General features: G+C 41.5%; 50 protein-coding genes, 1 tRNA gene and 3 pseudogenes (2 of these 54 running past the window's edge). 18 read left to right on the top strand and 36 right to left on the bottom strand.

Going from position 1 to position 57671, the window contains the following annotated elements; genetic code table 11:
* From cvpA to PR761_RS01330, 9 genes are all read right to left on the bottom strand, one after another.
* A protein-coding gene (cvpA, locus tag PR761_RS01370) for a colicin V production protein (RefSeq protein ID WP_006815556.1) crosses the window boundary here: on the bottom strand, positions 1 to 347 show its 5' portion. The gene continues 157 nt to the left of window position 1, outside the view; only the first 347 of its 504 coding nucleotides appear in the window; it begins with the start codon at positions 345 to 347; its stop codon lies off the left edge, out of view.
* Between the two features lie 177 nt (positions 348 to 524).
* Positions 525 to 1211 carry a cell division protein DedD gene (gene dedD, locus PR761_RS01365; RefSeq protein WP_006815558.1) on the bottom strand — a complete coding sequence of 229 codons (687 nt, stop codon included), beginning with the start codon at positions 1209 to 1211 and terminating at the stop codon, positions 525 to 527.
* 5 nt (positions 1212 to 1216) lie between these two features.
* The gene (folC, locus tag PR761_RS01360) at positions 1217 to 2506 is read right to left on the bottom strand and encodes a bifunctional tetrahydrofolate synthase/dihydrofolate synthase (protein ID WP_006815559.1); all 1290 of its coding nucleotides are present in this window, start codon (positions 2504 to 2506) and stop codon (positions 1217 to 1219) included.
* Positions 2496 to 3467 (bottom strand): acetyl-CoA carboxylase, carboxyltransferase subunit beta, encoded by a 972-nt coding sequence (gene accD / locus PR761_RS01355; RefSeq protein ID WP_006815560.1) that lies wholly within the window; start codon positions 3465 to 3467, stop codon positions 2496 to 2498. Before accD ends, folC begins: the two co-directional genes overlap by 11 nt.
* A 159-nt stretch (positions 3468 to 3626) precedes the next feature.
* Positions 3627 to 4313, bottom strand: coding sequence for a DedA family protein (locus PR761_RS01350; RefSeq protein WP_039855372.1), 687 nt, complete (start codon positions 4311 to 4313; stop codon positions 3627 to 3629).
* 35 nt (positions 4314 to 4348) lie between these two features.
* Positions 4349 to 5164, bottom strand: coding sequence for a tRNA pseudouridine(38-40) synthase TruA (gene truA, locus PR761_RS01345; RefSeq protein WP_006815562.1), 816 nt, complete (start codon positions 5162 to 5164; stop codon positions 4349 to 4351).
* Complete coding sequence (locus tag PR761_RS01340) at positions 5164 to 6174, bottom strand: aspartate-semialdehyde dehydrogenase (protein WP_154611175.1); 1011 nt, start codon at positions 6172 to 6174, stop codon at positions 5164 to 5166. The genes truA and PR761_RS01340 overlap by 1 nt, the downstream gene beginning before the upstream one ends.
* 73 nt (positions 6175 to 6247) lie before the next feature.
* Complete coding sequence (pdxB, locus tag PR761_RS01335; RefSeq protein WP_006815564.1) at positions 6248 to 7372, bottom strand: 4-phosphoerythronate dehydrogenase PdxB; 1125 nt, start codon at positions 7370 to 7372, stop codon at positions 6248 to 6250.
* 91 nt (positions 7373 to 7463) lie between these two features.
* Positions 7464 to 8285 carry an AraC family transcriptional regulator gene (locus tag PR761_RS01330; protein ID WP_006815565.1) on the bottom strand — a complete coding sequence of 274 codons (822 nt, stop codon included), beginning with the start codon at positions 8283 to 8285 and terminating at the stop codon, positions 7464 to 7466.
* A gap of 99 nt (positions 8286 to 8384) precedes the next feature.
* On the opposite strand from PR761_RS01330, the gene PR761_RS01325 reads away from it, so the two are divergent.
* A complete protein-coding gene (locus PR761_RS01325) occupies positions 8385 to 9305 on the top strand; it encodes a DMT family transporter (RefSeq protein WP_006815566.1) in 921 nt (306 codons plus the stop codon).
* Positions 9306 to 9619: 314 nt separating this feature from the next.
* Positions 9620 to 14287: a tetratricopeptide repeat protein gene (locus PR761_RS01320; RefSeq protein WP_154611176.1), complete on the top strand. Its 4668-nt coding sequence runs from the start codon at positions 9620 to 9622 to the stop codon at positions 14285 to 14287.
* 58 nt (positions 14288 to 14345) lie between these two features.
* Here the strand turns inward: PR761_RS01320 and PR761_RS01315 are convergent, their stop codons facing one another.
* Both PR761_RS01315 and tctD read right to left on the bottom strand, forming a co-directional pair.
* Positions 14346 to 15785: a sensor histidine kinase gene (locus PR761_RS01315; protein ID WP_006815568.1), complete on the bottom strand. Its 1440-nt coding sequence runs from the start codon at positions 15783 to 15785 to the stop codon at positions 14346 to 14348.
* A complete protein-coding gene (gene tctD / locus PR761_RS01310) occupies positions 15782 to 16450 on the bottom strand; it encodes a transcriptional regulator TctD (RefSeq protein WP_006815569.1) in 669 nt (222 codons plus the stop codon). Before tctD ends, PR761_RS01315 begins: the two co-directional genes overlap by 4 nt.
* Before the next feature lie 341 nt (positions 16451 to 16791).
* Between tctD and PR761_RS01305 the strand changes: the two genes are divergently transcribed.
* Genes PR761_RS01305 through PR761_RS01295 form a run of 3 tightly spaced genes read left to right on the top strand, consistent with a single transcriptional unit; the run spans position 16792 to position 19729 of the window.
* Positions 16792 to 17766 carry a Bug family tripartite tricarboxylate transporter substrate binding protein gene (locus PR761_RS01305; RefSeq protein ID WP_006815570.1) on the top strand — a complete coding sequence of 325 codons (975 nt, stop codon included), beginning with the start codon at positions 16792 to 16794 and terminating at the stop codon, positions 17764 to 17766.
* A 12-nt stretch (positions 17767 to 17778) separates the two neighbouring features.
* Positions 17779 to 18210, top strand: coding sequence for a tripartite tricarboxylate transporter TctB family protein (locus PR761_RS01300; protein WP_006815571.1), 432 nt, complete (start codon positions 17779 to 17781; stop codon positions 18208 to 18210).
* Positions 18211 to 18220: 10 nt separating this feature from the next.
* Complete coding sequence (locus tag PR761_RS01295) at positions 18221 to 19729, top strand: tripartite tricarboxylate transporter permease (protein WP_006815572.1); 1509 nt, start codon at positions 18221 to 18223, stop codon at positions 19727 to 19729.
* Between the two features lie 67 nt (positions 19730 to 19796).
* Here PR761_RS01295 and PR761_RS01290 read toward each other — a convergent pair whose 3' ends face one another.
* Together PR761_RS01290 and PR761_RS01285 are read right to left on the bottom strand one after the other, a co-directional pair.
* Entirely contained in the window at positions 19797 to 20120 is a 324-nt protein-coding gene (locus PR761_RS01290) for a hypothetical protein (protein WP_006815573.1), read from the bottom strand.
* Between the two features lie 156 nt (positions 20121 to 20276).
* Entirely contained in the window at positions 20277 to 20747 is a 471-nt protein-coding gene (locus PR761_RS01285) for a DMT family transporter (RefSeq protein ID WP_006815574.1), read from the bottom strand.
* A gap of 102 nt (positions 20748 to 20849) precedes the next feature.
* Between PR761_RS01285 and PR761_RS01280 the strand changes: the two genes are divergently transcribed.
* A complete protein-coding gene (locus tag PR761_RS01280) occupies positions 20850 to 21767 on the top strand; it encodes a LysR family transcriptional regulator (RefSeq protein ID WP_112837004.1) in 918 nt (305 codons plus the stop codon).
* Positions 21768 to 21885: 118 nt separating this feature from the next.
* Here the strand turns inward: PR761_RS01280 and fabB are convergent, their stop codons facing one another.
* Entirely contained in the window at positions 21886 to 23097 is a 1212-nt protein-coding gene (fabB, locus tag PR761_RS01275; RefSeq protein ID WP_006815576.1) for a beta-ketoacyl-ACP synthase I, read from the bottom strand.
* 207 nt (positions 23098 to 23304) lie between these two features.
* Here fabB and mnmC point away from each other — a divergent pair, with 207 nt between their 5' ends.
* Positions 23305 to 25335: a bifunctional tRNA (5-methylaminomethyl-2-thiouridine)(34)-methyltransferase MnmD/FAD-dependent 5-carboxymethylaminomethyl-2-thiouridine(34) oxidoreductase MnmC gene (gene mnmC / locus PR761_RS01270; protein WP_006815577.1), complete on the top strand. Its 2031-nt coding sequence runs from the start codon at positions 23305 to 23307 to the stop codon at positions 25333 to 25335.
* A gap of 68 nt (positions 25336 to 25403) precedes the next feature.
* Here mnmC and PR761_RS01265 read toward each other — a convergent pair whose 3' ends face one another.
* The 7 genes and pseudogenes from PR761_RS01265 to PR761_RS01235 form a co-directional block, all read right to left on the bottom strand.
* Positions 25404 to 25919, bottom strand: coding sequence for a GNAT family N-acetyltransferase (locus PR761_RS01265; RefSeq protein WP_272519328.1), 516 nt, complete (start codon positions 25917 to 25919; stop codon positions 25404 to 25406).
* Positions 25920 to 25925: 6 nt separating this feature from the next.
* Positions 25926 to 26198, bottom strand: coding sequence for a YfcL family protein (locus PR761_RS01260; protein ID WP_006815579.1), 273 nt, complete (start codon positions 26196 to 26198; stop codon positions 25926 to 25928).
* Positions 26199 to 26228: 30 nt separating this feature from the next.
* Complete coding sequence (locus PR761_RS01255) at positions 26229 to 26777, bottom strand: elongation factor P hydroxylase (RefSeq protein ID WP_006815580.1); 549 nt, start codon at positions 26775 to 26777, stop codon at positions 26229 to 26231.
* 17 nt (positions 26778 to 26794) lie between these two features.
* Complete coding sequence (locus PR761_RS01250; protein ID WP_115164471.1) at positions 26795 to 27598, bottom strand: TSUP family transporter; 804 nt, start codon at positions 27596 to 27598, stop codon at positions 26795 to 26797.
* 173 nt (positions 27599 to 27771) lie between these two features.
* The gene (aroC, locus tag PR761_RS01245; protein WP_006815582.1) at positions 27772 to 28860 is read right to left on the bottom strand and encodes a chorismate synthase; all 1089 of its coding nucleotides are present in this window, start codon (positions 28858 to 28860) and stop codon (positions 27772 to 27774) included.
* A 102-nt stretch (positions 28861 to 28962) separates the two neighbouring features.
* Entirely contained in the window at positions 28963 to 29895 is a 933-nt protein-coding gene (prmB, locus tag PR761_RS01240) for a 50S ribosomal protein L3 N(5)-glutamine methyltransferase (RefSeq protein ID WP_154611177.1), read from the bottom strand.
* 157 nt (positions 29896 to 30052) lie between these two features.
* A pseudogene (locus PR761_RS01235) lies at positions 30053 to 30334 on the bottom strand (DDE-type integrase/transposase/recombinase); the annotation flags it as partial.
* 137 nt (positions 30335 to 30471) lie between these two features.
* Between PR761_RS01235 and PR761_RS01230 the strand changes: the two are divergent.
* Together PR761_RS01230 and PR761_RS01225 are read left to right on the top strand one after the other, a co-directional pair.
* On the top strand, positions 30472 to 30603 hold the full coding sequence (locus PR761_RS01230) for a hypothetical protein (RefSeq protein WP_256386372.1): 132 nt from the start codon (positions 30472 to 30474) through the stop codon (positions 30601 to 30603).
* Positions 30600 to 31127: an IS6 family transposase gene (locus tag PR761_RS01225; protein ID WP_412033765.1), complete on the top strand. Its 528-nt coding sequence runs from the start codon at positions 30600 to 30602 to the stop codon at positions 31125 to 31127. Before PR761_RS01230 ends, PR761_RS01225 begins: the two co-directional genes overlap by 4 nt.
* Before the next feature lie 323 nt (positions 31128 to 31450).
* Here the strand turns inward: PR761_RS01225 and PR761_RS01220 are convergent, their stop codons facing one another.
* From PR761_RS01220 to hutI, 7 genes and pseudogenes are all read right to left on the bottom strand, one after another.
* Positions 31451 to 32734 carry a DUF4225 domain-containing protein gene (locus tag PR761_RS01220; RefSeq protein ID WP_115164476.1) on the bottom strand — a complete coding sequence of 428 codons (1284 nt, stop codon included), beginning with the start codon at positions 32732 to 32734 and terminating at the stop codon, positions 31451 to 31453.
* A 136-nt stretch (positions 32735 to 32870) separates the two neighbouring features.
* Positions 32871 to 33334: pseudogene (locus tag PR761_RS01215) on the bottom strand (transposase).
* A 249-nt stretch (positions 33335 to 33583) separates the two neighbouring features.
* The gene (locus PR761_RS01210) at positions 33584 to 34972 is read right to left on the bottom strand and encodes an amino acid permease (protein WP_039855375.1); all 1389 of its coding nucleotides are present in this window, start codon (positions 34970 to 34972) and stop codon (positions 33584 to 33586) included.
* A gap of 78 nt (positions 34973 to 35050) precedes the next feature.
* Positions 35051 to 36583, bottom strand: coding sequence for a histidine ammonia-lyase (gene hutH / locus PR761_RS01205; RefSeq protein WP_154611179.1), 1533 nt, complete (start codon positions 36581 to 36583; stop codon positions 35051 to 35053).
* Positions 36584 to 36595: 12 nt separating this feature from the next.
* Positions 36596 to 38275, bottom strand: a complete 1680-nt coding sequence (hutU, locus tag PR761_RS01200) for a urocanate hydratase (protein ID WP_006815586.1) — start codon at positions 38273 to 38275, stop codon at positions 36596 to 36598.
* 294 nt (positions 38276 to 38569) lie between these two features.
* Positions 38570 to 39300: pseudogene (gene hutC / locus PR761_RS01195) on the bottom strand (histidine utilization repressor).
* Positions 39301 to 39419: 119 nt separating this feature from the next.
* Positions 39420 to 40655 (bottom strand): imidazolonepropionase, encoded by a 1236-nt coding sequence (gene hutI / locus PR761_RS01190; RefSeq protein ID WP_154611180.1) that lies wholly within the window; start codon positions 40653 to 40655, stop codon positions 39420 to 39422.
* A 223-nt stretch (positions 40656 to 40878) separates the two neighbouring features.
* Here hutI and smrB point away from each other — a divergent pair, with 223 nt between their 5' ends.
* Positions 40879 to 41424 carry an endonuclease SmrB gene (smrB, locus tag PR761_RS01185; RefSeq protein ID WP_115164480.1) on the top strand — a complete coding sequence of 182 codons (546 nt, stop codon included), beginning with the start codon at positions 40879 to 40881 and terminating at the stop codon, positions 41422 to 41424.
* A 27-nt stretch (positions 41425 to 41451) separates the two neighbouring features.
* Here smrB and sixA read toward each other — a convergent pair whose 3' ends face one another.
* The 4 genes from sixA to PR761_RS01165 all read right to left on the bottom strand — a co-directional run bounded on the left by sixA (position 41452) and on the right by PR761_RS01165 (position 46244).
* The gene (sixA, locus tag PR761_RS01180) at positions 41452 to 41937 is read right to left on the bottom strand and encodes a phosphohistidine phosphatase SixA (RefSeq protein ID WP_006814638.1); all 486 of its coding nucleotides are present in this window, start codon (positions 41935 to 41937) and stop codon (positions 41452 to 41454) included.
* A gap of 231 nt (positions 41938 to 42168) precedes the next feature.
* Positions 42169 to 44358 carry a fatty acid oxidation complex subunit alpha FadJ gene (fadJ, locus tag PR761_RS01175; protein ID WP_154611181.1) on the bottom strand — a complete coding sequence of 730 codons (2190 nt, stop codon included), beginning with the start codon at positions 44356 to 44358 and terminating at the stop codon, positions 42169 to 42171.
* Positions 44358 to 45677 (bottom strand): acetyl-CoA C-acyltransferase FadI, encoded by a 1320-nt coding sequence (fadI, locus tag PR761_RS01170; protein WP_039855028.1) that lies wholly within the window; start codon positions 45675 to 45677, stop codon positions 44358 to 44360. Before fadI ends, fadJ begins: the two co-directional genes overlap by 1 nt.
* A 270-nt stretch (positions 45678 to 45947) precedes the next feature.
* Positions 45948 to 46244, bottom strand: a complete 297-nt coding sequence (locus PR761_RS01165) for a YfcZ/YiiS family protein (RefSeq protein ID WP_006814641.1) — start codon at positions 46242 to 46244, stop codon at positions 45948 to 45950.
* A gap of 351 nt (positions 46245 to 46595) precedes the next feature.
* On the opposite strand from PR761_RS01165, the gene fadL reads away from it, so the two are divergent.
* Positions 46596 to 47867 (top strand): long-chain fatty acid transporter FadL, encoded by a 1272-nt coding sequence (gene fadL, locus PR761_RS01160; RefSeq protein ID WP_112837020.1) that lies wholly within the window; start codon positions 46596 to 46598, stop codon positions 47865 to 47867.
* Positions 47868 to 48361: 494 nt separating this feature from the next.
* Here the strand turns inward: fadL and mlaA are convergent, their stop codons facing one another.
* Positions 48362 to 49111 carry a phospholipid-binding lipoprotein MlaA gene (gene mlaA / locus PR761_RS01155; RefSeq protein WP_126462828.1) on the bottom strand — a complete coding sequence of 250 codons (750 nt, stop codon included), beginning with the start codon at positions 49109 to 49111 and terminating at the stop codon, positions 48362 to 48364.
* A gap of 394 nt (positions 49112 to 49505) precedes the next feature.
* Between mlaA and PR761_RS01150 the strand changes: the two genes are divergently transcribed.
* Positions 49506 to 49580, top strand: a tRNA-Arg gene (locus PR761_RS01150).
* Between the two features lie 143 nt (positions 49581 to 49723).
* On the opposite strand, the gene PR761_RS01145 is transcribed toward PR761_RS01150, so the two are convergent.
* Positions 49724 to 50050: a DUF1622 domain-containing protein gene (locus PR761_RS01145; RefSeq protein WP_006814644.1), complete on the bottom strand. Its 327-nt coding sequence runs from the start codon at positions 50048 to 50050 to the stop codon at positions 49724 to 49726.
* 333 nt (positions 50051 to 50383) lie between these two features.
* On the opposite strand from PR761_RS01145, the gene PR761_RS01140 reads away from it, so the two are divergent.
* A complete protein-coding gene (locus PR761_RS01140; protein ID WP_230083603.1) occupies positions 50384 to 50671 on the top strand; it encodes a hypothetical protein in 288 nt (95 codons plus the stop codon).
* Here PR761_RS01140 and PR761_RS01135 read toward each other — a convergent pair.
* On the bottom strand, positions 50668 to 51375 hold the full coding sequence (locus PR761_RS01135) for a hypothetical protein (RefSeq protein ID WP_154611182.1): 708 nt from the start codon (positions 51373 to 51375) through the stop codon (positions 50668 to 50670). The two genes, PR761_RS01140 and PR761_RS01135, sit on opposite strands and share 4 nt — an antisense overlap.
* A gap of 268 nt (positions 51376 to 51643) precedes the next feature.
* On the opposite strand from PR761_RS01135, the gene PR761_RS01130 reads away from it, so the two are divergent.
* A complete protein-coding gene (locus PR761_RS01130; RefSeq protein ID WP_154611183.1) occupies positions 51644 to 52879 on the top strand; it encodes an SLC13 family permease in 1236 nt (411 codons plus the stop codon).
* 69 nt (positions 52880 to 52948) lie between these two features.
* Here the strand turns inward: PR761_RS01130 and PR761_RS01125 are convergent, their stop codons facing one another.
* Positions 52949 to 53782 carry a MetQ/NlpA family ABC transporter substrate-binding protein gene (locus tag PR761_RS01125; protein WP_039855034.1) on the bottom strand — a complete coding sequence of 278 codons (834 nt, stop codon included), beginning with the start codon at positions 53780 to 53782 and terminating at the stop codon, positions 52949 to 52951.
* Between the two features lie 211 nt (positions 53783 to 53993).
* Between PR761_RS01125 and PR761_RS01120 the strand changes: the two genes are divergently transcribed.
* The 4 genes in view from PR761_RS01120 to PR761_RS01105 are tightly spaced (at most 4 nt apart) and all read left to right on the top strand, a layout consistent with a single transcriptional unit that may run on beyond the window.
* Positions 53994 to 55118, top strand: coding sequence for an alkylhydroperoxidase domain protein (locus tag PR761_RS01120; RefSeq protein WP_154611184.1), 1125 nt, complete (start codon positions 53994 to 53996; stop codon positions 55116 to 55118).
* 4 nt (positions 55119 to 55122) lie between these two features.
* Complete coding sequence (locus PR761_RS01115) at positions 55123 to 56583, top strand: FAD/NAD(P)-binding protein (RefSeq protein ID WP_126437022.1); 1461 nt, start codon at positions 55123 to 55125, stop codon at positions 56581 to 56583.
* Positions 56584 to 56585: 2 nt separating this feature from the next.
* The gene (locus PR761_RS01110) at positions 56586 to 57599 is read left to right on the top strand and encodes a methionine ABC transporter ATP-binding protein (RefSeq protein WP_006814651.1); all 1014 of its coding nucleotides are present in this window, start codon (positions 56586 to 56588) and stop codon (positions 57597 to 57599) included.
* Positions 57596 to 57671, top strand: the 5' portion of a protein-coding gene (locus PR761_RS01105; protein WP_112837034.1) for a methionine ABC transporter permease. Its footprint extends 593 nt past the window's final position; 76 of the gene's 669 nt are visible here — the first part of the coding sequence; its start codon is at positions 57596 to 57598; the stop codon falls past the right edge of the window. Before PR761_RS01110 ends, PR761_RS01105 begins: the two co-directional genes overlap by 4 nt.

The raw sequence follows: 57671 nt of genomic DNA, 5'->3' as shown, positions 1-57671 counted from the left end.
AGCGCCGATACAATCAATACCCCACGTAACGCACCGAAGCAGATCCCCAGTACACGATCTGTACCTGATAGTCCGGTTTTTTGGACTAATGAGCTAATCACATAGTTCACTACTGCGCCGACAATTAAGGTCGCAATAAAGAGAGCTGCAATCGCAATTCCGTTACGGATAAGTACATCCTCAAAGTTCGTAAAATAACTGGCTAAATAAGGATAAAAGGTACTCGCAACAAAAAATGCACAACCCCAAGTGATCAAGGATAATGCTTCACGAACAAATCCACGGATCAGGCTTACCAGTGCCGAGAAGCCAATAATGGCGATAATTGTATAATCAATCCAGACCATATCTCATTCCAAAATTTGCATTCACGACAACGGCGAATGCATTCTAACAGAAAACGAAAACGTTTGCGTAACCATTTTTTACTGAATTTAAAAAAACCAGCGGCGAAAAGAAAAAATCATAATCGCCGCAGTAAGTTACTAAATACCTTTATCTTTTAAGGATAATCACAGTGAAATTTAAGGTTTAAATGACTGTATTATTCCTTTAGTGCCGGTAATCGCATTTAATTCCGGTAGTGCAGACTCAAGCTTCTGCCTTGAAGCATCCGGTCCAACATAAATACGCGTTAACTTATTATTCACGGGTTGTGCCGGTACAGTATAAACCTGATACCCAGATAACCTCAATTTAGCTACGATCTCTTCAACCTTGTTGGCATTATTCAGTGCAATCACCTGCACCACATAGGCTTTACCTTGTGGCTCTGATTTTTGCTCTACTTTCGGTTCAGGTTTAGGCTCTGGCTTAGGTTCTGGTTTTGGTACGGGCTTAGGCTCCGGTTTAGGCTCCGGTTTTGGCTCAACGCGTGGTTTCTCTGGTGCGACATTTACAGGAATAGTCGCACCATTTTGGTTTGTGCTATTTGCTGCTACCGGCGGTTTTTCACTCTGTTGCTGTTCAGTGATAGCTTCCGATAACATTGCCTCGGAGGTTCCTTCTGAAGAAGCGGTTGATGCACTATGGGTAATCGGTGCAATTGCTTCAATATCTTCTTCATCACCCGGTTTAGGAATAATAGGAATGGCTGCAAATTCGTTCTCATTGTATTTCTTATCGCCATCCAGTAATGCAGGAAGCACAATAACCCCCACTGCTACTAAGACAATGGCGCCAGCAAGACGATTTTGAAATTGACTAGCCACTGGCTCTATCCTTTTGTTTTCTCTAATAACATCATGACATGCGCGACAGTATGGAATGAACCACACACCACAATCACATCTTGCGGCTGAGCATCATTACACGCCTGTTGCCATGCAGCTTCCACAGAATCAAATTCATTTGCATCATCAAGGTGTTGACTCAGTTGGGCCACATCCGCGCCTCGAAATTCTTTGAGAGGTGCTAAATACCAGTCAGTCACTTGCTTGGATAAACACTGCAATGTGCCTTGAATATCTTTATCTCCCAGCATACCGACAACCGCGCGAATACGTCGACCATCAACAATGGGCAATTGCGCCAATTTTGTCACCAAGTACCCTGCGGCATGTGGATTATGAGCGACATCCAAAATCTTTAGCGGATTTTCGCCAATAACCTGGAAACGCCCCGGCAGTTGAGCCGTTTGTAAACCATGATAGATTGCTTGATCCGTTATTTTTAGTGTTAATTCAGGCGCTATCTCCATTAAGCAGCTAATCACACCCATGGCTGTTGCCGCATTCGCTAATGGAACATTGGGTAATGGCAAATCTTGCCATGATCGTTGCTCACTTTCCCACGACCAATGATTACCATGCTCTTGGTAATTCCAATCTTTTCCACGACGAAATAAGCGTGTTCCAATCTTATCGGCATATTCTCCGATTGAGGCTGGCATATCCGGCTCACCTACGACACCATAATGGTCTTGACGGAAAATACCTGCTTTTTCATAACCGATATGTTCACGGTCAGAACCCAGCCAATCAGTATGATCAAGGGCAATACTAGTGATTGCCGCAATATCAGCATCCACGACATTGGTCGCATCCAAACGTCCCCCTAGCCCAACTTCAAGGATCACAATATCTAATGCTGCCTGCTTAAATAATTGTAGTGCAGCTAAGGTGCCATATTCAAAGTAGGTTAAAGAAATATTTCCACGTTGAGCTTCTATTGCCGCAAATGCCTGACAAAACTCACTTTCAGCAAGTTCTTGTCCTTGAATACGTACGCGCTCAGTATAGCGGATCAGATGTGGCGAACTGTATACCCCAACTTTCAATCCCGCAGCCATCAATATGCTTTCAAGGGTATGACAGGTTGTCCCTTTACCATTCGTGCCAGTCACCGTAATTACACGAGGTGCGGGTTGGGTTAAATTCATTTGGCGGGCGGCCTGCCCTACTCGCTCCAACCCCATATCAATATTTTGGCTATGCAGGTCAGTGAGGTAAGAGAGCCAAGCCTCCAATGGAGACTTGGCAGTAGGAATGATTTGCTTACTCATCATCTTTTTTATGCTTAGCAGAACCTTTCACTTTTTCTGTATTATCAATAGTATCTGCCAGATCAATTTCGACATCTACCACTTCAACAACCAGTGTTGGCTCAGGATTTAAGCTTGGCTTGTTAGTTAACATGGCCAAAATATCTGCTAGACGATCACGCATTTCAGGACGACGAATAATCATGTCAATCGCACCTTTTTCCAGCAGGAATTCACTGCGTTGGAAACCTGGTGGTAACTTTTCACGTACGGTTTGTTCGATAACACGAGGACCCGCGAAACCGATCAGCGCTTTTGGCTCAGCGACGTTGATATCACCAAGCATTGCAAGGCTCGCAGATACCCCACCCATGGTTGGGTCAGTTAACACCGAAATATAAGGCAGACCGCGCTCTTGCATTTTGGCTAGTGCAGCACTAGTTTTCGCCATTTGCATTAATGATAACAAGGCTTCTTGCATACGCGCACCGCCACTTGCTGAGAAGCAAACTAATGGGCAATTATCTTCAAGTGCTTGCTCAACTGCACGAACAAAACGCGCACCAACCACAGATGCCATTGAACCGCCCATAAAGGCAAATTCAAATGCAGCAGCAACGACAGGCATACCTTTTAAGGTTCCTTTCATTACAACCATTGCATCTTTCTCACCGGTTTCTTTTTGAGCGGCGCTAATTCTATCTTTATACTTTTTAGAGTCGCGGAATTTGAGGATATCTTTTGGCTCTAATTCGCTACCTAATTCCGTTGTTGAGTTTTCATCAAGGAAGGATTCAAGGCGTTGACGGGCGTGAATACGCATGTGATGGTCACATTTCGGACACACATGAAGATTACGCTCAAGCTCGGCGCCATATAGGACTTGTCCACAACTATCACATTTGCGCCAAACACCTTCTGGGATATTGGCTTTATGGGATGGGGTCGAAGTACCTTTTTTTAAAATTTTCTCAATCCAGCTCATTAATGGACCTTTTTGTCTGATTGCACTCTGATCATACCCAAAATTATGTTAGTGGCTGAATATCGTCAGCACTTCATATAATGGGTATAAATCAGTATGTTATTTTTTGCCATTAAACCACAATGATATCTCACTGTAGATAAAAACTTTTTAAACCTGTTATTGGTTATCGATTTTCTGCGTCGCCGCACTTTTGGCTCTCGCTGCTGCACGGCGATGTCGAATAATTTCAATAACACCCGGCAGAATTGAGATAAAGATAATCGCGACTATCAGTAATTTCAAATTCTTTTGTACTATCGGCAAGTCACCGAATAGGTAGCCTGCATAAGTAAACAATAGCACCCATAATAACGCACCCGCCACATTATAAAAGGCAAAATGACGATAAGACATTTTACCCATCCCTGCGACGAAAGGCGCAAAGGTTCTCACGATAGGAACAAAACGCGCTAAGATAATCGCTTTTCCACCATGCTTTTCATAAAATTCATGGGTTTTGTCTAAATATGAGCGACGGAAAATCTTTGAATCTGGATTCTTAAATAATCGCTCACCAAAAATACGACCAATGGTGTAGTTCACGGCATCACCAATAATTGCTGCAATAATCATCAGTAACACCATCAGGTGAACATTCAAATCATTGCTTGGTAATGCAGCAAGTGCCCCTGCAACAAATAATAACGAATCCCCAGGCAGGAACGGCGTAACCACTAAACCCGTTTCACAGAATAGGATTAAAAATAAAATACCGTATACCCAAGTACCATATTGGGCGACTAATTCTGCAAGATGCACATCAATATGCAAAATAAAATCAATAATGAAACTGATAAACTCCATGGGGTTCCTCATGTGGAGATTTATATTAAGGTCATTTAGATCAGATTATCTGCTAAAAATAGAGGCCCCATCACGTTTTGTGGTAGGTCAAATTTATCAGGGTAATCTACACTCACTAAATACAGCCCTTCAGCTTTCGCTGTTGCAGCGGCTTTAGTACGGTCTTTTAATTCTAATAACTGATGCATCCAATCAATATCTTGGTTACCACAGCCAATTTCCAACAGACTGCCTACAATATTCCTCACCATATGATGTACAAAGGCATTCGCCTTAATATCGACCACCACATAGTTTCCGTGACGGGTCACATTCACATGCATCACATTGCGCCAAGGTGTTCTTGACTGACATTGAACGGCTCGGAATGAAGTAAAATCATTTTCACCTAATAGCGCCTGAGCCGCTTGATGCATTCTCTTTTCATCCAGAGGATAGTGAAAGTGCGTCACGCCATTTGATAAAATTGCAGGTCGATAACGATGATTAAAAATCACATAACGATATCGACGTGCTGTTGCACTAAATCGAGCATGAAACTCTTCATCAACAGGCTTACACCAACGTACCGCGATGTCGGGGGGCAGATGTGTATTTGCCCCCATGGTCCACGCAGCTTCTTTACGAATGGCAGTAGTTTCAAAGTGCACCACTTGCCCTGTCGCATGGACTCCCGCATCAGTACGCCCTGCACAGTTTACACTGATGGGCTCTGCCGCAATTTTAGACAGTGCTTCTTCAAGACAGCCCTGAACACTTTTAACTTCTTGCTGACGCTGCCAACCATAATAACGACTGCCGTTGTATTCAATTCCAAGCGCGATTCGATACAACTTAGTTGATTCTGACATTAGTAAAACTGCTCCTGAACCAGTTTTTCTGCGGTTTCAACTGCCATTAATGCACCACCAAAGCGGACATTATCGGCAACTGACCAAAACTGGAGCACTTCAGGGATACCATAGTCATTACGAATACAACCGATACTTAAAGCGTCATTACCCGATGCCTCAGTCACCTGAGTTGGATAATCCCCCTCTTCTGAGACTTGAATATCAGAAAAACGTTCAAACTCTTCGCTTGCTTCTTCTGCACTCACAGGACGTAAGGTTTCTAAATGAACTACTTGCGCATTACCATAGAATACTGGCGCTTGAATAAAGCTGACAGCAACTGACAACCCGTCATCCTGTAAGACTTTACGCACCTGTTCAACTAAACGGCGTTCGTGTACTACGCTACCTTCTCTATCCGCCATTAATGGCAGCATATTGAAGGCTAATTGTTTACTAAAATAACCTTCTTCCGCCGGAATACCATTTAATAAACGTGCACTCTGTCCCGCCAAATCATCTACCGCAGCTTTGCCGTGAGCAGAAACCGATAACATGTTCGTCAGCGTAATTCGACCTAATCCAGCAGCATCGATCAATGGTTTGATCGCAGTTAATAGCTGACTAACATAACTATCCGCAACTGAAACAATATTGCGGTTACGATAATCGGCTAAGACTTGAGGGTTAACACCAGGAACCACTAGCGGCACGTCTGGATCTAAAGCAAATACCCCACTGCTATCAATCACAATACAGCCTTCTTGTGCTGCTAAATCAGCATATTGAGCGCTCGCTTCCTCACCTGCGGTGAAAAAAGCAATTTGTGCCTGTGACCAATCAAAACCGTCTACATTTTTGACTTGGTAACTTTTCCCGTTAAAACGAATGCTCTCCCCTGCACTGCGTTCACTCGCGAGTAAATAAAGCTCACCAACGGGAAACTCTCGCTCTTGGAGTAGTGATATGATAGCGTCGCCGACCGCACCGGTTGCCCCGAGCAATGCAATATTCCAACCTTCAGTCATGGTTTTTCCTCTAAAAATCAAAATGAAATGAGTCGTTATTCACACCCTCATTTCATTGAAAAATAATTTGCTATTAAATTTTAACGCTGAAACCTAACTCATTGAGTAATTTGGCGGTTTGCTCATCGTCACATTGAACCGTCAACGATGACCACTCCCGACGTTCTTGGTAGTTTTTACGTAACTTATCAAACTCACCGGAAATCCCCGCAACCGCTCGTAACGCAGCATCATCACGGCGAACATCATACACTAGATGAATTAATCTTTTGAGTTGGCTTTGCGTTAATTTACCGTTAAATGTAATTTCACTGATATCAGGTTTAGGTAATAAAGAAGCCAGTGAGACATGCGCCGTTTTGCCTAAAAATTGACAATACGCTTCATACACTTGAGTTGTTCCCCGAGCCTTACCCTCTAAGGTGTAACCCGCGATATGTGGCGTTCCAATATCTACGTATGCGAGTAATTCTGTATCTAAGTTTGGCTCTGGTTCCCAAACATCTAGCACCACACTCAAATACTTACCTTGTTGCAGTATGCTCAACAACGCTTGGTTATCAACCACTTCACCACGGCTTGCATTCACTAAAATCGTACCATCTCGTAAATTAGCAAGGCGCTGAGCGTCCATTAAATGGAATGTTGAATAGATACCATCCATATTTAATGGAGTATGGAAAGTTAAAATATCCGCTTGCTCTAATACGGTATCTAAAGAGACAAATGTGTCTTGATCTCCACGGTCAGCACGCGGAGGGTCACATAATAAAGTTTTCACTCCCCATGCCTGTAAGCGCTTGAGAAGGCGACCGCCCACATTACCCACGCCCACAATGCCGACAGTTTTATCTCGTAGATCAAAATTATCACGTTCAGCAAGCAGCAATAAAGAAGAGAAAACATACTCTACGACCGCAATAGCATTACAACCGGGTGCAGAAGAGAAGCCAATATTAGCCTCAGATAACCATTGGATATCCACATGGTCAAAGCCTGCTGTTGCAGTACCGACGAATTTTACTGGCGTATTATCCAGTAGAGATTTATTCACTTTGGTAATCGAGCGCACCATTAATGCATCTGCATCAATAAGTTCTTGTTCTGGTACTGGGCGCCCTGGCACAGCTTTCACTTCACCTAGCTGACTAAAAAGTGTTTCAGCATACGGCATGTTTTCATCGACCAAAATTTTCACTTAATTCGTCCCAATAGAATTGTTAATAATACCCATTGATGCCCTATTCGGCTGCCACACTATACTCCAAATCGTAGGTATGCAGAATCTTTTACCCTCGTAATAATGACTCATCTTGGGTAATAAATTCTTTGAAACGAAACCTATCTGGCGTTACACCAGAAATTTGCTGGAACATGGCAATAAATGCAGAAGCAGAGCTATACCCTACATCCAACGCCACCTCATGAACACTTTTGCCTTTTTCGAGTCCAGAGACTGCATGTAAATAACGCAAACGTTGCCGCCATTCGCTGAATGACATTCCCAATTCCTGTTGGCAGCGGCGAGATAGCGTTCGTTCTGAGGTGTAAAAGCGCTTAGCCCATTGAGCTAACGTTGTATTATCCGCAGGTTCTTTCTGTAATTCTTGTAAAATCGGTGCCAAAAATTTGTCTTTACTGGTGGGCAAATAGGTATCTTGGCAGGGGGAAATCGCAAATTGATCAATCAGCACGTCCCCGAGTCGCTTATCTTGCTCAGTTTCTGGCTGAACAATACCTCGCTGATACATATCAGCCATAATGGTTTGGAAAATAGAGCTTAGCCTTACCACACAGGCTCTATCGGCAAGTCTATGGCTATATTTCTGAGAAAAATCGATAATCCGAAATTTTACACTCTGCTTGTTAAAACTCGCATGTTGTGTGTTTGCAGGGATCCAAATACAAAATTCAGGAGGTGCCATATAGTGCTTACCTTCAACCTCCATCTCCATAATTCCACACACCACATACAGCAATTGACCAAAAGGATGAGAGTGAGATTTATATTCTGTTTGTTGGTTAATCTGTTCATGGCGTAGTGCAATAAAATCTGGTTCGATAATGTTGCATTCATTTATTTGCCACACATCATTTTGTGAATTATTCATCAGCCTGTCTGAAAAACGTTATCGATTGTCTGAATATCAGTATATATAATTTTTCAGACAGATGTATACTCCTGTGACTGATTAGGGAGAACCTTGTTAATGAAATATTTCCTGTTTCCGCTGATTGCGGTTTTACTGTGGTCGATGAATGCCATCGTCAATAAAGCAGCTGCGACTGCTATTGACCCTGCGGCAATCTCGTTCTATCGCTGGGCTCTAGCATTTTTGGTTATGACCCCATTTGTTTTACGCTCTGTATTGCGTCATGCCAAAATCATCAAACAACATTGGTGGCAACTCGCTATTTTAGGCGCTTTGGGCATGATGCTATACCAAAGCCTAGCTTATTATGCGGCTCATACGGTTAGCGCCACGTTTATGGGCGTCATGAACTCATTTATTCCACTGCTGACGGTGGTGATCAGCATTTTCGTCCTACGCGTTATTCCAACTGTTGGGATTGTTATCGGTTCACTACTCTCACTGTTTGGTCTGGCTTGGTTAGTCAGCCAAGGGAATCCAAGCTCGTTGCTCGATAATGGTCTTGGTCAAGGTGAGTTGCTGATGATTGTCGCCTCTGCAGCCTATGCGCTGTATGGTGTTCTCACCAAGCGCTGGGCGATTCAATTATCAAGTTGGGATTCTTTATATGTGCAAATTTTCTTTGGGGTTTTATTATTAATTCCTAATTTCTTACTCGCTGATGACGTTTCACTGAATCGAGATAATGTGGGGTTAGTTTTCTTTGCCGGGATTGCCGCGTCAATTATTGCCCCTGCATTATGGATCAAAGGCGTTATTCATTTAGGTGCAAACACCGCTTCAATCTTTATGAATCTCGCCCCCGTGTTCACAGCCATTATTGCTGTTTTCACTCTGGGAGAAGAGCTGAAAAGTTACCATTTAATTGGTGGTGGTGTCGTGTTACTTGGTGTGATGCTCGCTCAGCAATTACGCACTCCACTCACTCAAGTGTTTGCACGTAAAAGTAAAAGTGCACAAGAAGATATTTGTCCATAATTGACCTACTGTTATTTATCACTAAAAAATCAATGCAATGTCGTTAACTCATATGCCCCACTTTGTGGGGCTTTCCTTTATCCACATTAATTCCTATCACTAACCTCTCATATCTAAACTATAAATCGGTATTGGCACTCTTAAACTGAATAATCAGGCAAAATCTGATTGTATCTTATTTATATCTCCCTAGACTTAAGCCAAATAGCCCTCTGTTAATTAAGGGTATTCATATTGCCATGAAATATTGATTCGATATGCCTATAAGGATTATGGAATATCGAAAAATACATGCCCATTGAGATAAAATAACGATGACTAGACAACTTAAAATAGGTCTTTTTATATTTATAATAATTGCCATTTCAGCTGGTCTTTATCTTATAAATACCTCCAGCCAGTCCAATTCAGCACAAGCAGGTTACGATTTATATCAACAAGGCGAAACTGAAGCCGCTTTTGCTCTATTTCAAAAGAATGCAGAGAGCGACTCTCAATCCGCTTACGCATTAGCCGTGATGTATAAAGAAGGGATTGGAACACCGCCAGACGACAGTAAAGCCCAATATTGGTTGGAGAAATCCGCATCACAGAATAATAAAAGTGCACTCTATAACCTTGGCTTTTACCGCTACAATCAAGAAATAGAGGGAACACCAGACGACTTGTATGGCTTAGTCTCGTTAACAAAGTCTGCGGATTTTGGCGTACAAGAAGCTCAAATTATGGTCGGCAGTATTTATATTGCAGACAAGACTGAAAAAATCCCACAAGACATTGAACTAGCCCGCCAATATTTTACACTTGCGGCAAAACAAGATTCTCAATTTGCTAAATTTGCCCTTGGCTATATTGCTCATGATTTTGATAAAGACAATAAAAAAGCGGTAGAAATCTTAACCCCACTGGTTAGTAAAAACTTTCCATTACCTGCCATGTTGCTTGCAACAATCTATACGGAAGGTGGAAATGGAGTCACACCTAATAAATTTTTTGCCGAAAAATATGAGCGAATATCGATGGCGTCTGCCTTAGAGTTTGTTTCAGATACAAATGAATTTGAACCAGCCCCACTCTCTATTTATGGTTCTCAGACACCAGAAGAAAAACAAAAAATTATTGAAAATTTAGAAGAAAGAGCTCGCCAAGGGGATGAGCTAGCCATTTATATTTTATATCAGAAATATATGTTCGGTGATGGAGTTAAAAAGGATAAAAATATTGCATTAGCGTATTTGCGTCCTTTAATACAACAACGTTCACCAAAAGCTTTGTACTTAAATTACCTTACGGATAAAAATAATCTCGATGATTTAATCGAAGCAGCTGATCTCCAATACCCTGATGCGATGTATCAAGCATACCAAGTTTATTCAGGTAATACGTTTAATTTCAATATCGAACGCAATGACACACTCGCCAATAAATACCTCATGGGCGCAGCAGATTTAGGTCATCATGATGCTCTCGTTGAGATCGTTGAAAAATCAATTACCAGTTATCAATTTCCAAATCGTCAGTTAATTGATTTGATAACAAAATATACACCCATATTAATGGAGAGATACCCTAATTCACCGGAGGCTTTAGTCGTTACCAGCCAAGTATACGGTAAAGAAGATAGCCCACTATATTCTCCAGAAAAATCTTTTTCTGCTCTAGAAAAAGCTAATAAAATTGCCCCTGACTATAATTCTCAAGTACAACTAGCTCGTTATTATATTCGTGGTTTTGGTACAAAAACAAATTTAGAAAAAGCGGTTAATATACTCAAATCTAATTTAGATGACCGAGGTATCCCCTCCACTGCCGATCGCTTGTTAGTTCAACTTTATTATCATAGTGACATTCAGGCTTACATAGATGAAAGAACGATCATTGATATTTTAAAGAATGATGTTATAGAAAGAGAGAATTATGAATTAGCACATTTCTATGCCAATTATTTATTACAAGAGAACCCTGAAAAAAATAGCAAACTTGCTTTTGATTTATTTGAAAAATCGAGTGAATATAGCCAAAGTGCTCATATTCACTATGCCGCAGCATTATTAAAATACAAACCGGAGCAAACCGATTTTGCCTCTAAACTTATTGTCAATCTACTATCTTCGGAAAGTAATAAGGCAGAACTCACACCAGATGAAAAAGATGCAGCCACCGATATTCTCTTAAAAATAGGCTTCCAAGCACCAGAGACTAAAAGTTTACTGATAAATTTAGCGCTATATGACAAAAATTCAAAAGCTATCGCACTTGTAGAGCCACAAGTTTGTATTGACGCGGATATCACCTATTTATATGGCATTACAAAACTGACCCAATTAACCGAGGTCGACAGTTTAAGCAACGATGAACTCAAACCCTATTATGATACTATTCTCAACGCAGCTGAATTAGGTAGCTCATCCGCTCATTTGTATATAGCCCAAAACCTTGATAGTGTTAATTATTATAATAGAACACCCTATTATAAAGCCCGATTTCAACAGATCACCGGACTCAAGCCAAATGATCTAATCCCAAAATATAAAAAATGTGCAGAATTAGGCAATAATCGCTGCCTATATGAATTGGGTGAGATTTATCAAGAGGGAAAATATGGGGAAGATCCTAACTATGACATTGCATTGGAATATTATGGGAAAATATCAGATCCCGACTTTAGCTTTTTAAAATCACGTAAAAGTGAAATTGCAAAATCAAAAGCTAATTTCATTCAGATTCAAAATGATGCTAAGAACAACAATCCTGAAGCATTACGAACATTAGCTAATGCCTATAAATTTGGAAATTATGGGCAAAAAATTGATGAAAAAAAATGGCTTGAATATTTAACTATTAGTGCAAAATTCAATAACCAGCAAGCCTTAAATGATTTAGTCGATTATTACAGCCAAGACCAATTTATTGATGCTAATAAGGCTAAAATATTAGCTTATTATGACCAATTAGCTGAATTAGGTGACCAACATTATACCCGAGAGTTGGCTCATCAGTATTTAAATGGTAGCCGCCTTGTAGTAGCTAACCGCCAAAAAGCCCGCGAGTACTATATTAAGTCTGGGAGTTGGGGAGATCAGTATATTCGATATATGAACAAGTATGATCTTGGCATGAAAATGTTGAATGAAAGTCCATCAGCAAAATTCAATGTCGGGGATGCTTATTTATATGGTAATGGCGTAAAACAAGACACCAATGAAGCTATTAAATATTTAAAACAAGCCAGTGATGAAGGAAATAATTTAGCCATACGGCGTTACACCGAACTACTCTACATGGGTATTTACGATAAAGAGAAACACCAATGGCTTGCTGAACCAGATTGGGATAATGCCATATTTTATTTAAGAAAACACACGGAGCCTGAGCGTGTAAAAACCTATATTGATGTATATGAGACCCTCGTAGAGCCCGCACAAAAAGGGGATGCTGCTGCTTATGCAAAATTAGGTGACTGGTATTATTCTTGGGGAAATAACGCGGCAGCACAACTGTACTATATAAAAAGCATTGACGCAGGTAACATTGCAGCTTATCGCCCCTTAGACAGTGTTACTGAAGATCCTTTAGTAAAACGCCAAAATTATTTGGATGGAACAGCAAAAAATGACCTGTACTCCAAAGTTCAGCTTGCTCAAGTCTATCTGCATGACGTCAATATAGATAATAACTCTCCAGACTATAATCTTGCTCTGCAATACCTCGATGTCGGGATGAAATCTACTGATGCCTTTATTTCAGATAGTGCATTTGAATCATTAGCAAATTTATATAAAAACGGTATCTTGCTGGAAAATGATCAGATTCTACGTCCTATCAATAGTGAAAAGTACCTTGAATTAATTCAAAATCAAGCTGAAAAACGCCCTGATGCATTAATTCGTTTATATGACTATTACGCTAGCATCGATAAGCCAAAGGCTCTCGATTATTTATATCGTGCTCATCAGCAAGGGGACTTAAATGCCACCTTCAAGCTATATGAAATCAATAATCCAGGGGAATACTGTACCAACAGTCGTAATGCAGATATCGATAAATCTAGTATTTACTTAAAAGAATGGCTCGACAAAAAACAATTTGGAAAAAATACAGATAGAAGCTATATCCAAGAACCTGAAAATTTAAGTAAAAAAATGGGAGATGTGTACTTAGATGGAAGCTGTGATATGCCCAAAAATATCGATAAAGCTATTGAATGGTATCTAATTTCTTTAAATTATCATGATACTCATGCACTAAATAACCTGTATCAAGCCTATGTAGAAAAGAAGGATGCTAAACAGGCTTACTACATTGCATTACGTTTAGAGAAAGACCCTGAAAATATTGAGTTATTGGGTACATTATTACCGCAAGAACGACAAGAAATAGATCAACGAGTTGCAGATGAGCAAGCATTCCAAAAATATGGACGTTTTGCTCAGCAAATTGAAGAAAAACGCCTTAAAGCTGAAGCCGGAGATCGTATCGAAGCATTTTCATTAGGTATTAGTTATGCTCGCGGAGAAATGGTGCCAGAAGATACGCAAAAGATGATCTACTATTATGAATTAGCTGGAAAAAATGGTTACTCACGCGCCTACAATATATTAGGAAACCTTTATCGTAAGGATAATGAACGCGGCATTGAAAAAGACTTTCCTAAAGCCCTTTATTACTTTGATTTAGGTGCACAACAGAATGACAGTAATACCGCACATTTAGCCGGAGATATGCACTATTTCGGTCAAGGAATACCAAAGGATTATATCCAGGCTGCAAAATACTATGAGATTACCAACTTAGAACAAGGTACCCATCATGCAATGGCAAAATATAAACTTGCCTACATGTATTACAACGGTTTAGTTGGCACTAAGAGTAAAGACGATATTCAAAAAGCCCATGATTATCTTGAGATGGGTGCAAAATATTTAGATAAAGACTCGATGGTGGCATTAAAGGAATGGGATTTTAGTATTTTAAATCAATAGATTATTAACTCACACCAATAAAAGTATCTCATTCGCCCTCGCCTACTTGGTGAGGGCTTTAATTTTGAGTCTTCGGCGGTCGACTTGTTTTCAGTGTAATCCGCACCAGTAATCCACCCAACTGTTCACTTTTGAGTAGCTGCAATTCAGAACCATGGTAATTGGCAATATCTTTCACTAAGGCTAAGCCCAGCCCTGAACCCTCCAAGCCTTTCGCATTATTTAATCGCATAAATGCTTTGACTGATCGGTGAATATGTTTATTTGCAATACCCGGCCCAGAGTCTTCAATTTCCAATTTTACCATCGATTTATGTAATTCATCAGCGACCACACGCACAGTCACAATGCCATTTTCAGGGGTATATTTGATTGCATTATCAATCAGATTGGCGCACATTTCAGCCAACAAAATAGCCTCGCCTTTGACCCAACAGATATCCAGCCCCTCATACCCTAAATCAATCTGTTTACTTTCAGATTGCCCCAAACGGGTAAAACAAACTTGCTGAACAATCTCGACTAGATTCACTGCGCGATAGAGTTTAATCGCCGATTTTTCATGTTCTTTTAACCGAGCGAGTTGCAATAATCTGTCGGTGAGAATAATCGTGTCATCTAAGGTTTTATTGATGGCGTGTAAACTTTGCTGCTTTTGCTGTTCGTCATCACTGTTTAGTGCAACAGAAACTTGCGTTTTCAGCACGGTAAGCGGGGTTTTTAATTGATGGGAAGCATCTGCACTAAAACGCTCTTGACGCTTTACCATGCGCTTAAGCCGTTCAACATAGCGATTCAATGCCTCAACTAACGGCGTTAATTCAGACCACGGTAACACGTTAGGAATTGGCGTTAAGTCATTCGCAGCACGTCCTAGCATTAAATTAGACAATTTTTTCAGTGGCTTGAGCAATTTTCGCAGCAATAAATACGCTAACACTAGCGTCATAACCACCACGGTTCCTTGGCTCATAAGCGCAGAAATTAATAATTGATTCGCAAAATCTTGGCGAGAATAGACCGTTTCAGCGACTCGAATCTCCACCATCCCTTGGATTCCGCCTTCATTAATAGGCTGAAAAAAGGTTGCGACTCGGATAGGTAAGCCTCGATACTCCGCATCATAGAAATAAACTAATGCCGTGTAATGTTGAGAACGTAGCCAATAAGGGGGAATACCGGGCAGATCATCGTAGCCGGAGATAGTTTCCCCTTGTGGCGAAATGACTTGGTAAAATAATCGGTCATTATTATTCAATTCGAAACTGTCTAGCACGACATAAGGCACATCCACCGATAAATGCCCTTCGACCACTTGGAGACGCTCAGCCACTGTTCTCGCTGATGCCAGTAACGTACGGTCATACGCTAAGTTAGCTGCATTTTTAGCACTGTAATAGTGGGTATAGACAGAGAAACTGCCTAATAAAATGAGGGGGATACCGAAAAAAAGCAGCAACTGATGAAAGAGAGAGCGTGGATGAGAGACAAATTTCATACACTACACTGCTCTAATCGGTATCCTAATCCGCGTAACGTATTGATATTCACATCCGAGCCTGCCAATTTTTTTCTCACTCGGTGAACATACAGTTCAATACTTTGTAAGTTAGCCTCATCCGACAATGAAAAAACCTGCTCAAACAGCTGAGTTTTGGAAACCGGTCGTCCCCTTCGATGAAAAAGTGTATTTAATACAGCGTATTCTCTAGGTGTTAATCCAAGCGGTTCCGCGCGCAATAAAAAATAACCATCATCATGAAAACACAAGTCTCCATAACACTGAGATTCATTGATATTGCCATGACTGCGTCTTAGTAAAGCACGAATTCTGGCTTCTAATTCTGCAATATCAAAAGGTTTAGTGAGATAGTCATCCGCGCCTGCATTCAGCCCTTTCACTCTGTCTGATACATCCGAATTTGCCGTCAGCAGCAAGACTGGAGTTTCTTGCTGGCGCTTTCTCATCGAAGCCAAAACCTCCAAGCCATTCATGCGTGGCAACGAAACATCCAACACCACCAATGAATAATCTTCTGTTTGTAATAGCTGGTCGGCAATATAGCCATCATCGGCAATGTCGACTGCAAATCCCGATGCGGTTAATGCTTTCTGTAACCACAATGACAACTCTTCATGATCCTCAACCAATAGCATTCTCATTAGTCGCACACTCATTATGATTATTTATGCGTACACGTTGGCATCCAATTGATTGGAATAAAAGTGTTAAACGTCATTTTTACCGCGCCTATCACAACTATCCTGTCTTATTCCTCATCTTTAGATTGGATTTAACATTAAATCAACATATCGGAGTAGTAGAAAGATAAAACAATCTGATATGTATCACATAAAAATAATTTTATTTGTTAATGAAAGGTAAATGAAAGGTTCCAAGACCAATGATGGATGGCGAACACAAAATATCCATAACGATTCGCAGACCACAACATAGCAACAACAACTAAGTCATTTAATTATTGTCTAGTGAGGAATGAAGCATGAAGAAGTTCACAATCAATACCTTAGCTGCAGCAATTTTTTTAGTTGGCGTTAACCAAGCCGTGGCATTACCAGAAAGAACAGAATGTATCGCCCCTGCAAAACCCGGTGGTGGTTTTGATTTAACCTGTAAACTTGTTCAAGTTTCCTTGCTGGAAACTAAAGAAATTGAAAAACCAATGCGCGTCTCCTATATGCCAGGTGGTATCGGTGCCGTTGCTTACAATGCAATTGTTGCACAGCGCCCAGCAGAACCGGGCACTATTGTTGCCTTCTCTGGCGGTTCTTTACTCAACCTCGCACAAGGCAAATTTGGGCGTTATAACGAAAATGACGTGCGCTGGCTGGCTAGCGTGGGTAGCGATTATGGCATGATTGCCGTACGAGCTGACTCCCCCTACAAAACCCTCGCTGAATTAATGGATACCTTCAAAAAAGATCCAAATAGCATCGTCTTCGGTGCTGGTGGTTCCATCGGTAGTCAAGATTGGATGAAAACGGCATTGTTAGCCAAAGCCATCAATCTTGACCCTCGCAAAATGCGCTATGTCGCATTTGAAGGAGGTGGTGAAACCTTAACGGCGCTGCTCGGTAACCATGTCCAAGTACTTTCAGGGGATATTAGTGAAATGACCCCATACATCAATGATGGGAAAATTCGTATTCTTGCGGTCTATGCTGACAAACGTCTACCCGATGGGCTCGCCAATATTCCAACCGCTAAAGAACAAGGCTACGACATTGTTTGGCCAATTATTCGTGGTTTTTATATGGGACCAAAAGTCTCTGATGCAGACTATAACCAATGGGTTGAAGCCTTCCAAAAACTGCAACAAACCGATGAATTTAAAAAGCAACGCGAGTTACGTGGACTCTTTGAATATAACTTAACCGGCGCTGAATTAGATTCTTATGTTAAGAAAGAAGTTGAAAACTATCGTGAGCAAGCTCGTTCCTTTGGATTAGCAAAATAACGGAGTCATACCATGAGCCAACGCATATTTGCCATAGTCTGGCTAATATTGTGTGGCATCGGGCTTTATATCGGCTGGGGCATACAAAGTGAGTTTTCATACGAACCTTTGGGCCCCCGCCCCTTCCCGATAGCCATACTTTCTTTAATGACTTTATGTGCTTTAGCGCTACTTTTTGGCAAGCAAGAAGCTATTGAATGGCCAAAATCCTACGTTCTACGCCGTTTAGTAATCCTAATTATCTCGTTAGTGGTCTACGCATGGGCGTTTGAATGGTTAGGTTTCCCGTTAGCTACTGCGTTACTGACGGTCAGCGTTGCATTGCTATTCGGAGCAACGCCATTAGCCGCAATCATTTCGGGGCCGGTTCTTGGGATCTTTTTATTCTATGCCTTCGACAAATTACTCGACGTAACTTTGCCAATCGGCGAACTTTTTAGCTAAGGGGATCAGTATGGAAACTTGGATGTATCTATCTCAAGGCTTTGAGGTTGCGCTGGTACCTCAAAATATTATGATTGGGTTAATCGGCTGCTTTATCGGTACGATTGTCGGTATGCTACCCGGCTTAGGTCCAATCAATGGCGTCGCAATTTTATTGCCCCTCGCCTTTGCACTAAAATTACCGGCAGAATCTGCACTGATTTTACTCGCCACCGTCTATTTAGGGTGTGAGTATGGCGGTCGAATTTCGTCTATTCTCCTGAATGTCCCGGGAGATGCGGCAGCCATCATGACCACGTTAGATGGTTACCCAATGGCAAAACAAGGAAAGGCGGGGGTTGCACTTTCCATTTCAGCTGTTAGCTCATTTATTGGTTCAACGATTGCAATCGTTGGTATCATTTTGTTCGCACCGTTATTAGCAGAATGGTCACTCGCCTTCGGTCCCGCCGAATACTTTGCACTGATGGTCTTCGCAATCGCCTGTTTAGGCAGCATGATGAGCCAAAATCCGGTGAAGTCATTACTTGCTGCCTTGATAGGGCTGGCCTTTGCAACCGTCGGGGTCGATGCCAACTCTGGGGAATACCGCTTTACGTTTGATAGTGTGAATTTATCTGATGGCGTTCAATTTATTGTCGTAGTTATCGGGCTGTTCTCTGTCAGTGAAATCCTCTTGATGCTGGAAAGTACTGCCGCTGGACAAGGATTGATCCGCAAAACAGGTAGAATGTTGTTCAATCGTAATGAAGCCAAAGAGTGTGTTGGTCCTACATTACGCTCCTCTTTCATCGGCTTTTTTGTTGGTGTTTTACCGGGTGCCGGCGCAACAATCGCCAGCGCCATTACCTACATGACTGAGAAAAAAATTGCGGGAGAAAAAGGCACCTTTGGTGATGGTGATGTGCGTGGTGTTGCTGCACCTGAAGCCGCAAATAATGCCTCCGCGTGTGGATCGTTTATCCCCATGTTAACCCTTGGTATTCCGGGTTCGGGCACCACGGCGGTAATGATGGGCGCCTTAACACTGTACAATATTACTCCAGGTCCGGGCATGTTTACTGAGCAGCCGGATATAGTCTGGGGACTCATTGCCGCACTATTAATTGCAAACGTCGTTTTGCTGGTAATGAACATTCCCATGATTGGTGTATTTACCCGCATGTTAACTGTTCCATTGTGGTTCTTAGTTCCAGCAATAGCCAGTGTCTCAGCTGTCGGAGTTTACGCAGTTCATAGCACCACATTTGACTTACTGCTTATGATGGGGCTTGGGGTCTTCGGTTTTATATTACGAAAAATGAATTTTCCCCTTTCCCCATTGATTCTTGGCTTTGTATTAGGTGAGATGCTGGAGCAAAATTTACGTCGCTCTCTTTCAATCAGCAATGGGGATTTCAATATTCTGTGGAGCAGCCCAATTTCGAAGAGCTTATTGATTCTGGCGATATTCGTGCTGGTGTTACCGCCTATCGTAAAAATTATCCGCAAGCGTAAACACAAAACAGCGCAAGCTTAATTCCTTACTGCACTTTATCTCAATGAGAGTTCGCCCCAATTAACCATTGGGGCTTTTTTTCGCCAAACTAATTTTCTTGCTTCGGATAGCCCTGCTCGCGCAGCCATTCGCGCCCGAGATCAATAGTGGGCGTTTGCACAATAAACACAAACATCAACCCGATCAGACCACCGATGATCGCACCGCCGAGAAAACCGCCAGAAAAGAAATTTAATTGATACAGCACAAATGCAAGTACGCAAGAAAGTAATAGTACCAACCCATTCAATTTCCAGTATTTTGCGCCCATACGTTTCTTGCCTTCTTTCAGGCATTGTCTAAAAAGTTGTCCTTGCGTCTTTCTATCTAGACCCTTTAATTCAGGAACGCTACCCGCAGTCCAATATGCCATCTTTCTTTCCTTATTTTATTCATATTATAGTGCGGGATATTTATACAGATTTATATCGAAATAAGCTCACAGATAAGTCCGATAAGTCACGGTAGGAAAGCACTTAGTCCACGATCTGAAGCATATAACTCGATTCACTTTTCAAACTAAAATCGATTATTTTCGTGAGAACTGTACACATAAAACACCTAAAATGACCAAACCAATGCCCACGATTTTTTCAATGGGAATTGAATTTCGATTCATACCAAACCAGCCAAATTGCTCGATAAGCGCAGAAATAATTAATTGGCCTGCAATCACTAAAACAAAGAATGTTGTACTGCCAATTTTAGGAACCAAAATTAGAGCCGACGTGAGATACAGCATTCCAGCAATACCACCAAACCAAATCCAGATGGGTTGATTAAACAACTCAGTACTAAAATGGGGTTTTGGCACTTTAAAAATAATTAAAAGTGGAATCAACACAATTAGGCTGATCACTAAGGATGTGGCGCTCGCCCATAATGGGTGACCTAACTGCCGTGCTAATATGGCATTACTCGCCGCTTGGATAGGGACAACCGCGCCGGCAAATAGTGCTACAAAAGCCAGTAAAATTCCTGTAATTGACATTGCTGACATCGAAACCTCGACATTAATATTGACTAAAATTGAATAATTGCCATGTTAAAGAGAGATAACGAGATTGGGAAATGAACAGTTTTATAAGGTACTATTCATAAGATGAATAACTTAAGAAAGTTAGATTTGAATCAATTGGTGACGTTATCGGTATTATTGCGAGAACGCCATGTAAGTCGAGCGGCTGAGGCTTTGTATAAGAGCCAGCCTGCGGTCAGCCATGCTTTAAATCAATTGAGAGAATTATTTCAAGACCCCTTGCTGGTTCGTCGCGATGGCCAGTATCAATTGACCAGCAAAGCAGAATCTCTTTGCATCCCATTAAATGAAGCATTAAATCAGCTAGATGATTTGATTGCCCAAAAACAATTCAATCCACTGAGTTGCCAAAGACACTTTAATATTGCGATGTCAGACTATGGGGCGGCTTTAATCGCTGTAAAACTCGTTCCCTATTTACGCAAGTATGCACCGGATATTGACCTTAAAATATGGCATTGCAGTCGGGAGGAAATGCAAAATAAATTGCATGAAGGCAGTTTAGATTTAGCCTTTGGGGTATTCAATACGCTGGATTACTCACTACGGAATCAAATTGTTTTTACGGATAAATTTGTCAGCATCGTTGACCCTCAGGTTTGTTCGCAGGGGAAGATGGATTTAGTTGATTGGGTATCATACCCCCATATTTTAGTGAGTATGAAACCTTTCGATGCTAATGAAATTGATCATCAATTACAATTAATTAATCAACAACGCCGTATTGCAGTAACAGTGCCTTATTGGCAAATTGCGCCCCAATTATTAATGGGAACTAATTTGATTTTAACCCTAGCCCAAAAAGCTATTCCCTTGTCCATGTCAGACAAATTTACGCTATTTACGCCCCCATTACCTCTCCCTGATTTGGTTTTCCAAATGATATGGCACCAACGCAGTGATACAGATAAGGCCGTATATTGGCTGAGAGAAACAATCGTTGAACTCTTAAACGAGGAAGGTGAGTTTTATTATGAATAGGCTATTTAGTGAAATATTTGACGTTTTCATCCGTTATCGGGAAAACATCAGAAAGTAAAAAGCGAGAGCATCAGCCCTCGCTTTCTTTAGTCCTAACCAGAAACCTAACAAGGTTCGATTAAGCTTTCAGTTTGCTCATTACCAGCGTTGCGTTTGTCCCGCCGAAACCAAAGCTGTTGGACATTACGGTATTCAGCGCTTGCTCTGTTGGCTGAGTCACGATATTTAAGCCAGTCGCTTTTTCATCAAGAGTTTCAATATTAATGCTTGGTGCAATAAAACCGTGCTCTAACATTAACAAGCTATAAATAGCTTCCTGAACCCCTGCGGCACCTAAAGAGTGACCTGTCATAGCTTTAGTTGCAGAAATTGCTGGGGAGTTATTACCAAACACTTCTTGAATCGCTTCCAGTTCTTTCGTATCACCAACCGGTGTAGACGTACCATGTGTATTGATATAGTCGATTTTATCAACACCGTGCATCGCCATTTGCATACAACGAACAGCACCTTCACCTGATGGTGAAACCATGTCAGCACCATCCGATGTTGCACCGTAACCGACAACTTCAGCATAGATATGTGCGCCACGCGCTAATGCATGCTCTAATTCTTCAACAACTACAATACCGCCGCCGCCAGCAATAACGAAACCGTCACGGTCTTGGTCATAGGTTCTAGATGCTTTTGATGGAGTCTCGTTATATTTCGTTGATAACGCACCCATTGCATCGAATTCACAGGTCATTTCCCAGCTCAGTTCTTCACCACCACCCGCAAATACCACATCTTGTTTACCCAGTTGGATCAGCTCAACAGCATGGCCGATACAGTGTGCAGATGTTGAACATGCAGAACTGATTGAGTAGTTTACGCCTTTAATTTTAAATGGCGTTGCTAAGCATGCAGAGATACCGGAAGCCATTGCACGAGTTACCATATAAGGACCCACACCGCGTAAACCTTTAGCACGCATGCCATCTGAACCCGCAACTTGGTTACGTGGGGAACCGCCACCAGAACCAACAACAACACCTGTACGTAGGTTAGAAACTTGGTCTTCTGCCAAACCCGAATCTTTAATTGCCTGTTCCATTGACAGGTATGCATAGACAGAGCAGTCACTCATGAAACGGCGGATCTTACGGTCAATCAAACCTTCGGTATCCAGTTTAACATTACCCCAGACATGGCTACGCAGCCCTGCCTCTTTGAATTCTTCTGAGAAAGTGATCCCGGAACGACCTTCCTTCAGAGAAGCCAGTACCTCTTCCTGGTTATTACCAATGCTGGAAACAATACCTAGGCCAGTTATGACTGCACGCTTCATTCGTTACCTCATGTCTATAATTTTATGATGACGGGATTACTGTACTGGTTGTCACTTTAGCTTACACTTGTACGCTGAACAAGTCCGATCAGGGTAAATATTTGTATTTTTTTTCATATAGCACAAATAAGGCTTTTATGTGACGGTAGCCTTACACCAATATCAGCGTTAGAATTTGAATATGAATTTGCAATTACAGGTTTTAACGTGAAAAAGATAGCTGTACAAACCGCCCACCTCAGTTGGAATGAAGAAGGAACACCGATTTCAGAACAATTTGAGGATATCTACTTTTCTAACCAAAACGGGTTAGAAGAGAGTCGCCATGTGTTTTTACAAGGAAATCAATTCCCACAGCGATTTTTAACACACCAATATGAAACTTGTGTGATTGCAGAGACAGGATTTGGTACAGGATTGAATTTCCTAGCATTATGGCAGTTATTCAATCAGTTTAAAGCCGAAAATCCTCACGGAACTCTTCAGCGTCTACACTTCATCAGCTTCGAGAAATATCCGTTATCTCAGCAAGACTTAATCGCTGCTCATCGCTGTTGGCCAGAGCTTGCCGACCTTTCACAACAATTATGCCAACAATGGCCGCCCGCACTGCCCGGTAATCATCGTATTATTTTAGAAAATGGCAGTATTGTCTTAGATTTATGGATTGGTGATGTTAATACGCAAATATCCGTACTTAATGATAATTTAAACAATAAGATAGATGCTTGGTTTTTAGATGGTTTCGCACCTTCGAAAAACCCTCAAATGTGGAGCGAACACTTGTTCACTACAATGGCAAAATTAGCCCGTTCTGGGGGAACTTTTGCCACCTTTACTGTTGCAGGTTTTGTGAAACGAGGATTGCAACAAGCTGGCTTTACGATCAAAAAAATCAAAGGATTTGGTCAAAAGCGAGAAATGTTAACGGGAATATTAGAGAATAATTTGTCGAGTATTACTGCACCATGGTTTGCCCGACAACCCGCAAGTCGAACCGATGATATTGCCATTGTCGGGGGTGGATTAGCCAGCCTAGCACTTGCTAATTCACTGATTACACGTGGCGCCAACGTCACTCTATATTGTCAAGATCAGCACGTTGCCCAGAACGCTTCCGGAAATCGCCAAGGTGCGGTCTATCCATTGTTAACGGGAACCGATTCACCATTAGAACGTTTTTTTGTTAGCGGATTTCCTTTCGCGACTCGTTTTTATCATCAGCTCTCAGCGAAAGGGTTAAAATTTAATGGGGAATGGTGCGGCGTCAGTCAAATCGCATATAACGCGAAAGCGACAAAAAAAATTAATAATATGCTGCAAACAGAATGGCCAGAAGAATTCGCAGTAGGCAAGGACAGGCGGCAGCTTAGTGAATTAAGTGGCGTGGATGTGAACTATGGCGGGATCCATTACGCTATGGGAGGATGGCTATGCCCTGCTCAACTCTGTGAAAGCTTTGCTCAGTACCTCCGTCAACAAGGGGTTACATTCTGTTTTGACCATCAATTGACCGAGTTGACCCATACCGAACAAGGCTGGGAATTAACTCTAAATGGCGAGCAGAAAGCGTTTCATCAAACCGTTGTACTGGCAAATGGCCATCAGCTAAATCAGTTTGAACAGACAAAACGGCTCCCCATCACGCCTGTGCGGGGACAAGTTAGCCACATACCGACTAACCCAACCTTGCAGCGGCTAAAAAATGTCTTGTGTTTTGAAGGCTATCTAACACCAGAAGATACAACTAATGGTCACCATTGCTTAGGCGCGAGTTATCAACGGGACTATCTTGACATGGATTATCAAGAAGAAGAACAGCAAGAGAATTTGCAAAAATTACGCAATAGCTTACCGGAGGTGGATTGGGTTCAGCAGGTTGATATTTCAGACAAGCAATCTCGCCAAGGTATTCGCTGCGTGATCCGTGACCATCTTCCCCTACTAGGTAATGTCCCTGATTTTGATGCATTGATGACGGTTTATGAAAACCTACCTAATAAACAGGGGCAGCAGCAAACTATCCCTGACGCCCCTGTTTATCCAGATCTGTTCATTTTTGGTGCTCTAGGTGCCCGAGGGCTATCTACCGCTCCACTGTGTGCTGAAATTTTAGCCTCCCAAATCTTTAGTGAACCGTTACCCGCAGATGACGAGGTATTAGCTGCGCTACATCCTAATCGTTTTTGGGTGCGAAAATTACTGGCTGGACGCCCGATAACGGCTAAAGATGCGTAAAAATAATTAAGGCTGTCATCGGACAGCCTTAATTTTGATTGAGAGTTTAATTAGTATTGCGCCATTCATTACTGAATCATTAACTGCATCGCACAACGGTCAATGGCTTGGAAACCTGCATCAATTTCATGTTGAAGGATTTCCTGTAATGGCTCAGTGAGTTGAGCGGGTTCTATAATCGAAAACCCGAGGCGTTGGTAATACGGTGCATTCCAAGCGACTTCACGAAATGTAGTCAACGTTACTTGGCTAATCTGCTGTATTTTTGCGAAACTAATAATTTGATTAATGAGTTTCTTACCTAGCCCCTGCCCTTGTGCTGATTGGCACACCGACAGTTCCACAATATGTAAACTATCAGCCAATCTCTGCGCCATAATAAACCCCACCGGTTTATCATGCTGATCGACTGCCAGCCATTCCATACCTTGTGCAATACACTCAATATGGTTGTCGACGGGCTGCACATCACTGTGGGTAATCCAATCAAATTTAGGATGTCCGGCAAAGGTTTGCCCCGCAGACTCTTCAACTGCGGGAAGACATTGGGCATCCGTTTGATTGGCTAATCGGATAGTGTACACGGGAATTTAACGTACCGTATCCAGCAGGGTTTTCCACATCCCAAGCACTAAAATTTGGTCTGGTGGTGTTAATTCTCCCGCTTTAATCGCATTTTGGATACTTTGCTCTACACGTTGATACAGTGCGTCTACGCTACTTTCGTTTTCGTCTTCAAGCTCTGCCACTGCAAGGGTTAAGTGACCACGCAGATAACCACCAGCAAATAGTTCATCATCGCTGGCATGTTCAACCATATCATCAATTTTAGTCAGTATGCGTGTTTCAAAATCCGCAAGCATGCTTATTCCTTACTGTAGTGAGTGATTCAATTAAGCGAAAATATCTTCCGGATAAGGAAAAAGCTCCGCACAAAGTGGAGGCGTATTGTAAAACGATTGTAACGCATTAATAAAGCGTAGCGGTCTTTCTGGGATACCTTTTTCAAGATATTCCATTACTTGCCCATGAACTTTACGTTTAAACGCAATACGGTCAGGTTCAAAATTTCCATCAAGATTGTCACAACTGACATTAAATGGGATCCCCGCCGCCACACAAAAAAACCAATCGAAAGCTTGGGGCTTAATTTCGACCACTTCAAACTCACATTGTGTTTTTGCATCGCGACCATCAGGGCAATACCAATAACCGTAATCTACTTGCTGGCGTCGTGCTTCTCCCGCAATGCACCAGTGGGAAATTTCATGTAGCGCACTGGTAAAAAAACCGTGAGCAAACACAATTTGGTTGTATGGAGTGGTTTCATCGGCGGGTAAATAAATTGGCTCATCGTCCCCTTTGACTAACTTGGTGTTGTACTCTTCACCAAAACACTCTTCAAAAATATCAATTAGTTGCTGATAATGATGTTGACTCATTGAATACTTAAATTATTTTAAAATAATGAGAGAAACCAAGCTTTAATGACATCACCATGGCTGTCATTTAACAGCTTGATGCTCATAAGTAGTGAAATAACCACTATCATTGGCCTGATAAGTTTTTGCCCTTTGGTTAAGACTAAACGCGCTCCTAATCTTGCACCTAGCATTTGACCCGCTAGCATAACAAAACCTAGTGACCAAAGAACATGACCTCCGATAATAAAAAAGATCAACGACCCAAAATTGGAGGCGAAATTTAATAATTTAGCATGCGCCGTTGCTTTGGCTAGGTTATACCCAAGTAGCAATACATAGGCTAGTGCTAAAAATGATCCCGTTCCTGGACCGAAAGCACCATCATAAAAACCCATGGTCATCCCTGCGGCGACACCAAAAATTGGCATACTGACACGCTGAGGTCGATCCTTTACACCAATAGATGGGGTGAGTAAAAAATAAACACCCACACAGATCACCATGACAGGTAACAACTGCTTCAAAAACGCCGTATCAATGGATTGAATTAAAATAGCCCCTAGCATTGCACCAATCATGGTCATCGCAAAAGGGAATATTTGTTCTCGCAGGTTGATCGCTTTACGTCGAATAAAATAGAGTGAGGCAGAAAATGAACCACCTACCGCTTGTAATTTATTGGTTGCCAACGTTTCTACCGGAGTAATACCGACTGAAAGTAATGCAGGAATAGTGAGTAAACCGCCACCACCAGCGATCGAGTCAATAAAACCAGCCAGCAAAGCGACGAAGAAAAGAAGTGCATAAACTTCAGGAGCAACGGCGGTTAGCCAATCCATTTTATATTCCAGATAATTGAAATATTACGATGCAGATTTGTTATCTATCCATTAATCACTCGCGTAATCATGAATATCACAGCCCGGATGCATGATTCAATAAGGTCTCATCCCAACCTTTATAACGCACAGTGGATATCCGCAGATATCCACTGAAAAACCTATCGTGCAACTTATTCGAACGGTGCCATGGTCGGAATCACATCCGCACACTGACCACGATGGCGTAAAAAATGGTCCATTAAAACAATGGCCATCATCGCTTCAGCGATAGGAACAGCACGAATACCAACACAAGGGTCATGGCGACCTTTGGTGATCATCTCAACTTCTTCACCATCACGGTTAAGGGTTTTGCCCGAAACAGTAATGCTTGATGTTGGTTTCATCGCAATATGGGCAACAATCGGTTGGCTGCTACTGATGCCCCCCAAAATTCCACCTGCATGGTTAGACGTAAAACCATGACGGTTGATTTCATCACGGTTTTCACTGCCTTTTAAGCTAACAACGCCAAAACCGTCACCAATTTCCACACCTTTTACTGCATTAATACTCATCAGCGCGTGAGCAATATCGGCATCAAGGCGGTCAAAAACGGGTTCGCCTAAGCCAGCAGGAACATTTTCGGCGATCACAGTCACTTTTGCACCGATGGAATCCCCTTCTTTTTTCAAGCCACGTAACAGCTCATCAAGGGCATCCAGCTTACTTGGGTCTGGGCAAAAGAATGGGTTCTCTTCAACAATCGACCAATCTTTGATTTCACACTCAACATGGCCCATTTGCGTTAAACAAGCCCGAATTTGAATGCCAAATTTCTCTTGCAGATATTTTTTCGCAATAGCTCCCGCCGCGACACGCATTGCTGTTTCGCGCGCAGAAGAACGCCCACCACCACGGTAATCTCGCATGCCATATTTTTGCTCATACGTATAATCAGCATGACCGGGGCGGAATACATCTTTGATTGCGCCATAATCTTGAGAGCGTTGGTCTGTATTTTCAATCAATAAACCAATGCTGGTTCCTGTCGTCACGCCATTAAATACGCCAGAGAGAATTTTAACTTGATCAGGTTCACGACGCGCGGTGGTATAGCGCGAGGTACCCGGACGACGGCGATCTAAGTCGATTTGCAAATCAGCTTCTGTCAGCGCTAATCCAGGAGGAACGCCATCAACAATACAGCCTAGTGCAATTCCGTGTGACTCCCCAAAGGTGGTTACACGGAACAGTTGTCCAATTGAATTTCCAGCCATCCCCGTTCCCTATTGTCTACTGTTAGTATGCTTGTAAACAAATATGATGTGATAAGTAATTATTATGTTGTATTTGATTATGCTGAGTAACGCAACCCTTGATTAATCAATATATAAAGCAAAATGCGCATGGTGCTCGACTAACTGTTCGCGAGTCAGCATAAATACACCATCACCACCAAATTCGAAATCTAACCAAATAAACGGAATATCCTGATATTGTTCAATTAAGTGAACCATGCTGTTACCCACTTCGCACACTAAAATCCCTTCTTCAGTGAGGAAACGTGGTGCGTTTGCCAGAATACGGCGCACTAATTTTAAGCCATCGCTTCCAGCAGCTAACGCCAGTTCTGGCTCAACACGGAACTCTTCTGGCAGATCGTCCATATCTTCCGCATCCACATAAGGTGGATTGGTCACGATCAGGTCATATTTGACTTCCGGCATATCTCTGAATAAATCAGAACGAATTGGGATCACGCGGTGCTCTAAACCGTGGTTGGCAATATTTTGCTCGGCAACAGCCAGTACATCCGCTGAAATATCGACTGCATCCACTTCAGCTTCAGGGAATTCATGAGCGCAAGCAATGGCGATACAGCCACTTCCCGTACACAAGTCGAGAATGGTTTGTGGCTCGTCTGATAATAAACCGACAAAATGGTTATTAATCAGCTCACCAATCGGTGAACGTGGGATTAGGACGCGTTCGTCCACATAAAATTCGTGTCCACAGAACCAAGAGCTGTTTGTCAGGTAGGCAACTGGAATACGGTCATTGATACGACGTAAAACACGTTCAATGATTCGGTGACGCTCCGTTGTTGTCAGGCGTGAAGTTAGTAGCTCATCCGGTAAGTCGAGTGGCAAATACAGGCTTGGCAATATTAACTGTAAAGCTTCATCCCATGGGTTGTCGGTACCGTGACCATAATAAATGTTTGCAGCGTTAAAGCGGCTCATTGTCCAACGTAAAATGTCTTGAATGGTATGAAGTTCTGCGACGGCTTCATCAACGAAGATCTTTTCCAAGAAGGGTTTCTCCTACCTGTCGATTAAAAGGGAAAATGGAATCGCTAAAGTTTGCCACGAAGTGAGAGACAAATCAGCAGATTAATGCAATAAAATGTACAGGAAGGCAGATCTTTAGTGATGTGTTTGACTCGTTCTGATATAGGTTGACAACTTTTCAGGTATAAAACGCTCTATGAACCTCATTGGGCGTTTTATAATTTAATGATAAATGGGGGCGCCTTTCATTATACTTTTTATGTATTTCTTGATATTCCACCGAGCAATACTGTAAACCACGATCTGAATGATGGATTAAGGACGTTGTTGAACTTCGCTTTTTTAAGGCTCTAAGTAATGATTTCTTCACCGCATTCGTTTTCATATTATCATCTAAATGATAACCCACGATTTTCCGTGAATAAGCATCCGTGATCAAACTTAAGTACGTGTCACCTTCATGAGGTCACTTCAAAAACTGCTGGCTTTTTACATAACATCTCTTATCAGCACCAAAAATGTAATAGCAAAGTTGTAATGTCCGCTCTGGGCTAAGTTAAGATGTCCGCCACGTAGACTCACCATTAAGGAGTTCACATGACGGCTTATAGAGCGGAGTTTTTTACCTTGGAAGATGTTGAACGACTAAAAGGGTTCTGTCGCATTAAGGAGGATAGTGCGGTATTTGTGCTGATCACTCTACCCTGCACCGCTGGATTTTACGTTTGATACCGCTGATAGGCAACGCCGCCAAACGTTATAAGCGTCCGGTCAGCCAGAAATGGCATATCGATGAGACGTACATCAAAATTAAAGGGGAATGGCGTTATCTGTATCTCTCTGTTGATTCACAAGGCAATACAGTTGATTTTTTGCTGACTAAGTACCGTGATATCGCCGCAGCAAAACGTTTTTTTAAACAGGCTATCAGTCAGCATCCGTGCCCTTTGACAGTCACTATCGATAAAAGTGGCGCTAACCGTGCTGCGGTAGACAGTTTTAATGCCGGCTTTACGCGCTATAAGCCGGTTACGATACGCCAAAACAAGTATCTGAATAACCATATAGAGCAAGACCACTGCAATATTAAACGACGGGTCAGGTCGATGCTGGGATTTAAAACGTTCCGCAGTGCTCAAATCCTGTTATCAGAGATCGAACTGATAGCAATGTTTCGCAAAGGGCAGTTTGTGCTGAGCAGAAACTGCACGTTATCACCGTCAGAACCTTTTTTCTTGATGGGTTTTAAATAGATAGTAAAGCCAAGAGTCTTTTTAATGAGAGCCATTTTTAAACGGCTCCCATAGGGCAATCTCATTCTTTTATGGTTATAAAAATGGCATTCATAATTATAATTATAGTTGCTAATATTACTAATGATAAAGAAGGAGGTAATGTTCCTGATTTCATAGAATAGTATATATTACCGCATGGTAAAGCCATAAAATAAAAGTATAGAATGCAAAACCTGTATTTAATTGTTTTTATCTTTTTTTTATTCATGCACAAAAAAAGAATAACATTTATAATTGACAATGCAAAAAAAACAGATATTTTCATATCCATCTAGTCACTCCTACATTAGTTTTCCGTCCTGAGTAACATTGTAATCATTACCTTTTTTGTCTTTGCAGCTATAGTATGACGGTGATGAATCATTTGGCCCGACTATTACAATCATTCGAGTGCAATGTTCCGTAATATATTCAATGTTGGTTATTTTTTCAGGCTCTGCCACACTTAACATAAGGGTTCCTGTTTCTTTATCCAACACAAATGCATTTTCTAAATCTTTTTTGACTTTTGTTATATTAATTAAGTCACCTAATAATTCGATATTTAATAAAAATTTATTGGTTTGTCTGAAGGCATAATCAAGATCTTCTCTTGCATAATGATATAGTACGAACGGTTTTATTTTCCTATTTTCACCATAGCGACGGGTTAGTTTGGGGACCAATTGTAATTTTCCCCGTATTGAGAGTCCCATATCAACAAGATCATAGGTTAAGTTACCGACGGATTCATTAAATCCAAGTGCTTTGGCAGAGGCTTTGTATCCTTCTCTGAGGGGACCCTGTATATCACTGTTGCCCTCATAAAAACCCACCGTTCCTTCATAGATACCGTTCAACCCGTGAGCCATAATAGGGGCTCCAATCAAACAGCCGGCTCCAGTAGAACATAATGCGATCCCTGCAGCGGTTAAACCTAATCCACCGATAATAGATAAGCCATTAAGAACCCAGTCAATGGATTGTTCCCATAGGCTTTTTTCTTCTTTTTTCAGTTCTGAAGAGCCTTCTTCATAACTCATCTGTCCAGATTCAACCTGTTCAACAATCTCATACGCAAATGATTCAACTTCATTTTTAAACGCATTTTTGATATCAGGAAAATGCAGGTGCTTTTCACAAATTTCATTAGCACAATCAATCAAATTCTGAGCGTCTATTCGGATTCTGTTATCATCTGCAGCTACTATTGGATTGGTGTAGTGTGTCGTATTATGCTGACCTCTGGGTTGTTGATATGCCTTTTCTTCTTGAGGAGCTGTAAAAGATCGTGTTTGAGGTTGTTCGTCTTCCTTTTCGTAACAATCTGAAATGGATGGAATAAAACGAGAATGACAGGGGCAAGAACTAAAACTGTCTAAAGACCCCGCGTGTTTTCGATTTTCAAGCCACATGCTGCTTACTCCACCGAGAATTTGGTACGCTCCGGAGTGCTTACCGCAACTCACCATGTCGCCCTCTCGTGCACCTGCAACGCCATACCATTGCATCGTGTTGTCGCCTGTTAAAATTTGTCCTCCGCATGTAGTTTTATCACCTACCCTTAAAAAATATCCGAATGCCATATACTTTCCTTTTCCTTAAGTTAACTATTTCCTGTATTGTTAACTTTGTGTTTCTTGTTGGCAAGGGCTAATGGGCAACCGAATCAAAAAATGCACTTAGCGTACTAGGGGCTGTTGGTCTTTGTACGAAAATTACTCATCGGTATTTAGGTAGCCACATCATGATTAACGATAGTGCTACCATCGATGAGTAATTTCTTGCTAATTTGTCATATCGACTGATATTGCTCTAAAATGTTTGATTCTTACAAAGGCGTTCTCCACAAAATGTCGAACCTTATAAAGCTTCCAATCCATATGCTCATTATTCAATAAATTGACTTCTCTTCTTGAAATCATCGGTGTTGAGCCCTTCATATTTGCTAGGTAACCTCTGAATTTTTCACTGTCATAGCCTTTATCTGCGACTGTAAAATCGCATGTTGGGCTGTTTGTGACTAATTCTTTAGGTATATCTCTCCATGGGCAACCAGTTCGCATTCGATATAATATTCCTTCAAAGGTCATTCTATGTTCGAATTTATTGTAAACGCGCCCCGTACTACGCATAAGTTGAGATAGCTTATCCCATTGTTTTTCTGTTAACATTGTTCTCGGCATGGTGATTTCTGTTGTGTTTGTTTTTTGGCGAAATCATTATACAACATCACCATGCCGCTCAAAAAAAACACAAAGATCAACAGCCCCTAGGGAATAATCACGTTGAGTTCGTTTACTTGTTGGTTTCATTACACTCTCCAATTTTAAGTTGGAAAAGTGTCAACCTTATTTAGGACGGGTCAGTTGATGAAAACAAACAAGCCCTTAGCTCTCACTAAGGGCCGTTAATACAAATTCATTTAAAATCTATTAAGCCAACTCTTCCGCATCTTGGGCCTGTTTTTCAGGTTTTTTTACCCAAACTGCATAAGCAATTGTCAATAAAATTAACCAGCCCAGCCCCACATACAACGCAATGCGTGTACTTTCAAAGTAACCAAGAACGCCGAAAATAAACAACATAAATGCAATGGCGAGGATTGGTGCGACAGGCCACATTGGTACTGGGAATTTCAATTGTTTCACTTGCTCTGGCGTCATTTGACGGCGCATTGCAAATTGCGACAATAAAATCATTAACCAGACCCAGATCGTGGCAAACGTTGCAATAGATGCAATCACCAAGAAAACATCTTCTGGAATTAAGTAATTTAAAACGACACCAATAAAGAGAACCAATACCATGACTAACACCGTCATCCACGGTACGCCATTTTTGGTTAATTTAGTGAATGACTTAGGTGCCTGTCCTTCATGAGCCATACCGTACATCATGCGGCCTGCACCAAAAATATCACTGTTAATCGCCGAAATCGCTGCGGTGATCACCACCACATTCAAGATATTGGCCGCAGCTGATATGCCTAAGCTATCAAAAATTTGAACAAATGGGCTACCATTTTGGCCAATTTGATTCCACGGATAGATACACATCAGCACAAATAACGTTAATACATAAAAAAGTAAGATTCTGACGGGAACCGCATTGATAGCTCGGGGAATAGTCACTTCCGGATTTTTAGCTTCACTCGCGGTGATCCCTATCACCTCTATCCCCCCAAAGGCGAACATGACAACGGCAAAAGAGGCAATGACACCGGCTACCCCATTTGGCATAAAGCCATTATGATCAAAGAGGTTAGAAACACCGACAGCATGGTCAGCCGATTGACCAAAGCCAAACATCATAATTGCCGCACCGCCTACAATCATTGCAACAATTGCTGCCACTTTGACGATAGATAACCAAAACTCCATCTCGCCGAAGGTTTTAACATGGCATAAGTTAATCGCGCCTATAAAACAAATAATACTCAGGACCCAAATCCATTGAGCGACATCAGGGAACCAGAGTTTCATGTATACCCCAAATGCTGTGACATCCGCTAAACAGACAATGAGCATTTCAAAGACATACGTCCAACCGGTAAAGAATCCCGCTCGCGCCCCAAGATAATGACTCGCATATTGTGAGAATGAACCGGCTAATGGGCTACGAACTGCCATTTCACCCAATGCACGCATCACCATAAAAACAGCTGCGCCACCAATGATATAAGCAAGCAGAACCGCAGGCCCTGCGGTTTCGATTGCTTTTGCTGATCCATAAAATAAACCTGTACCAATTGCAGAACCTAAAGCCATAAATCGGATGTGACGCGCAGAAAGACCACGCGTAAGTTGTGATGTGCTTTGCATGTTTTTTCCTTCGTATTTTTTATCAGTCGTTTCGAAGAGAGATAGCAGCCGGTACATTGCCGGCTACTTTTATAACACTTATTTTGGGAAAACAGCGTTGACAGCAAACAGCATTGAAAGTTTATGTTGGTCGATCAGGTCGATAGCCGCATTAATATCCGGGGCAAAGTAGCGGTCTTTATCATAGTAAGCTACCTTGTCACGTAGCGTTTTACGGGCTTTTTCCAGTTTTTCACTCGATTTCAATCCTTCTCGAAAATCAATACCCTGACAAGCAGATAACCATTCAATGGCTAAAATTCCCGTGACGTTTTTTGCCATTTCCCATAAACGACGCCCTGCGGCAGGTGCCATAGAAACGTGGTCTTCTTGGTTTGCAGACGTAGGCAAACTATCCACGCTAGATGGATGTGCTAGCGCTTTGTTTTCACTGGCTAATGCCGCAGCCGTTACTTGAGCAATCATAAATCCAGAGTTCACACCGCCATTATTGACCAAGAACGGCGGTAACTGGGACATATGCGTGTCCATCAACATGGCAATACGACGCTCAGAAAGTGCACCAATTTCAGCTAAAGCTAGCGCAATATTATCTGCCGCCATCGCCACTGGTTCCGCATGGAAGTTACCACCAGAAATAATGTCTCCGTTATCCGTGAAGACCAGTGGATTATCCGAAACAGCATTCGATTCAATGAGGATCACTTCCGCAGCGTAACGAATTTGTGTCAGGCAGGCTCCCATCACTTGAGGCTGGCAACGTAGCGAGTAAGGATCTTGAACTTTCTTACAATTTTCATGGGATTGAGCCAACTCACTGGTTGACGAGAGCGCTTCACGGAACAGAGCCGCCACGTCGATTTGCCCTTTCTGTCCACGCACTTCTTGCACACGAGCATCGAACGGTTTACGGGAACCGAGTGTTGCTTCCACGCTCAATGCCCCACAAATAATTCCTGACAGCAGTAAGTTTTCTGCAGCAAATAATCCTTTCAGAGCGAAGGCCGTAGATACTTGCGTACCATTAAGTAAAGCCAAGCCTTCTTTAGCTTCCAGAGTTAGTGGTTTCAGACCTGCTTTCTTAAGCGCTTCTTTCGCAGGAAGCCATTTCCCTTCAAAACGAGCTTCCCCTTCTCCCAGTAAAATTAAGCTCATATGAGCGAGTGGAGCTAAATCTCCCGATGCCCCGACAGAACCTTTTGCTGGAATAAATGGGTAAACTTGCGCATTCACTAAATCGACTAACGCATTGATAACTTCAAGTCGAATACCTGAGAAACCACGCGCTAGGCTGTTAATTTTGAGCACCATGATCAGGCGAACTAAGTCATCGTCCAAAGGTTCACCGATACCCGCCGCATGAGACATCACAATTGAACGCTGTAGAGATTGTAAATCTTGGCTAGCAATTCGCGTGTTGGCGAGAAGTCCAAACCCAGTATTAATGCCATAAGCTGTTTTATCTTCGGCTATAATTTGATTTACTGTCGCGACACTTTTTGCAATCACACTATGGGCTTGTTTATCTAATGAGACTGTTACGGGTTTTTGGTAGACAGTGCGGATCTCATCGAGTGTCATTTTTCCCGGATGGATAGTTAATTTAGTCATCAATGTCACTCCTTAACGTGTTTTTATCATTGGTAAATTTAAGTTTTTTTCTTTAGCGCACTCGATGGCTATTTCATAACCTGCATCCGCATGGCGCATTACGCCAGTCGCGGGGTCGTTATGAAGTACACGCGCAATGCGCTCAGCAGCTGCATCGGTTCCATCACAGACAATGACAACACCAGAATGTTGAGAGAAGCCCATTCCAACGCCACCGCCATGGTGCAATGACACCCATGTTGCACCGCTGGCCGTATTCAGCAGAGCATTCAATAATGGCCAATCCGAAACCGCATCAGAGCCATCTTTCATGGCTTCAGTTTCGCGATTTGGACTCGCTACTGATCCGGAATCAAGATGGTCACGACCAATAACAATCGGGGCAGAAACTTCACCACTTCGTACCATTTCATTAAAGGCTAAGCCTAATTTGGCACGGTCCCCCAATCCTACCCAGCAGATACGAGCGGGTAATCCTTGAAAGCTGATGCGCTCACGTGCCATATCCAACCAGTGATGAAGATGTTTATCATCAGGTAATAATTCTTTGACTTTCGCGTCAGTTTTATAGATATCTTCAGGGTCGCCAGACAGTGCAACCCAGCGGAATGGACCGACTCCACGACAAAACAGTGGACGAATATAGGCAGGAACAAATCCAGGAAAATCAAACGCGTTTTCCACACCCATTTCTAATGCCATTTGGCGGATATTATTGCCGTAATCAAACGTCGGGATCCCCTGAGCTTTAAATGCCAGCATAGCTTTGACATGTTCAGCCATGGATTTTTTCGCGGCTAACGTAGTGCCTTGAGGGTCATTAACGCTATGCTCACGATATTCATCCCAGCTCATTCCGATAGGCAGATAGCCATTTAATGGGTCATGAGCGCTAGTTTGATCCGTCACCATGTCAGGCTTAACACCACGTCGAACTAATTCTGGCAATACTTCAGCCGCATTCGCACACAAGGCGATAGAGACCGCTTTGCCTTCCGCTGTATATTTTTTAATGCGCGCTAACGCATCATCCAGATCCGTGGCTTGTTCATCCACATACTGGGTTCTTAAACGGAAATCGATGCGGCTTTGTTGACATTCAATGTTTAAAGAACATGCGCCAGCTAATGTTGCTGCAAGAGGCTGAGCACCGCCCATTCCGCCTAAGCCCGCAGTAATCACCCAGCGTCCAGTTAAGTCGCCGTTAAAATGCTGACGCCCTGCTTCTACAAATGTTTCGTAAGTTCCTTGGACAATGCCTTGGCTGCCGATGTAAATCCAGCTACCTGCCGTCATTTGCCCGTACATGGCCAAGCCTTTGGCATCGAGTTCATTGAAATGATCCCAATTAGCCCAATGTGGAACTAAGTTGGAGTTAGCGATTAATACGCGAGGGGCGTTTTCATGGGTTTTAAATACACCGACAGGTTTTCCAGATTGCACTAACAGGGTTTCATCGCTGTCGAGTTTTTTTAGAGATTCGATGATTTGGTCATAGCATTGCCAATTACGCGCTGCGCGACCAATTCCACCATAGACGACCAATTCATGGGGATTTTCGGCTACGTCAGGATCGAGATTATTCATCAACATGCGCAATGGCGCTTCTGTTAACCAACTTTTAGCTGTCAATGCGTTTCCGCGAGGAGCTCTGATCTCAATATTACGATATTTATTATTTAGATTTGTCACGTATATACCTCACTAAGATGCGTGTTTTACCGATAACGTCTATCTATAGATATAGTTGTATATACATGTACAATCAATTTATTTTTTAACAATTACAGTTCAATTTATATCACTTGATAGATTTTATTTTCCATAAAAAACAAATAGATAAAAAATTAACCATTGATTTTATTGTTGTTTTTTTATTCTAATTATGCCTACCGGATCACATTTAGTTTACAGATTGGTTACATTGATTCAGGGGAAAAACGGTAGGATAGCGGTCATAAAAAATGACCGCTAAGAGACTTGAGCCTATGAGGAGAAACTACCTTTCAGTTTATATCGATGACCGGGAAACAATAATTTTGTACTGGTCACAATGTAACTTTGTGACCATGTTCGACGGGTAATTTGCAAACAAGATGCCCCAGCATGTACTTGCAATAATCGGGCACTGCGGTCGTCAGCATCAACGGCCTCAACAATATGTTCACCCTGTGTCAATGGGCAACTCGAGATAAATAATCATGGGGCGTAATAGAGAGAAAATCTTGCTGTAGATAGTCGGGAGCTGCGAGTGCATTCACATAGCGATCTTCAATTTGTACTGGAATATCGTTTTCTAAATGGACGATAATCGAATGAAATACAGGAGCTTCTGGTGGTAAATCTAGCTCTTTGGCTAATGTCAAAGAGGCTGGAACTTGCTCTAGCTTAATAATTTTACAACTATATTGATGATTTCTTGCAAGAATTTCATTTTCAATACTGTGAATTTCAAATAACGCCGATTGCCCTTTTGACTCGGCGACAAAAGTACCCACACCTTGAAGACGCACCAGCAATCCTTCCGCCGTAAGTTCGCGTAAAGCTCGATTCGCTGTCATACGGCTGCAATTAAATTGCGCCACTAATTCAGATTCAGATGGCACACGATCATTTGCTTGCCATTCACCCGACTGTATTTTTTCAATAATTGACTGCTTTACCTGTAAATACAATGGAATCGGAGTTTTCAGCTTCGTTTTATTTTCGGCTGCCACGTTTATTTCCCGTTAAGTAATAACATCATTGAAGGAGCCACAAAATTGGAAAAAATATTAAAATAGTTACCGTCTATAGTGACGAAACTCACCATAGACAGCAATCGGAAATTTATTAATTAGTTTTGATGGGTTATTTTGCCCTGATAGACTCTCATATTCAGTGGATTACTACCCTGCTCATAAATCATTTCAACCGGATCTTTGGCATTCCATACCACAAAATCGGCTTGGAAGCCTGCCCGCAATTGCCCATGGCTCTGCTCACGACCCAAAGCTTGAGCTGCATACCGAGTCACTCCAGCCCAAATTTCTTCTGGTGTTAATCTAAACAAAACCGCCGCCATATTCATCACCATTCGTAATGAAGCAAATGGGCTAGTTCCCGGGTTAAAATCAGTCGATATTGCCATTGGAACCTGATGTTCTCGCAGCAACTCAATCGGTGGTAATTTAGTTTCTCTTAGGAAATAAAATGCGCCCGGTAACAATACCGCCACCGTGCCACTACGTTTTAAAGCCTGAATACCCTTAAGATCCAAATATTCAATATGGTCCACAGACAATCCCTTATAGCTCGCCACCAGCTCACTTCCCCCTAAATTGGAAAGTTGTTCTACATGTCCTTTAACTGGAATTCCTAGTTTTTTAGCCGCAGAGAATAATTTTTCACTCTGCTCCAACGAAAAGCCAACACTTTCGCAGAAGACATCGACAGCTTCAAATAAGCCTTTGCTCCACAATTCAGGCATGATTTTCGTGCAAATTAATTCAATATACTCATCGGGCTTATCTTTATATTCTGGAGGAACCGTATGAGCAGAAAGCAGTGTCGAGCTGACATCAATAGGATAAGCTGCAGATAATTGCTTGGCGACCAACAACTGTTTTTCTTCACTGTCAAAATCGAGTCCATAACCCGATTTCATTTCAATTGTCGTCACACCCTCACGTATTAACGCCTCTAAACGGGGTTTAGAAACAGCGAATAGCTCAGCCTCACTCATTGTTCGTGTAGAACGCACAGTGGAATTAATCCCCCCGCCTTGAGCACTGATGGTTTCATAGGAGACGCCATTCATTCGTTGTTCCCATTCTCCAGCGCGATTCCCACCAAAAACCAAGTGAGTATGGCAATCAATTAATCCCGGAGTGATCAAGCGCCCTGCCACATCAATAATTTCGCAGCCATTAGCATCAACGTCCTTGCTGGGGTGAACTGCCACAATCAGATTATTGCGAACGATTAAGTCATAATTTTCAACTAAGCCGTACGCAGCGCCTATCTCTGGATCCATCGAAGCAATGCGTCCATTACGCCAAATCACGTCATTTTCTTGTGCTTTAAATAACATAAATCATCCTATGGCAACAGAAGCATTTAATGGCTTCTCATATGGTAGTATAGATATGTATATACAATTAGACTAATTAACCATCTGTTGTCAATCTATACAGAGGAAGAAAGTTATAAATTTGTTATCCGTCGCTAAAATTATTCAGGTGTAACCGTTGATGCTAAAAATAGGTTACACTAATCCCTGTTTTACCTATCTGAAAAAGAATGATTTATCGACAATGAAAAAAAATAAATTCGGTCTAGAAGAAGACGATCTTAATCTATTCAAAGAGGCTATCCGTGGCGCAAAAAAAATTCGCCAAGATAAGATAGTCCATTCACCTATTCGTACAAAAGTAACACAGCCATCCAGTAAAAAAGTCATGCAAGAACAAGTGGATGCGTCTTTTTATTTTTCAGATGAATTTCAACCTCAATTAGACGATGACGGTCCAACGCGTTATTTAAGACCTGATTCCAATCCTTATGAGTTGAAGAAGCTACGCCGTGGGGATTATGTTCCTGAGTTATTTCTTGATTTACATGGGTTAACTCAAATGGAAGCCAAACAAGAAATTGGCGCGTTAATTGCAGCGTGTAAACGGGAAAATGTCTTTTGCGCCTGCATTATGCATGGGCACGGTAAGCATATTTTAAAACAACAAACACCGCTATGGTTGGCTCAACATCCAGATATTGTCGCCTTTCATCAAGCCCCTAAAGAATGGGGAGGCAATGCTTCATTATTGCTGATCATTGAGACAGCAGAGAGTGCTCGTCGCTAAACACTCTCGTTATCGACATACCGTTATTCAGGATTTCATTAATGAAATTTGTGAAGGGCTAAGCATCCATTCTAAATGGCTACTCACCTGTTTTTCATCCACCTCAATACATGCAATGGTTGAGGTAGTGAACATCGGGGGGGCTTCATGGGGGCATAACTCTGAGACTAAATATCCGACTAATGGTAAGTGAGAAACCACTAAAATTGCTTTTGCGCCTAATGAGACATAATCACGAATTTGATCGGCAACCCAAGCCGCATTTCCACCTGGCGTTAATCCTTCCATCGTCTGTGCTTGTTCTGGCAATAGCAAGCTATGACGTATTTCTTGCAGAGTTTGCTCTGCACGTAGATAAGGGCTAACCAATACCGTATCAATATTGGGACGACGCTCATTTAGCCATTGTGCCATTAATAGCGATTCGTCTTTTCCTTTTTGCGTTAATGGCCTAGCCGCATCGCTCGCCGCCTGTATTGCCGCATCACCGTGACGCATAATATAAACTTGCATAATCCACCATCTGTGTAGCCGCTTCTCAATGAAGCTCTATTCTTTTTGTTAAGATAATTATTGTTAAAGATAACCATCAGTTGGGGTGAAGTGAGATTCTGCAACAAACCGCCTGTAAATAAAATGATTTACATTGTTTTTTGTTGATGTTTTTTACTCAATTGCCATAAAAAACCTGATATCGCAGCCTTTAACTACGCTATCAGGTTGATTACCAATCACTTATTATGGCTAATTTGTAGTCACATGTTCAGTGGAATAGAAACGTGTATTCGAGGCTGCCATTTGTGTCAGCAATTCACACGGGGCGAATTTTTCGCCGTATTTATCCGCCAGAGTTTGTAACGTTTCTACCGTTTTGGCGATACCAAGGTTATCCATATAGTGAAATGGCCCCCCAAAAAATGGCGGAAATCCAATACCAAATACAGCACCAATATCCCCATCACGAGCGCTACGAATAATTTTTTCATCCAAACAACGTGCCGCTTCATTAAGCATTAACATCACACAACGTTGAGCAATATCTGTTTGGCTAGACTTAGCTTCTGGATGGATGCTGAGCAATGAATAGATACCTGCATCAACTTGACGTTTTGGCGCTTTTTTCCAAAATGCTAATTTACTGCCTGTATGTCTATATGAATAAAAACCACGACCATTCTTTTTCCCTTTACGGTCATCATTAACCACTTTATCAAGCGCATCGGGTGCTTTGAAGCGAGCACCAAATCTCTCAACTAAAATAGGCAGGATTTTGGTTCCAACATCAATACCGACTTCATCCAACAGGTGGAAAGGCCCGACAGGAAAACCAAACTTGACCAATGCATTATCAATATGGTCAATGGCATTACCTTCAACTAAGCACTGTGCTGCTTCACATAAGTAAGGTGCTAAAATGCGGTTTACATAGAACCCCGCATCATCCCCAACCACAATCGCTGTTTTCCCTTGGCGCTTAGCGAATGCAATGGTGGTTGCAATCGTTGTTGCATCTGTCTGTTTATGAGGGATAACCTCGACCAACGGCATTTTATCCACGGGGCTAAAATAATGTAATCCAATGACTTTTTCAGGGTGTTCCGCACCCTCCGCTATTTTATGAATAGGGAGTGATGATGTATTCGATGCAAAAATCGCTTTTCCTTGGGACATTTCTGCAATTTCTGTGACCATTTTTCTTTTTAACGCTAAATCTTCAAATACGGCTTCTACAACGATATCGGCGGTTTCTAGGCCTTGATAATTCACCGTGCCAGAGAGTCGAGCCATAATTGCTGCGCGCTCCCGAGCTAATAACCGACGCTTAATCACGCGCTGAGTCAGTAAATCCCAGCTATAACGAAGTGCTTGGGAAATCCCCTTATCCGAAATATCTTTAATACGCACTGAATATTTGCCTAGGGATGCACTCACATAAGCAATTCCGCCGCCCATTAACCCGCCTCCCAGAATACCAACCAATTTGATATTCAATGGCTTAGCATCGGCTCCAGTTTCATTTTTCAATGAGGTAGAGGCAAAAAATAGGCTACGCAATGCTGCCGATTCTGGTGTCATAGCTAATTCACCAAAGGCTTTCGCTTCCTCAGCGAATCCGATTTTTAACCCACTATTCATACCCGCTTTCACAACCTGAATAATTTTTTCAGGTGCCGGATAGTGCCCTTGTGTTTTACTCAAGGTTTTTTCTTTCGCGCTGTTAAATACGGTATTACGCAACAATCGGCTACTCAGTAACCGCTGTTGCCAATGCAGTGGCTTACGGCGAACACCGCCTTTTTGCGATAATTCAACGGCAGTGGCCAATAAAATAGACTCAGGAACCACATCATCAACCAAGCGCATTTTTAGCGCCTGCTTGCCTTTGATTTGTCGCCCCGTCAACATCATGTCGAGCGCATTGGGAACACCAATTAAACGCGGTAAACGTTGAGTTCCTCCGGAACCGGGGAGTAATCCTAATTGAACTTCTGGTAACCCGAGTTTGGTTTTATCATCTGAGGTACAAATTCGAGCATGGCATGCGAGCGCCAACTCCAAGCCACCACCAAGGCACGCTCCATGGATCGCAGCAATAATGGGCAATGGATAATTTTCAATTTTATCGAACAGCGTGTGACCTTGTTTGGATAACTCACTGGCTTGCTCTTTGCTGGTGCAACTAGCAATCATGCTAATATCGGCTCCAGCAATAAAACTGTCTTTTTTACCCGAGGTGATCACCAGCCCTTTTAAACCGGAGGTCGATTGTGCTTTCTGTAAGATGGCATAAAACTGTTCTGCAAACTCCGCCTTCAGGGTATTCACTTTTTCATTAGGGACATCGATATAGATCACTCCCACATTTTGGTTGACGATCTCCAACCTAAAAGCTTGATTTCCTGTTCCTGCGTTCTGCGTAGAATGTTGTCCCATTATTCCACCTCCAAAATCATTGCCACGCCTAAGCCACCAGCGGCACAAGCCGTGGTTAAACCAAAACCACCACCCCGTCGGCGTAACTCATTTAATGTTTGGGTCACCATCCGTGCGCCAGTCGCCGCAAATGGATGCCCATAAGCAATAGAGCCACCAAGAACATTAAATTTATCCATGTCGATTTCACCAATGGCTTTATCTAGCCCCAATTTTTCTTGGGCGAATTTCTGACTCGCAAACATTTGGATGTTACTTAATGTTTGCGCAGCAAAAGCTTCGTGCATATCAATCAGTGTCAAATCTTGTAGGGTTAATCCGGCTTTTCGTAATGCTATCGGTGTTGCATAAGAGGGCCCTAATAACATATCTTCCCACACATCGATGGCTGAGAATGCGTAGCTTTTGATATAACCCATTGGGGTATAGCCTAATGCTTTAGCCCGTGATTCTGTCATCATCAAAATTGCCGCTGCACCATCCGTTAATGGGGTACTGTTAGCCGCAGTGACGCTACCGTGTTTACGATCAAAAGCAGGTTTTAGCTTCGCATAGGAGGATAAAACAGAATTTTCGCGTACATTATTGTCTCGGGAAAATGCCTGTTTAAAGGGGGGCATATAGGCGGTCATCACTTCTTTTGCTAAAGCGCCACTTTCCCATGCCTTCGCTGCCAGTAAATGTGAGCGATGGGCTAGTTCGTCTTGTTGCTCTCGCGAAATGTGGTAGCTTTTCGCCATTTGCTCCGCGGTATCCCCCATGCGTAATCCCGTAGAATACTCAGCAACACCAGGTGCAACAGGAATAAGGTCTTTGGGTCTTAGCTTGGCAAATAACGCTAATTTTTGCCCCAATGATTTGGCCTTACTTAATGCAAGTAAAGTTTCAGCCAATTTCTTGGAGACGCCAATAGGTAAAACAGAGGATGAATCCGCTCCTCCCGCCACACCGACTGAAATATCCCCCACCATCATACTTTGGGCAACATTGACGATGGCTTGAAAGCTCGTCGCACACGCTCTAGATACGCTGTAGGCATCGGTTGAGACGCTCATTCCTGTACCCAACACAATTTCCCGAGCAATATTTGGCGCTTCAGGCATTTGAACCACTTGCCCAAAGACCAATTGTTCAATGATAGAGGGGTCGATATCACTACGGTGTAGTAACTCGGCAACGACAGCTTTGCCTAAATCTACAGCAGCAATGCCTTGATATGCTGTAGATTGCTTAGCAAAAGGTAAACGTAAGCCGTTAACAATGGCAATTCGTTCCTTTGCGACATGCATGCCTTCGCCATGGTGGGATACTGAGTTCATGGTCGCTCCTGCAAAAAAAGAAGAAAGAAAATTAGTGTTATTTTGGATACTTAGATAGAGAGGTCAGACCTGTATTGATTGTTAACATAATCTTCACATTTATCAATTGGTGTAGATGAAAAATGCGAGCTCACACACAAGTTACAGTGAAATAGAATTTAAGATAAAAATCTGAGGGAGGAGGATATGAAAAAACCCATTAATTGTTAAAGATGACAATAAGTCAAATAACAGGATTAATGGGCTTTAAAAACAAATTCAAACGTTTGATTAACGCAGGCCTAATTGAAAAATTAGACTCTCTGCTTCACAGCTAAATGCGAACTCTGCAGTTAATTCTACACCACCAGCAACACTGTTAATGGAATGTTTAATTTCACAAGGCTCTGATTCTACTGATCGGGCTTTTTCTGTCAGTGTTTTCAGCATCGCTTCCGCTTCTTGCTGCGTCGCGAAAACATTCTGATACGCAGCGGTGCAGTCTTTATTTTCCAGCACTGTACCTACATCTACACAACAGCACGCAGCGGTTTCGTCTGCGCTACAACGTTTAATCGCATCAGTCATTTTGCTCTCCCAATAAACAAACTGTTAAGCCAGTATCATAACGCTGAAAAAGTCCCAAACACTAGTGATATCAAAATTTATCTCTAATAATTCAACAGAAGTTTGATCTAGTTCCTTATATGAGTATTTCTTTTGCTTTTAACCAAAATGGATGTTGCCATTTTGTTAAATGCATCGCATTTTTGAAAATAAACACCGAACAAATAGCAAACACTCTTGCAACAAACCCAGTGGTCAGACCTATACTCTTCTAACTGGTCTGATTTGTCATTCAGGCAAGCGACCCTACAATTCAGCGCTTCTTGCGATAGAAGTCGCTTATTTAAATAAAACTACTAGAGGGTTTTGGTCATGAGCCAGAAAAACCTATTTACCCGATCAGCTTTGGCAATAGCAGTGGCTGTCATGTCTTCCAATGCAGTTGCAGCTGGTTTTTTGCTGAATGAATATTCAACATCCGCACTAGGACGTGCTTTTTCAGGCGCAGGAGCCGTCGGCGACAACGCAAGTGAAGGTAACCGTAACCCTGCCGCAATGATGTTATTTGATCGACCAACAATGTCGATTGGTGCGGTATATATTGACCCAACCGTTGATATTAAGGGTCGTGATAGCGATGCATTTACTGCCAATAACATCGCTCCGAATGCTTTAGTTCCTAACGCACACTTTATTTTTCCAATTAATGATAAATGGGCAGTAGGTACCTCAATGACCACTAACTTTGGTCTTGCTACTGACTTTCATAAAGATTACGCCGCAGGCCCTATTGGCGGAAAAACAGATTTAAAAACCGTTAACTTGAATTTAAGTGGTGCCTACCGCATCAATGATAATTTTAGCTTTGGTGTGGGTGCTAATGCTGTTTATGCCGATGCAGAAATTACCCGACATGCAGGAAAAAATATTCCATCTCTGGGAATTACACCAAGTACCACCGCAGCTAAGTTGAAAGGTGATGATTGGGGTTATGGCTGGAATGCTGGCTTATTATATGAAATCAACCCAGATAACCGTTTAAGCTTTACTTACCGCTCAAAAGTCAAAGTGAAATTTGAAGAAGGTAAGTATTCTAATGATCTTCCTAAGCTCGTTGGTGGTTTAGGCGGTGAAACAGTCAAAGGCACTTTAGACCTCAATTTACCGGATATCTGGGAATTCTCGGGTTACCATAAAGTCGATCCGAAATGGGCGCTGCATTATAGCGTTTCCTATACAGGCTGGAGCACCTTTAAAGACCTCACTGCCTACGAAAAAAGTAATGGTAAAGAGCTATTCCATAAACCAGAAAACTTTGATGATGCATGGCGTTTAGCGCTAGGTACCACTTACTTCTATGATGATAACTGGACATTCCGTACTGGTATCGCGTATGACGAAAGCCCAGTACCTTCTAAGTACCGTTCAATTTCAATTCCTGACCAAGACCGTTACTGGCTGACCGCAGGTACCACTTACGCATTCAATAAAGATGCGTCTGTCGACTTGGGTATCGCTTATATGCACGGTAAAAAAGTCAATATCGATGAAAAATTGGATGAAAAAGACCCTAACTCAGTGGTGCGCTTCAAATCTGAAGGTTCGGCTTGGTTATATGGCGTGAACTTCAACTATACGTTCTAATCTATTGCATCTCCAATCAGGGGAGTTCGCTCCCCTGATTTATCGTCAACATCCCCTTCCTAACCCTTCATCAAATAAAAATCATCGAATATATCCCTTTTTCCTTGACTTTTTTTTGTACAGATTTATATATTAAATATAGCCCGATGTTATTTTATTGTTAATGTCATTTCTGTGGCTTATTGATCTTCCCTTCAATCATTTTTATTTATCAAGTAATGAAAATCACCTAACTACCTTCATTGTTTTGAAATGAAGCGGTATTAGAGTCATTCACAAAAGAGGCAAACATGAGAAAAACTTAGGAGGGTAGTATGGGAACGTTATTCACCATCAGTTTTGTGTGCGTGTTAGTGGTCAGTGCCATCATTGACACAGTGGTAGAACGAGGAAAACAGGAAAATGATTAGCAGTTTATTTATCACTCTCTGATGCTTGCAAACATAGAGAGTGATAAACCCACCAATCTTTCTTCGACCTTTTACTCTTTAATCCTAATCAATTGAATCCAGCTCACCTTCAATCACCGCAGCATTAGGGTTTTCAGCCGGTTGCAAAGTGCCACCTTTCGATAAAAAGTCATTACGCTGGAAATACGCTTCGCGGAACATCAAATATGGGTCAGATGAACTATGCAATAAACCATCTGAATCCAGCAATCTAGCCCGTGTTTCAATCCCTTCTAGCGCCCATTTGCCGGCCGACATCCAGAACGTTAAATAGCTCAGCATTGGGTAAAGGTCATCCACCAAATCCCCACCCTGCTCACGTAATGTTGCGCTACCATAGCCAGGCAGAACAACGTAAGGACCATAACCAACATCGTAATAACCTAACGTATTACCAAATCGTTTAGGCTCTTCTTTCACTAATTGAGGGTTTGCCATGCCAGCAACATCAATTAAGCCCCCCATACCGAAAACGGTATTGAGGAAAAAGCGATTAAAATGTTTAAAACCTTGAGCGGGTTCACCGCGAATAAAGCTATTCAGCATGCTTGCCGGTTCTTCAAGGTTACCTAAAAAGTTGCTGAGTCCATTTCTAGCAGGCATTGGTACATAGTCATTCCAAGCAACGGCTACAGGCCTTAAAACATAAGGATCTAAGACGTTGTAGTTAAAATTGAACATTGCTCGGTTAAAACCTTCAAGAGGGTCTGAACGCTGCTGTGTGACAGGGTCTACACTTGCGCATCCCACAATCAAAACCCCTGCCAGAAGAACGCTACTCATGCGAAACTTCATCATACTCTCCATCCCTTATTCCACCCAACCATGGTGTTTTTTATTGATGATCTTTTATCTGCTTATCATAGAAGCAAATAAAAAAATTTGTTAATCGTTTTGAGTGGTTTAATAACCTGATGGGTATAATTATAACCTATTTAATTATCAACTTATCATAGGAAATATAATTAATTAGCCTGAAAATAGCGTATAAATGACGTTTAATTACGATTATTGTCGTGAATTCAAAGAGGTTACTTATCTAAAATAAATTTTTACTTAAGAATTAACAGGTCAAAAATAAAGCAGATAATTATCTCTCAGCAATAAAAATGTGGAATTTATCTGTAACAGCTTGATTCAACGGGTAGTGAACAGTAAAATGCCAAGCGCTAATTTGTATTACTTCGATGTCCCCTTAGTTAAACGGATATAACAAGCCCCTCCTAAGGGCTAGTTGCAGGTTCGATTCCTGCAGGGGACACCAGCACAAGCCACTCTAAAGAATCTCTCACCCAAAAGACGTAATTTAGCCTTGATAGAAAACTGCCATAGCAACGCTCCTAACCTTATTCATATAAACAAGAAGAGAAGCGTGTTTTATTGATGTTTAGAAGTCTACTTTTATCGCTATTTAGGTCGTTGCTCTAGCTCTTTCGCTAAGAAGTAATTCAAGAAGGTTCGTATCACTGCAATGATCCCAAGTTTAATCAAGCTATCTAAATCAGGGTCTATTGTTGTCGCTAAAATATCGGCAGCTAATTGAAATTCTAATGCCATCGCAAGCCAGTTTCCAAAACAATAGCGAGCAACTCTTTCTCCCTTTAACTGACATAAAACTACCAGTGTTTTACCTAGCCCAATAACAACACAAATAACCGAGATCGTTTCCAACAGTAGCTGTAAAAAATGAACACACCCAACCAATAATTCACGTAAAAAATTTAAATCGAACATAGAAAACCTCAATCACATATTTTATATTGAATCAGTTTAGGCAATTGACTCAAAAAAACATATATGGATTTCATAAAAAACTAAACCAGACTATTTCCTCTGATGCTAATAAAATTTAACTGACATGCATATTTCGGGGAGTCGTCTTAGTGGTATCGTAAACTTCACTTACTTTTAAGCCCCTATTTCGTTTTATCTTTTGCCCTGATATTATTTTTGCCAGTATTCCTATTTCACGGATTAGTTTTTATGCGAACAATCTTTATTTTATTTCTTTGTAGCCTAATAATAGGTTGTGCAAAGGAAAAATCGCCTTCAATTTTCATGGTGGGCATGACACCAAACGAAGTCATTCAGATAGCAGGCGTACCGGACGAGCAATCTAAACAGGAAGAATATACCTTGTTTGTTTATCATGATAGGCAACAACCAGAAGCCTCACAGCAAATAACAGACCGCTGGTTTATTTTTAAAAATATTCAGTTACTGGAGTATTCTACTCAATATTTGAATCCATCCAGCACTAAAAAAACTCAATTAAGATTAACTGCAAGTAAAATACTATCTCAATGGATCGATAGCCAAAAATTGACGACTAACCCATCTGCGTCAAAAAATTAACCTTTGAACCATGTAAGATACTCACGAATTTGCCCAACAACAATTGATAGCCCTAAAGAGGAAGCACCGGCTATACCATAAGGTAATAGCGGTGCAATAATACCACTCCAATTGCTCACTATTTTTAGTGCATGTAGAATAAATTCTTGTAATTTATAAAGGTAAGCGAGTAGCATATTTATCTCTGTTAACTTATTTTTTGTATTCGCCAAATTTTTCTTCAGTGATGCTAATAATTCGTCTAGTCCTAAAATAGTTCCGTTCGATGCGACACTTTTATTTTCTGTGAAGCGAAATATAGTCCTAGTTAGTAAATCTATCTTACCTTGATAGTAATTAATTAAATTCTCTATTGATGTCTTTAATTCCTCTACTGCCATAATTTCCGTATCAATATTTAAACTATCATTTAAGCTATCTAATTCATCATTTAAATTTACTATTTTAGATTCTATTTCAGTAATTAATTTAGCCGTGCTTTCGCTCACTAACTCTGTCGCCTGCTGTTTTAACTCAGTAATGCCCTCATCTAAAATATTAATATTCAAATCCAGCGCATCTAATACACGCTTCGATGAATTAGTAAAAACGTCAGATAATGGAATCACACTTTCTGTCTGATACACCAATAGGTCATTATGTAAGGTGACTAACGAACTTCTTGTTTCGCCTAACGCTAAAGCTGATGAATAATAATTTTTCATCTTATTTTTCCTCTGTATTTTGGTTTCAGTTTCCACCAAGATACTAGCGCTCACCGGCGACCTATCAACATTAAATAAAGATAGATAACACCGAATAATATGCATTCAATATGACTTTTCAAAAGACTATATTTCCTTTTATTTATTCTTAATCAGATAGTCATGGGAGGATAAATAACTGATGAAAAATCAAAATATTAATTAATCATTGCCTACTGCGTGGAACCTCGTAAAATCCCCCCTAAATCTTCAGAAAAATGTGAATTCTATGACCTTAACCATTGTTGTTTTTGTACTGGTTTATGTTGCCATGGCATTTGGCAAACTACCGGGCTTTAAAGTAGATAGAACCGGCGCAGCCGTTATTGGCGCATTAGCTATGATGGCGATCGGCAGCATTACACCACCCAATGCATGGAATGCCATCGATTACCGTACTATTGGAATGTTATTTGGTTTAATGGTGGTATCTGCTTCTTTCGTAGTCTCTGGCTTCTACAGTTGGACTGCAAATCGTGTCGCAATGCTAAAGGTCAGTGCGCCTACATTATTAGCCGTGCTGATTGCGGTGGGCGGGTTGTTATCTGCATTGCTAACAAATGATGTCGTCGTTGTCGCTATGACTCCACTTCTGGTATCAATTACATTATCTCGGGGATTGAATCCAATACCATTCCTACTAGGCTTCTGTTTTGCTGCCAATAATGGGGCGACAGGTTCACTGATCGGTAGTCCTCAAAATATGATTGCCGCCCAAGGGTTAGATATTTCATTTGTTGGTCTACTCCAAGCTTCTGCAATCCCAGCACTACTCTCCTTGCCTATTACTTGGGCTATTTTAGTGTGGCTATACCGTAATCGCTGGTATTTAGAAAAACAATCGAGTGGAGCGCCCATCTCAACCTCTCCAACCGCCACGTTAGATACATGGGAAACCGCTAAAGCAGGCATTATTACACTGGCAGTCATTGTGGCTTTTGTCGTCAGTGATATCCCTAAAGAATTGATCGCTTTGACCGCAGCTGGGTTTTTACTGCTTAACCGGTCGATTGCCTCCAGTGATATGCTGAAATTAGTCGATGGTAATTTATTACTATTAATCATGGGATTATTTGTCGTCAATGCGGCATTTTCAGGCACCGGATTACCCCAACAAATGCTCAATGATTTACGGGCTCATGGGGTTGAATTGAATAACCCGCTAGTGCTCTTTTTAGTCACTGGCGTGCTTAGCACTATTGTGGGAAATAACCCATCCGTAATGCTATTAGTCCCTTTCTTAACACCAGATGGTAATGCTGACTCCCTCGGAGCAGCACTTGTTTTAGGTTCCGGTTTTTCCAGTAACTTATTTATTTTTGGTAGCTTGGCGGGGATCATTGTTGTTGAACAAGCTGCGGCTTATGGTGTGAAAATTTCATTTTCTGAATTTGCTAAATCAGGAGGAATTGTTGCTGCATTCTGTATGCTGCTGGCGACCGCTTGGATTTGGTTAGTACTTTAATCTCATTTAAGGAGGCTTTTATAACTCAAAAGCCTCCTTGTTATGAAGTAACCCCATAAAGTTGGACGATTATTGATTCCACGCTGCCGGTTCAATAAATCCATCATAAATACGTTGTGAACGAATATAATCTGCGTATTCTTTAGATTCAAAGGCCTCTTTTAAATCTTTAGCCCACTGAGAATCGAGATCTTTTTGTAATACACTCACGACCACACGATGCTCTAATGGGGAATTTTCCACCACTAATCCATCCGCTATACGCTGCCCTGCACTCGCTACATAGTTACCATTCACCACAACAAAATCAACATCTTCCAGTAAACGTAAACCTTGGGCTGCATCAGTTTCACGAATATCAAGCTTATATTTAGCAGGCTCAATATCATTCACGCTAAAGCTTAATGTACTTACATTGGGCTTAATTTTAATCCAACCCAAATCCTCTAAGATACGAGCTCCACGTTCTGCATTTACGGGGTCATTCGACAACGCCACAATCATGCCATCTTTAACTTCACTCAATGATTTATGTTTATTAGAACGTAAACTTTGAGGTGCACTCGGTGAGTCCGCCAGTGCTACCATATTAATATTATTTTTCTCATTATAGGCTTCCATATAAGCGCGGCTTTGATTTACAGATGCATCAATCGCACCCTCTTCAAAAGCTGGGTTAATTTGTCTATTTTGTGAAAACTGGCGTAAATTAACCTGATAACCTTTTTTCTCTAAAATAGGCACAATTCCCTTCTCAACCTGGTCAATATAATTTCCCACACCAAAACCAATGGTAATTTGCTTTTTATCCGGGTTGGTTTGTTCATTATTATCACCACATCCAGCTAAGAAAATTACTGCTGTGGCAATTAAAGAAATATTTATTAATTTTTGTTTTAACATTTTAAAGGATCCTGTTGTGTCATTTTTCTGGAGTATAAACAGGATTTTTTTATCCACTTAGACCATATCGTTATAACTTAAATCTGAATAGATATATCAAAATCCCCTAATTCAAATAGTTATAACTATATAACTAATAGATAGTTCGAATAGTGATGTAATTGATATGTAATAAAGGAGATAACAATATTTAAATAAAGTGAGTACTTTTATGACTATTATAAAAAATGATTTAATTAATTCTCTCTTGAACCTAACGCCAGAATCAGAATTAGTGCAAATCCGCTTAGAGCGCCCTGTTGCAACGGAAAATACCCAAGCTGCTTTTGAGGCCATCTTCTCAACGCCTTCCGTAGAATTGCCAACGAATGTTAAATATTATTTTGCTTATGAAACGGCTAAGCAAACAGGGAGCCAAATACTCGCTAATCATTATTTAGCGCAATTAAATGCTCAACCAGAGGTTGTTTTTTCTCCTGCGTTGGAGTTGGCGAAAAAATATTTACTGATCTTGGTGAATACACCTAAAGCTACCGATTTTACATTAATTCAGCAGTTTATTGATTTAGGCTGGTCAGAATCCGATATTATTTTATTGGCGCAATTAATTACCTTCGTCACCTACCAAGCACGGTTAGTCGATGGATTTAGCTTATTAGAAAATCACAATTCTCATCAGATAAAGACAAATAAAGTCGTTGCAGGGAAATGGAATAATCGCCCAACCACCCAAAAAGGACAGCCGTCACCCTCTGTATTTACTCAAGATGAGTTAGGCTGGGAATCTTGGTTAACTGCCCGAGAAGCTAGCAACCTTGATACAGAAGAAACCCAAACCATGAAAAAATTTGGGCAATTAAATTCAGAGTATTTTTTACTTCTTGCCCATCAAAGCAAAATTTTAGAGATCCGCACACTGATTGACCGTGGTATTTTTTATACTTCCGGAGGACTAGCTCGTTGGGAACGTGAACTGGCGGCGGCTGTCGTCAGTAAAGTTAATGGATGTATTTATTGCGCTTCTGTCCATGCCCGTAAAGCAAGCCAATACGCTAAAGAACATCGAACTGATGTGGATAATTTACTAGCGACGCCTTCTGGCACGATATTAGCTGATGGTTATGATGATAGATTACAGGCCATTATTGATTTTGTTGCTTCACTTTCAGCAACACCAATTCAAAGTTCATCAGAACAAATCACTGCATTGCGTTCATTGGGATTATCCGAATTAGAGTTACTTGACCTTATTCAATCCACCGCATTTTTTGCATGGGCAAACCGCTTAATGCTCTCACTGGGTGAGCCTTTCGAAATAACAAAAAATAAGGAATGATGCCATGGAACAGGTTATCGGCTTGGCCGTGTTAGAAAAACAGATTGAGCAAGACTTACAATATCTTAATTTACCAATAACCTCTTGGTCATTATCCGAAAATGACTTATCCGATCAGAAAATTGATGTGGCTATTATTGGCGCAGGAATGTCTGGGATTACAGCCGCTTTCGCTCTAAAATTACGAGGCGTTAATGCCGTAGTATTTGACCAAGCGTCATCAGGAAAGGAGGGACCATGGCAAACACCCGCGTTGATGGAAACACTGCGCTCCCCAAAACAAGTCGTTGGTCCTGCGTTAGCTTCACCATCACTGACCTTCCAAGCATGGTTCAAAGCTCAGTTTGGTGAACAAGCATGGCTAGAGCTAGATAAAATTCCTCGCCTGCAATGGGGTGAATACCTTCAATGGTTTAAGTCTATGACTCAACCTATCGTCTTCAATCAGTATCAATTGATTGATATACAGTTAAACCCCCAAGGACGAGAGTTACTATTTAATACGCCAAAAGGCTTAACCCATTTTGTTGCTCAACATGTGATCCTTGCTACAGGTATGGAGTCCTTCAGTGAGCCAAATATTCCTGAGTTTATGAATAATATTCCAAATTCATTTTGGGAACATTCATATGCGGGTAGTGATTACCAACGATTTAAAGGATTAGATATTGGGGTTGTGGGTTATAGCGCAGGAGCCATGGACAGCACAGCAACAGCTTTAGAGCATGGCGCAAACTCCGTGGAAATTTTAATTCGTGCCAATGATATGCCACGTGTAAATCGAGGAAAAGTCGCGGGGAGTGCTGGATTTACCAATGCATATCACTATTTTACAGATGCTCAAAAATGGCATTATGCTGACTATGTTCTGAAAGCAAAAACTCCCTCGCCACAAGGTAGTACTTTACGCGTTTCCCGCCATGAAAATGCCTATTTTAATTTCAACACTCAAGTGAACCATGTGCAGTTGGATGGCAATAAACTGCATATTTCCACAACGAATGGAAATTTTATTCTCGACTATTTGATCTTAGCGACTGGTTATCGCATCAATTGGAATAAACACAGCGCATTCCAACGTTTAGCTCCATTTATTAAAACTTGGGGAGATGTATACACGCCGCCTGCTGATGAAGAAAATAGCGAACTCGCTGCTCACCCTTACCTCGGTGAACATTTTGAATTACAAGCAAAATCAGGTTATGCATTCCCTTATATCGACCACTTTTATTGCTTTAATTTAAGTGCGTCATTAAGTATGGGCCCCGTCATCGGCCTCATTCCAGGCACAAATACAGGCGCTGAACGTTTAGCCGACCATATCGCTGCAAAATTGTATCTTGCTCATCAGGAACAACATCTTGAACTTGTGAAAAATAGTTCTGAGTACGAATTACTTGGACATGAGTGGCAACCAGCATTACCACCTAAAAACCGTGTGCAACTTACTGAGAATGAGGGGTGAATATGATCACATTTCAAAATGTCCAAAAAGTGTATGAGAAAGATGGGCAATCTTTAGTTGCACTTCAAGATATTAATTTGCATATCAATAAAGGGGATATTTTTGGTTTTATTGGTTATAGCGGCGCGGGAAAAAGCTCACTAATCCGCTTAGTTAATCAACTGGAAAAACCCTCAAATGGTGCCGTTGTCATTGATCAGCAAAATATTGCGGAACATAGTCCAGCACAAATCCGAGCACATAAAAAAAGTATTGGCATGATCTTTCAACATTTTAATTTGCTGGAAACCAAGACTGTGGCTCAAAATATCGCTATGCCACTAAAGCTATTAGGTATTAATAGGCAAGAAATTGAGCGCCGAGTTGATAATATCCTTGAGTATGTGGAGCTAAGCGATAAAAAAAATCAGTATCCAAATCAGCTATCTGGAGGGCAGAAACAGCGTGTTGGTATCGCGCGGGCTTTGATCAATAACCCTCAGATTTTGCTGTGTGATGAAGCAACCTCTGCGTTAGATCCCCAAACTACAGGGGCAATTCTCTCGTTACTACAGAAAATTAATCGTGAACAAAACATCACCATTTTACTAGTGACCCATGAAATGGAAGTCATCGAGCAAATTTGTAATCGTGTTGCGGTTATGGAATCCGGAAAAATAGTAGAAGAAGGCACTGTACTAGATATTTTTGCTCAACCACAACATTCGACGACACAAAAATTCGTCCGAACCGTTTTAAATGAAGAGATCCCTGAACGCGTTCTTCATCAACTCGAACATCAAGAAGATGTTTATCGATTAGAGTTTTTAGGTAAATCAGCACAGGAGCCAGTTGTTAATGAGCTGATTATCAAAAATATTGTCAAAGTAAATATCCTTTTTGCCAATATGAAGGAAATTAACGGCGTAGTGCTGGGAAGTATGTTTGTCCAAATACTCGGCAATAAGCAACAAATTGATGAAGCGGTAGATTACTTGCGCCAACGGGGTGTTGCAGTGAATAAGGGAACTTTATGAGCCAATTTTTTGAAACCGCATTAACCAGTAAGCAATTCTTACTTGCCATGTCTGAAACATTTACCATGGTCA

The sequence above is a fragment of the Providencia sp. PROV210 genome, assembly GCF_028479445.1.
Taxonomy (GTDB): Bacteria; Pseudomonadota; Gammaproteobacteria; order Enterobacterales; family Enterobacteriaceae; genus Providencia; species Providencia rustigianii.
This window is presented reverse-complemented; position numbering and strand designations above follow the sequence as displayed.

Excerpts from the sequence above, each read along its gene's own strand:
- folC (WP_006815559.1), bottom strand. The coding sequence starts at position 2,506 with ATGATGAGTAAGCAAATCATTCCTACTGCCAAGTCTCCATTGGAGGCT.
- accD (WP_006815560.1), bottom strand. The coding sequence starts at position 3,467 with ATGAGCTGGATTGAGAAAATTTTAAAAAAAGGTACTTCGACCCCATCC.
- PR761_RS01350 (WP_039855372.1), bottom strand. The coding sequence starts at position 4,313 with ATGGAGTTTATCAGTTTCATTATTGATTTTATTTTGCATATTGATGTG.
- truA (WP_006815562.1), bottom strand. The coding sequence starts at position 5,164 with ATGTCAGAATCAACTAAGTTGTATCGAATCGCGCTTGGAATTGAATAC.
- PR761_RS01340 (WP_154611175.1), bottom strand. The coding sequence starts at position 6,174 with ATGACTGAAGGTTGGAATATTGCATTGCTCGGGGCAACCGGTGCGGTC.
- PR761_RS01330 (WP_006815565.1), bottom strand. The coding sequence starts at position 8,285 with ATGAATAATTCACAAAATGATGTGTGGCAAATAAATGAATGCAACATT.
- PR761_RS01325 (WP_006815566.1), top strand. The coding sequence starts at position 8,385 with ATGAAATATTTCCTGTTTCCGCTGATTGCGGTTTTACTGTGGTCGATG.
- PR761_RS01320 (WP_154611176.1), top strand. The coding sequence starts at position 9,620 with ATGACTAGACAACTTAAAATAGGTCTTTTTATATTTATAATAATTGCC.
- PR761_RS01315 (WP_006815568.1), bottom strand. The coding sequence starts at position 15,785 with ATGAAATTTGTCTCTCATCCACGCTCTCTCTTTCATCAGTTGCTGCTT.
- tctD (WP_006815569.1), bottom strand. The coding sequence starts at position 16,450 with ATGAGAATGCTATTGGTTGAGGATCATGAAGAGTTGTCATTGTGGTTA.
- PR761_RS01305 (WP_006815570.1), top strand. The coding sequence starts at position 16,792 with ATGAAGAAGTTCACAATCAATACCTTAGCTGCAGCAATTTTTTTAGTT.
- PR761_RS01300 (WP_006815571.1), top strand. The coding sequence starts at position 17,779 with ATGAGCCAACGCATATTTGCCATAGTCTGGCTAATATTGTGTGGCATC.
- PR761_RS01295 (WP_006815572.1), top strand. The coding sequence starts at position 18,221 with ATGGAAACTTGGATGTATCTATCTCAAGGCTTTGAGGTTGCGCTGGTA.
- PR761_RS01290 (WP_006815573.1), bottom strand. The coding sequence starts at position 20,120 with ATGGCATATTGGACTGCGGGTAGCGTTCCTGAATTAAAGGGTCTAGAT.
- PR761_RS01285 (WP_006815574.1), bottom strand. The coding sequence starts at position 20,747 with ATGTCAGCAATGTCAATTACAGGAATTTTACTGGCTTTTGTAGCACTA.
- PR761_RS01280 (WP_112837004.1), top strand. The coding sequence starts at position 20,850 with ATGAATAACTTAAGAAAGTTAGATTTGAATCAATTGGTGACGTTATCG.
- fabB (WP_006815576.1), bottom strand. The coding sequence starts at position 23,097 with ATGAAGCGTGCAGTCATAACTGGCCTAGGTATTGTTTCCAGCATTGGT.
- PR761_RS01260 (WP_006815579.1), bottom strand. The coding sequence starts at position 26,198 with ATGCTTGCGGATTTTGAAACACGCATACTGACTAAAATTGATGATATG.
- PR761_RS01255 (WP_006815580.1), bottom strand. The coding sequence starts at position 26,777 with ATGAGTCAACATCATTATCAGCAACTAATTGATATTTTTGAAGAGTGT.
- PR761_RS01250 (WP_115164471.1), bottom strand. The coding sequence starts at position 27,598 with ATGGATTGGCTAACCGCCGTTGCTCCTGAAGTTTATGCACTTCTTTTC.
- aroC (WP_006815582.1), bottom strand. The coding sequence starts at position 28,860 with ATGGCTGGAAATTCAATTGGACAACTGTTCCGTGTAACCACCTTTGGG.
- PR761_RS01230 (WP_256386372.1), top strand. The coding sequence starts at position 30,472 with ATGACGGCTTATAGAGCGGAGTTTTTTACCTTGGAAGATGTTGAACGA.
- PR761_RS01220 (WP_115164476.1), bottom strand. The coding sequence starts at position 32,734 with ATGGCATTCGGATATTTTTTAAGGGTAGGTGATAAAACTACATGCGGA.
- PR761_RS01210 (WP_039855375.1), bottom strand. The coding sequence starts at position 34,972 with ATGCAAAGCACATCACAACTTACGCGTGGTCTTTCTGCGCGTCACATC.
- hutH (WP_154611179.1), bottom strand. The coding sequence starts at position 36,583 with ATGACTAAATTAACTATCCATCCGGGAAAAATGACACTCGATGAGATC.
- hutI (WP_154611180.1), bottom strand. The coding sequence starts at position 40,655 with ATGTTATTTAAAGCACAAGAAAATGACGTGATTTGGCGTAATGGACGC.
- smrB (WP_115164480.1), top strand. The coding sequence starts at position 40,879 with ATGAAAAAAAATAAATTCGGTCTAGAAGAAGACGATCTTAATCTATTC.
- sixA (WP_006814638.1), bottom strand. The coding sequence starts at position 41,937 with ATGCAAGTTTATATTATGCGTCACGGTGATGCGGCAATACAGGCGGCG.
- fadJ (WP_154611181.1), bottom strand. The coding sequence starts at position 44,358 with ATGGGACAACATTCTACGCAGAACGCAGGAACAGGAAATCAAGCTTTT.
- fadI (WP_039855028.1), bottom strand. The coding sequence starts at position 45,677 with ATGAACTCAGTATCCCACCATGGCGAAGGCATGCATGTCGCAAAGGAA.
- PR761_RS01165 (WP_006814641.1), bottom strand. The coding sequence starts at position 46,244 with ATGACTGATGCGATTAAACGTTGTAGCGCAGACGAAACCGCTGCGTGC.
- fadL (WP_112837020.1), top strand. The coding sequence starts at position 46,596 with ATGAGCCAGAAAAACCTATTTACCCGATCAGCTTTGGCAATAGCAGTG.
- mlaA (WP_126462828.1), bottom strand. The coding sequence starts at position 49,111 with ATGAAGTTTCGCATGAGTAGCGTTCTTCTGGCAGGGGTTTTGATTGTG.
- PR761_RS01145 (WP_006814644.1), bottom strand. The coding sequence starts at position 50,050 with ATGTTCGATTTAAATTTTTTACGTGAATTATTGGTTGGGTGTGTTCAT.
- PR761_RS01140 (WP_230083603.1), top strand. The coding sequence starts at position 50,384 with ATGACACCAAACGAAGTCATTCAGATAGCAGGCGTACCGGACGAGCAA.
- PR761_RS01135 (WP_154611182.1), bottom strand. The coding sequence starts at position 51,375 with ATGAAAAATTATTATTCATCAGCTTTAGCGTTAGGCGAAACAAGAAGT.
- PR761_RS01130 (WP_154611183.1), top strand. The coding sequence starts at position 51,644 with ATGACCTTAACCATTGTTGTTTTTGTACTGGTTTATGTTGCCATGGCA.
- PR761_RS01125 (WP_039855034.1), bottom strand. The coding sequence starts at position 53,782 with ATGTTAAAACAAAAATTAATAAATATTTCTTTAATTGCCACAGCAGTA.
- PR761_RS01120 (WP_154611184.1), top strand. The coding sequence starts at position 53,994 with ATGACTATTATAAAAAATGATTTAATTAATTCTCTCTTGAACCTAACG.
- PR761_RS01115 (WP_126437022.1), top strand. The coding sequence starts at position 55,123 with ATGGAACAGGTTATCGGCTTGGCCGTGTTAGAAAAACAGATTGAGCAA.
- PR761_RS01110 (WP_006814651.1), top strand. The coding sequence starts at position 56,586 with ATGATCACATTTCAAAATGTCCAAAAAGTGTATGAGAAAGATGGGCAA.